The organism is Rhodanobacter sp. UC4438_H5, assembly GCF_052978405.1.
Window position 1 is genome coordinate 3,556,063 of the sequence record NZ_CM129672.1, and the last position, 56,764, is coordinate 3,612,826.

A 56,764-nucleotide genomic window follows, 5' to 3' on the forward strand; every position below is an offset into this window, starting at 1 on the left:
GGCGTGTGGATCGAGTTCGAACAGGGCGATCCGGATTATCCGGTATGGGTCGGCGGCTTCTGGGGCAGCGCGGCGGAAGTGCCCGCGCTGGCCTTGGCCGGCAATCCGGCCAGCCCGAGCGTGGTGCTGCAGTCGGGTCTGCAGAACACCATCTCGATCAGCGACGTGCCGGGGCCGGCCGGCGGCATCCTGATCAAGAGCGTCACCGGCGCGATGATCATGGTCAACGAGGTCGGCATCACGATCTCCAACGGCCAGGGCGCCACCATCGTGCTCGCGGGGCCGACGGTGACGGTGAACAACGGCGCATTGGTTGTGACCTAGGGAGATGCGCGATGCCGGGCTTCCTCATCCATGTCGGCGCCAGCGTGCTCTGCTCGCACGGCGGCCAGGCGCAGGCCACCGCACCGAATCCGCGCGTCACCGTCAGCGGCCAGCCCAGCGTGACGATGCCGGCGCCGTGGCTGGTTGCCGGCTGCGCGCTGCCGCCACCACCGGCGGCGAACGGGCCATGCGTCAGCGCGCAGTTCGTCACCGCCGCCACCCGTGTCGCTTCCAACGGACAGCCGCTGCTGCTCATCGACAGCCAGGCGATCTGCGCGCCGACCGGCACGCCGCTGCTGATCGTCGCCAGCCAGACGCGCGTCACCGCGATGTGAGGGTCCCATCATGAACCTGGACTACCCGTTCCATTTCGACCCCCGCGGCCGCGTCGCGGAAACCGGCGACGACGAGCACGTGCGCGAGATGATCGAGCAACTGCTGTTCACCAGCCCGGGCGAGCGGGTGAACCGGCCCGACTTCGGCAGCGGCCTGCTGCAGCTGGTGTTCGCGCCGAACAGCCCGGAGCTGGCCGCTGCGCTGCAGTTCACCTTGCAAGCGGCGTTGCAGCGCTGGCTGGGCGATGTGATCGACGTGGGCAAGCTCGAAGTCAGCAGCGAGGACGCCACCCTGCGCGTCGACCTCAGCTACACCGTGCGCGCCAGCGGCGACACGCGCAGCGACAGCTTCGTGCGGAGCCTGCCATGAACCGCGCGAACGTCCATGCGAGTCTCGGCACGATCGGCTGCGCGCCGCTGCCGGCCTGCAGCGTGCCGGCGCGGCGCGAGAAGCTGCGGCTGGCCGGCACGCTCAACGGCATCGACTACGTCGAGGTCGGCGACGACGGCGTCAGCCTGTGCGTGCATTTGTTCGGCGAGATCCCGCAAGGTCTCGGCGTGACCAACGTGCGCATCAGCGGCGGCGACCGCATCACCGGGCTGCGCGTGCTCAGCGTGAACCCCGAGCTGGAACCGGACATGCACGATGACGCCTGCCTGCGCATCGTGCTCGACCGCGAAGGCGACCACACCGCGTACTGCCTGTGCCTGGTGGATGCGGCCTCCGGCAATGACCCGGCGAGCTGGCATGCCTATCCCGGCTTCGATCCGCGCTATGCCTGCGTCCCGCTGCACTTCCGCCTGGACTGCGCGAAGACGCTGGACTGCGCCGACGAGACGCCGTGCGTGTCGCCACCGTCGCCCGCGCCGGAGATCAACTACCTCGCCAAGGATTACGCCAGCTTCCGCCAGCTGTTCCTCGACCGCCTCGCGCTGGACATGCCGGCGTGGCAGGAGCGTCACGTGCCGGACCTCGGCATCGCGCTGGTGGAGACGCTGGCGTATACCGCCGACTACCTCAGCTTCTACCAGGACGCGGTCGCCACCGAGGCCTACCTCGGCACCGCGCGCAAGCGCATCTCGGTGCGCCGGCATGCGCGGCTGGTGGATTACCGCATGCACGAGGGCTGCAACGCGCGCGCCTTCGTCACGCTGGCCTCGAGCAACGACCTGAGTCTGGACCTCGCCAACCTGCTGTTGCTGGTGCCGCCGCCGGGGCAGGGCCATCCGCAACCCGGCGTGATCGACGCGATTCAGCTCGACGCGGCGCGTGCGCAGGGTGCGCTGATCTACGAGCCGATGCCGCTGGATGGCATGACCACGTTCGACGTGGTCGCCGCGCACAGCGCGATCCGGCTGCACAACTGGGGCGACGAGCTGTGCTGCCTGCCGCGCGGCAGCACGCGGGCGACCCTGGTCGATGCGCCGCCGCCCCCGACGACGCCACCGGCTGCATCGGCGCCGCCCTCGGCACTCGCGGCAGCGAACGATTCCGCACCGGTTGCCTTGGCTGCCATCGCAACGCAGCGGGCGCTGAAGCTCGCGGTAGGCGACCTGTTGATCTTCGAGGAAGTGTTGGGGCCGCAGACCGGCAATCCGGCCGATGCCGATCCCGCGCATCGGCACGCGGTGCGCCTCACGGACGTCCGGACGTCCGTCGATCCGCTGGACGGCACGCTGCTGCTGGAGGTGGCGTGGGATGCCTGCGACGCGCTGCCGTTCGACCTGTGCCTGTCGGTGCGCACGCCGGCGCCGGACTGCGCGTGGCTGCACGACGTCAGCCTGGCGCGCGGCAACGTGCTGCTGGTCGACCACGGCGAGCACCTGCGCGGGCAGTGCACGTCCAGCGCCATCTGCACGCCGAGCGGTGAGGATGGCGACTATCCCGGCCTCGCCGCCGCGCTCGCCGCGATGCCGGATGCCTGCACGCGCTGCGCCGCGCTGGCCGAGGATTGCTGGCTGGTGCCGGGCGACACGCAGTACGGCTGCTGCCGTTGCGACGACGCGGTGCCCGACGTGCGCCGTCCGCCGTCCGACACCGGCCACGTGCTGCCGGATGCGCCGTTGACCTGGGCCGAGCCGCTGCCGCCGCACGCGCCGGTGTGCAAGCTGCTGGCGCGCGATCCGCGCCTCGCGCTGCCGCAGCTCGTCGTGCATGGCGGCGCCTTGGCCGACTTGCTGGTGGACGGCACGCCCGACCCGCGCTGGCGCTGGTGGCCGCAGTACGACCTGCTGGAAAGTGGCCCGGACGACCGCCACGTCGTGGTCGAGATCGACGACGACGGCGCCGCGCACCTGCGCTTCGGCGACGGAGTGCTCGGTGCACAGCCGCAGGCTGGCGACTTCTTCCGCGCCGCCTCGCGCATCGGCAACGGCCCGGCCGGTAACGTCGGGCGCGACAGCATCGTGTGGCTGGCGCTGAAATCGGGCGTGCTGTCCGCCGACCTGGTGCCGCGCAATCCGCTGCCGGCCAGCGGCGGCACCGCGCCGGAAAGCCTGGCCGAGGTGAAGCTGTACGCGCCCGGCGCATTCCGCGCCAACCCGCTGCGCGCGATCGTCGCCGACGACTACGCGAGTTTCGCCGCGCGCGCATCGGAACTGCAGGGCGCCGCCGCCGCGCTGGAGTGGAGCGGCAGCTGGTACGCCGCCGACGTGGCGCTCGATCCCCTGGGCCGCGAAGACCTGCCGGCGGGCCTGGCGCGGCGCATCCGCGCACAACTGGAGCGCTACCGCCGCATCGGCCACGACGTCGAGGTGCATGCCGCCCGCTACGTGCCGCTGCGCATCGCACTGTTCGTCTGCGTGCGGCCGGATTTCCTCGTCGCCCACGTCGAGGCCGCGCTGCGCGACCGCTTCAGTTCGGGCCTGCGCCGCGACGGCACGCCGGGCTTCTTCCATCCGGACCGGCTCAAGCTGGGCGCGCCGGTGTTCGCCAGCGCACTGCTGGCCGAGGCGCAGGCGATCGCCGGCGTGTCCCACGTCGAGGTGTCGTGCCTGGCGCGCGCCGACGATGCGACCGACAGCGTGCCCGACGACGGCGTGCTGCGGCTGGCCGCGCGCGACATCGCCCGCGTCGACAACGACCCGGATCATCCCAATCACGGCAGCATCCGCTTCACGCTGGGAGGTGGCCGATGAGCTGCTGCAGCGCCTGTGGCAAGCACGCCTGCGCCTGCGGTTGCGGCGCGATCGCCGGTACGCCGTTGCCGCTGGCCAACCGGCCGGGGCTGGACGCGCTGAATTACCGCGTCGGCCGCTACGCCGATTTCCGCGCCACCATGCAAGCCGGCTTGAGCGACGCCGTCCTGCCGGCGCTGGCTGGGCTGCGCACGCGCGCAGCGGACGACCCGGCGATGGCTCTGCTCGACGCCTGGGCGGTGGGTGCCGACGTGCTGAGCTTCTACACCGAGCGCATCGCCAACGAGGCCTACCTGCGCACCGCCACCGAGCGCCGCTCGGTGCTGGAGCTGGCGCGGCTGCTCGACTACCGCCTGCGCCCCGGCGTCGCCGCCAGCGTGTACCTCGCCTATACGGTGGAAAAGGATTCGCCGCCGGTGACCATCCCTGCCGGCGCGCGCGCGCAATCGGTGCCCGCGCCCGGCGAGCAGATGCAGACCTTCGAGACCGCCGAGCCGCTGGATGCGCGCTACGAATGGAACGCGCTCAGGCCGCGGCTGACGCTGCCGCAGGACATCACGCTCGACAACGTGGCCACGCTGGACGCGCTGTGGGTGGCCAGCACGGCCACCGGCCTGAAGCCGAACGATCGGCTGCTGTTCCTGTTCGGGGAACTTCCCGCCTGCGTGCCGGTGGTTCGTCAGGTGCAGTCGATTGAAGTACAGCAGCAGAGCGGGCGCAGCAGGCTGGTGCTGCAGCCGTTCGGCGCATTGCAGGGGCAGATCGTGGCGGCGGCGAAAGTGGCGGTCGCCGCGTTGTCCGGCGGCACGTCATTGCGCGACCGGATCGAAAGGCTCTACCGCGGCTTGCTGCTCGGCGGCGGCGACGTCGGCAGCGTCAACCGTCTGCTGGGAAGCTTCGGCCTGGAGGTGGGGAATCTTGCCGGTGGCCCGGCGCCGGCGCAGGCGTTCCTGCTGGCCGTGGTGAAGGCGTTTGGCGGCGACGGCGCCGTCAGCCCGCCGCCGGCGGGCGGCTTCGGTGCGCTGTTCGGCGCGTTGACGCGGCAAGCCACGCTGCAGCCGGCCAACAGCTTGCGCCTGCAACGCAGCGTCGCCGCGGCGCTGGGCAAGGCCAGCGATGCGCGGCCGCAACTGCTGCTGAAATTCGCGCCGCAGCTGCATGACACCTTCTACCGTGCCTGGGCCAGCATGCCGCAGGGCGAGCCTTCGCCGGCCCTGAACGGCGTGTACGCGCTGCGCCTGGCCGCGCCGCTGTTCGGCTACAACGCGCCGCGCATCATGGGGCTGGGACTGAATGACGACCCCGCCACCAAGGGCACCGTGCCCTACGTCTCCAGGCCCGACGGCGACTGGGATGCCATCGCGGACGGCGGCGAGGAGGACGACCTCGTGCAGCTCGACAACGCCTACGACGGCGTGCAGGCGGGCAGCTTCCTGCTGATCCAGTCGGGGCGCTACGGGCCGCCGGTCGTCGCGCAGGCCAGGCGCGTACAGGTGCATCCGCGCAGTGCCTACGGCATCAGCGGCAAGACCACCGGGATCGAATTGGTCAAGCCGGATGCGGACACGTCCGTGTGGCAGGCGCCGAGCATGTCGACCCTGCGTGCCACGCAGGTCCACGCACAAAGCGAGTCGTTGCCGCTGGCCGAGCTGGTGATCGGCGACGAGGTCGGCGCGCTCGTCGCCGACGGCAGCCCGCGCAGCACCGGCGACAGCGCCACCCGGCTCACTCTCGATGGCGCCGTCGACGGCCTCGAGGCCGGCCGCTGGGTGATCGTCGAGGGCCGCCGCAGCGACGTGCCGGGCACCGACGCGGTAAGCGCCGCCGAGCTGGTGATGCTGTCCGCAGTGGAGCAGGGCGTGGACGCGAACCTGCCCGGCGACACCGTGCACAGCACCCTGGTGTTCGCCAACGCGGGGCTGGCCTATCGCTACGCGCGCGACAGCATGACGGTGCGCGCCAACGTAGTGCGCGCCACCCACGGCGAGAGCCGCCGCGAGGTGCTGGGCAGCGGCAGCGGCGCGGCGTCGATGCAGGCCTTCGTGCTGAAGCAGCCGCCGCTGACCTGGGTGTCGGCGGCCACGGTGGATGGCGTGCAGAGCACGCTCACGCTGCGCGTCAACGACCTGCAATGGCACGAGACGCGCAACCTCGCCTTCGTCGGCGCGAACGACCGCCGCTTCGTCACCGCCACCGACGACGACGGCAGGACCATCGTGCAGTTCGGCGACGGCGTGCACGGCGCGCGCCTGCCCACCGGCATCGAGAACGTCGTCGCAACGTACCGCAACGGCATCGGCGCGCCGGGCAACGTACGCGCGGGGCAGGTCAGCCTGCTGGCGACGCGGCCGCTGGGCGTGAAGGAGGTGATCAACCCGCTGCGCGCCTCCGGCGGCGCCGACGCGGAGACGCGCGACCAGGCGCGCCGCAACGTGCCGCTGGCAGTGCTGGCGCTGGACCGGCTGGTCTCGGTGGCGGACTACGCCGACTTCGCACGCACGTTCGGCGGCGTCGGCAAGGCGGCGGCAGTCAAGCTGGGCAACCTGGTGCAGGTGACCATTGCCGGCGCCGCCGATGCGCCGATCAATGCTACCTCCGATCTTTGCCGCAACCTGCTGCAGGCGCTGCGGCGCTACGGCGATCCGTCGCTGCCGGTGCGGCTGGGCGTGCGCGAGCTGCTGGCGCTGACCGTGAGCGCGAAGGTGGGGCTGCTGCCCGATTTCGCCTGGGAGTCGGTCGAGCCGGCGCTGCGTGCGGCGCTGCTGGATGCGTTCGGCTTCGAGCGGCGCGCGCTGGCGCAGAGCGTCTACCTCAGCGAACTGGTCGCCTGCGTGCAGGCCGTGCGCGGCGTGGCCTGGGTGGACGTGGATGCGTTCGGCAGTCTCGACGAGGCCACCTTGCTGGCCGGCTTCGGTGTGGGCGGCGACAACGGCAAGGCGGGCGACACGACCGCGCTGGCGTCACATGCCGCCTCGACAGCCAGCACGGTGCCGCCGCGCGTGCCGGTGCGGCCGGCCCGCTACGACGAGCACGGCATGTTGCGTCCGGCGCAGCTCGCCTATCTGCCGCCGAACGTTCCCGACACCTTGCTGCTGCAGGAGGCCACGCCATGAGCGCGCGTCCCGATCGCCTGTACGACCTGCTGCCGGTGGTCTACCGCATGCGCGACGCGGAGCAGGGCTGGCCGCTGCGCGACTTCCTGCGCGTGCTGACGCGCCAGGCCGACGTGCTGGAGCAGGACATCGCGCGGCTGTACGACAACGCCTTCATCGAGACCTGCGACGACTGGGTGGTGCCGTACATCGGCGACCTGCTCGGTTATACGTTGCTGCCGGAAGCGGCCACGCTGGGTGAGGACGGGTGCCGCGACGCCCGCCTCGGCCGCGTGCTGGCGCCGCGCGCCGACGTGGCCAACACGATCGACGCGCGGCGGCGCAAGGGCACGCTGTCGCTGCTGGAAGACCTGTCGCGCGATGCCGCCGGCTGGCCGGCGCGTGCGGTGGAGTTCTATCGCCGGCTCGGCTGGATGCAGCATCTCGACCACCAGCATCCACACCGCGGCGGCACCGCCGACCTGCGCGATCCGGGCCGGCTGCAACGCATCGGCTGGGTCGACGGCGCGTTCGATCCGTTTGCGCACAGCGTGGACGTGCGGCGCCTGGGCAGCGCGCAGCGGCGCGGCCGCCACAACGTCCCTGCGGTGGGCGTGTTCGCCTGTCGCCTGCGCAGCTATCCGGTGACGTGCACGCCGGCGTACTGCATCGAGGAGCGCGGCCCGCAGTGTTTCAGCTTCAGCGTGCTGGGCAACGACACGCCGCTGTTCCAGCGTCCGGTCGCGGAAACCGAACCCACGCACATCGCCGACGAGCGCAACCTGCCATTGCCGCTGCGCCGCTGGCAGTTCGCCGAACGCGGCCCGCTGGCCGATTACGCCAGCGTGTCGGCCGAACTCTACGGCGAGGGACGCAGCGTGGAAGTGTGGGCGCCGGACTGGCCGGCGAAAGGCCAGGGTGTGCCGGTGCCGCGTGAGCTGCTGGTACCGGCCGACCTGTCCGGCTGGCGCGGGCAGGTGAAGCGCGGGCGCGTGGCGGTCGACCCCGAGTGCGGCCGCCTGCTGTTTCCTGCCAACCAGCGGCCGAAGCGCGGCGTATGGGTGAGCTACCAGTACGGCTTCGCTGGCGATCTCGGCGGCGGCGAATACGCGCGGGTCACGCCGGAGCTGGAAGGCGCCACGCGCTACGTGGTGCACGCCGCGCGGCGGGATCGCGCGGCGAACGTCGGCTGGCCGGCCGGCCACTTCGGCAGCATCGCCGACGCCTTGGCGGCGTGGGCCGCAGCCAAGGCGGCCACGCCGGTGTTGCGCGCGCTGGTGATCGAGCTGGCGGAGAGCGGCGTGTACGAAGGCAGCGTCGAACTGCAGCTCGACGCCGGCGAGGCGATCCAGCTGCGTGCGGCCGAACGCACGCGGCCGGTGCTGCGCCTGCTCGACGTGCGTGCCAGCCAGCCGGACGCGCTCAGCGTCAGCGGTCGCGCCGGCAGCCGAGTGCTGCTGGACGGCTTGCTGATCGTGGGCCGCGGCATCGAGGTGCACGGGCCGGACGAGGAATCCGCTGCTGGCGGCGACCTGTGCGAGCTGCTGATCCGCCACTGCACGCTGGTGCCGGGCTGGGCGCTGCACTGCGACTGCGACCCCAAGCGCCCGGGCGAACCCAGCGTCACGCTCGACGGCACGCGCGCGGCGCTGCGTGTCGAGCACAGCATCCTCGGCGCGATCATGGTGATCAGCCCCGAGCGCCGCGGCGAGCCGCCGCCGCTGGAACTGTGCGACAGCATCCTCGACGCCACCGGCATGGAGCGCGTGGCGCTGGGTGCGCCGGACGAGGCGGTGGCGTACGTCGAGGCCAGCTTCCGCCGCTGCACGGTGATCGGCGAAGTGCAGGCGCATGGCATCGCATTGGCCGAGGACTCGATCTTCGCCGGTCCGCTGCGCGTGCTGCGCCGGCAGCAGGGCTGCGTGCGCTTCTGCCACGTGGCGGACGGTTCGCGCACGCCGCGTCGCTTCCATTGCCAGCCCGATCTGGCGCTGGCCGCGGTGGCGCCGGAGCAGCGCGTGCACGAACGGCTGCGCCTGGTGCCGCAGTTCCGCAGCTGGCGCTACGGCACGCCGCACTACCTGCGCCTGGCCGACGGCTGCTGCGCGGAGATCCGCCGCGGCGCGTCCGACCGTTCGGCGATGGGCGTCTGGCACGACCTGTACGAGCCGCAGCGCGAGGCGAACCTCGCGGCGCGGCTGGCCGAATACGTTCCGGCGGGCACGGACGCCGGCATTCTTTTCGCGAGTTAGGAGATCGACATGAAAGGCGACTTCGCACGCGTCAGCTTCGACCCGACCCTGCATTACAGCCAGGTGTTCCAGCAGCAGGGACGCGTGCTGCTGGAGGCGGACTGGAACGAACAGGCGCACATCCAGCTGCACCTGCTGCGCAGCCTGGTGCGCGACCTGGTCGGCCCGTGCTGGGCGGCGGGTGGCGGCTTCGCCATCACCGACAGCACCACCAAGGCCGATGGCAGCAGCAAGCCGTTGCCGCTGACCGACTGGCAGCTGGCGCCGGGGCATTTCTACGTCGACGGCATCCTGTGCGTGAACGAGGCCGCGTGCACGCTGGCGCAGCAACCGAACGCGCCGACCCCCGACTATGGTGTGGCCGACGGGAAGAGCGGTTTCGAGAATCCGCCGGCGGGTTTTGCGCTGTGGCTGGACGTGTGGGAGCGGCACCTGTGCGCGGTGGAAGCGCCGCGCATCGCCGACGTGGCGCTGGACGGCGTCGACACCGCGTCGCGCGCGCAGGTGGTATGGCAGCTGCGCCTGCTCGACCAGCCGTGGGCGCAGCAGCAGCTCGACGACGTCACCGCGGCACTGAAGACGCGCCAGCAGGCCGCCGGCAGTTCTGCCGACGCCGCCGCGATCAAGCAGCAGCTCGCCGAGGTGGCGCAGTTGCGCAAGGGTCTCGACGGCGGCAACCAGACCAACGCCTCGCCCTGCGCGTTGCTGCGCCAGCTGCTCGGCGCGCGTGCGGCGTACGCGTTGCCGCGATTGCGCGCGGAGCTGGCTCCGCAGGAGTCCGATGACGATCCCTGCGTGATCGCCGCCGACGCGCGCTACCGCGGCTGCGAGAACCAGCTGTACCGGGTCGAGATCCACCAGGGTGGGCCGGCCGGCACGGCCAGCTTCAAGTGGTCGCGCGAGAACGGCTCGGTGGTGTTTCCGGTCATGCGCAGCGACCTCGGCGCGGCGGCCGATGACGGCAGTGCGCCGCTCACGGTGACGCTGGCCCGGCTCGGTCGCGATGCCCGGCTCGGGCTGGCGGCGAACGACTGGGTGGAGCTGGTCGACGACCGCTACACGCTGGGGCAACGCGCGTATCCGCTGCTGCAGGTGATCGCGATCGACCTGGCAAGCTGCAGCGTCACCCTGAATGTGCCGAAGAACACCACGCCGTGGCCGCTGGACGACGACCCGCGCCGGCATCCGCTGCTGCGCCGCTGGGACCAGCACGATGCGGTGAGTGCGCAAGGCGTGCTGGCCGTGGCCGAGGGCGCGCCGATCGCGCTGGAGGACGGCATCCAGGTCAGCTTCGAACAGGGCGGGTTGTATGCCACCGGCGACTACTGGCTGATTCCCGCGCGGGTGGCCGGCAACGGCCAGCTCGACTGGCCGATGACGGGTACGGCGCCCGCCGCGCTGCCGCCGCGCGGATTGCATCACCACGCGGTGCTCGGCGTCAGCGGCGACAACGGCGGCTACGACGAATGCTGCTGCCGCTTCGACAGCCTGTGCGAGATGCTGCGTGCCTCGACCAAGGCCACGCCCGGCACGACTACGCACACGTTGTTCGCCGCGCCCACGGCCGGCGCGGCCAAGTCCACGGTGGCGGGTGGTGCCAGGCGCAAGCGAGCCCGCAAGCCGGTGAAACCCGCCGGCCCGGCCTGAGCATCGTCGTGCCGATGTCTTTTCCGCCCGAGAACATCAAAGAGGAAACGGCCCCATGGATCCGCTGACCGCCCCCTACTTCCCGATCATCTACGTCCGCGGCTACGCGATGACGGCGAACGAGATCGCCGACACCGTCGCCACGCCGTACATGGGCTTCAATCTCGGCTCCACCAAGGTGCGCCAGGCCTGGGACGGCACCGTGCGGCGCCACGTGTTCGAATCGCCGCTGGTGCGGCTGATGAAGGACTACGGCTACCGCGACACCTACACCGATGGCAGCGAGATCGACGGCGAGCTGCCGGCGCGCAGCGTGGTGATCTACCGTTACTACGAAACGGCCGATACCGACCTTGGCGACGGCAAGGTGCTGTCGATCGTCGAGGCCGCCACCGGCCTGCGCGACCTGATCCGCAAGTTGCGCGACCAGGTTTGCGGCGCCGACGCGGCGCGGAAGAAGGCATTCCGCGTGTACCTGGTCGCCCATTCGATGGGTGGACTGGTATGCCGCAGCTTCCTGCAGAACGACAAGATCAGCACCGGCGCCGACCGTGCCATGGTCGACAAGGTGTTCACCTACGCCACGCCGCACAACGGCATCGAGATGGCCGGCTTCAACGTGCCGGCGGTGCTCGGCCTGTGGGACATGAACAACTTCAACCGCAAGACCATGGCCGGCTACCTCGGCCTGAAGGGCACGCCGGAGCGCGTGGACACGCTGGACGGCAAGTTCGATCCGCAGCAGTTTTTCTGCTTTGTCGGCACCAATCACCGCGACTACGAAGCCGCGCTCGGCGTGTCGCGCAAGCTGGCCGGCGAGATGAGCGACGGCCTGGTGAAGATCGAGAACGCCACCGTGAGCGGCGCGCCGCGCGCGTTCGCCTACCGCAGCCACAGCGGCGTGTACGGCGTGGTCAATTCCGAGGAGGGCTACCAGAACCTGGTGCGCTTCCTGTTCGGCGACATGCGCGTGGACGGCACGCTGGAGGCCGACGCGCTGCCGCTGCCGGCCTCGGTGCAGAAAGCCAAGGACGACGGCAAGCAGGTGCGCGCCTCGTACTATTTCGAGGCCACCGTGGCGCCGCGCGGCACCAACAGCTACCGCCTGACCGAGCGCCGCCGCGACACTTTCAGCGCGGTGCTGCGCAGCTTCGACGAACTGCTGCGCCCGGCCAACGCCGGGCTGGACGCACCGCGCTCGCCGGTGCTGTTCTCGGCCTTCCTCGACACCAGCAAGATCACCTCCGGCAAGACCGTCGTGTTCAGCGTGGAGCTGACCGTATCGACCACCGGCTACACCATCGACAACAAACTGTGGCTGGACAAGCACGTCGAAGGCGAATACCTGTTCCGCGACACGCTGGTGGTGCGTGCCACGCAGACCGACGAAGGCTGGAACCTGCGCTACCTGCTCGTCGACGAGCAGTCCAGCGAGAGCCTGGGCACCCTGGTCGAGCCGCAGGACGACGGGGGTTACCTCATTCCGCTGTCGTCGCAGAAAGGCTTCCAGGGGCGATTGCGCCTGGTGGTGTCGATGACGCGCGGAAAGGCGTAGCCGCCGCCATGCGGCCCGGCTGCCGCCAGTGCGGGCGGCGGCAGCACGTACACTACGCGCATGAACGATTCCGCCGCCGCCTCGCCGTGGCACTTCAGCGTCGCGCCCATGATGGACTGGACCGACCGCCACTGCCGCTACTTCCACCGGCTGCTGTCGCCGCGTGCGCGGCTGTACACCGAGATGGTGACCAGCGCCGCGCTGGTGCGCGGCAAGCAGCTGCGCCTGCTCGAACACAGCCAGCAGGAACATCCGCTGGCGTTGCAGCTGGGCGGCAGCGAGCCGCAGGAACTGGCACAGGCGGCGCGCTTCGGCGCCGAGGCCGGCTACGACGAGATCAACCTCAACGTCGGTTGCCCCTCCGACCGGGTGCAGTCGGGCCGCTTCGGCGCCTGCCTGATGCGCGAACCGGCCCTGGTCGGCGAGTGCGTGAAGGCGATGCGCGATGCGGTCGAGGTGCCGGTGACGGTGAAGTGCCGCATCGGCGTGGACGACCAGGATGACTACGCAGGCCTGCAGCACTTCACCGAGACCATGCTGGAGGCGGGCGTGCGCGTGCTGGTGGTGCACGCGCGCAAGGCCTGGCTCAAGGGCCTGTCGCCGAAGGAGAACCGCGAGATCCCGCCGCTGGACTACGAGCGCGTGTACCGGCTCAAGCGCGAGTTTCCCGAGCTCGTGGTGGTGGTCAACGGGGGCATCACCACGGTCGAGCAGGTGCGTACCCACCTGGCCCGGCTGGATGGGGTGATGCTGGGCCGTGCGGCATACCACGATCCGTACCTGCTGGCGCAGATCGAGCACGCGCTGCACGGCGAGCCGCTGCCTACCCGGGAAAGCGTGCTGCAGCGCCTGCGGCCCTACATCGAGGCCGAGCTGGCGCGCGGCACCGCGTTCAAGCACATCAGCCGCCACCTGCTGGGCCTTTACCAGGGCGAGCCTGGCGCGCGCGCATTCCGCCGCGCGCTCAGCGAGGGCGCGCATCTGCCCGGGGCAGGCTGGGCATTGCTCCAGCAGGCCATGGCGCCGTGCGCGGCGGCAGCGTGACAGGCGCGCCCCGTCCGGCCAGTATTCAGGCCTGACCTCTTAGGCTGGGCGTTCGCTCAACGCCGGACAGGATATTCACGCATGATCAGGTACAAGAGCATGCTGCTGGCCGCCCTGATCCCGTTCGGGGGCGTGGCGGCGGCGCAGACGGGCAAGCCGGCGGTGACGCTGGATCAGGCGGTGCTCCAGGTGCAGCAGGAAACCGGTGGCAAGGTGTTGTCGGCGGAATCGCGCGGTGTCGGCCGCCGGATGGAGTACCGCATCAAGGTGCTCACCCCGAACGGCCACGTGAAGGTGATGGCGATTTCCTCCGAAGCGAGCAAGAATCCGGGGTCGGCCCAGTCGACCAAGAACCCGCCCGGGCGGAATGCGGGCAGCAAGGAGAAACATTGATATGCGCATCCTGTTGGTGGAAGACGAGGCGCCGTTGCGCGAGACGCTGGCGGCCCGGCTGAAACGCGACGGCTTTGCCGTCGATGCGGCGCAGGACGGCGAGGAGGGCATCTATCTCGGCCGCGAGGTGCCATTCGACCTGGCCATCATCGACCTGGGCCTGCCCAAGATGTCCGGCATGGACCTGGTCAAGGCGCTGCGCGAGGCGGGTCAGCGCTATCCGATCCTGATCCTCACCGCGCGCGGCAGCTGGCAGGACAAGGTCGAGGGACTGAAGTACGGCGCCGACGACTACCTGGTCAAGCCGTTCCACGTCGAGGAGCTGCTGGCGCGCATCAACGCGCTGGTGCGCCGGGCCAGCGGCTGGTCCAAGCCGATCCTGGCCTGCGGGGTGATCAAGCTCGACACCACCGCGCAGACGGTGACGGTGGAGGGCAAGCTGGTCGACCTCACCAGCTACGAGTACAAGGTGCTCGAATACCTGATGCTGCACGCGGGCGAACTGGTCTCCAAGGCCGACCTCACCGAGCATATCTACCAGCAGGATTTCGACCGCGACTCCAACGTGCTGGAAGTCTTCATCGGCCGCCTGCGCCGCAAGCTCGATCCGGAAGGCACCCTGAAACCCATCGAGACGGTACGTGGACGCGGATACCGCTTTGCCATCCCGCGCACCGACGGCGACGACGAATGAGCCATCGCCCGCGCGCCGCCCGCTGTCGCTGGCGGCGCGCGCGGCGATCGCCACCGGATTCGTGCTGGCCGGCTTCCTCGGCCTGGTCGGCCTGACCCTGTCGCAGGCGAACAAGGAGCGTGCGCTGAGCGCGCTGCACGACCGCCTGCAGAACTTCGCGATCGCCTACATCACCAACTTCGACGTCAACCGCTACGGCCGCATCCTGTCGCCGGACACCTCGCCGGATCCGAATTTCTCGCGCCCGGGTTCCGGCCTCTACGCGGTGGCGGTGGGCGACAAGGACTTCCGCTGGGAGTCACCCTCCGCGATCGGCCGTGACTTCAGTTTCCTGGTGCCGCTGGAGCCGGGCGCCAGCCGCTTCGTCGGCCCGATCGACACGCGCATGGGTCGCCTCTACTACTACAGCTACGGCGTGGCCTGGGACACCGAGGCGGGCAAGTCGGTGCGCTTCACCGTGATGGTGGCGCAGACCGAGGATCAGCTCGAGGGCGGCAACATGGCCTACCGGCGCGCGCTGGTGATCTGGCTGTCGATCCTGGGCGTGATGCTGATGGTGCTCCAGCTATTGCTGCTGCGCTGGAGCCTCACCCCGCTGCGCAAGGTGGCCAGCGACATGAGCCGGGTCGAGCGCGGCGACAGCGAGCAGCTGGACAGCCAGTACCCGCTGGAACTGACCGGCCTGACCGAGCGCATCAACGCCTTCATCACCAACGAGCGCGAGCAGCGCACGCGCTACCGGCACACGCTGGCGGATCTCGCGCACAGCCTGAAGACGCCGCTGGCGGTAATCCGCTCGCAACTGGAATCCACCACCGGCGAGGTGCTGGCCGGACGCAGCACGGCGGTGCTCGATCAGGTGCGCCGGATGGACGAACTGGTCGCCTATCAACTGGCCCGCGCGGCCACCTCTGGCCGGCAGACTTTCGCCAGCGCGGTGCCGATCGCGGGCGCGGCCGAGGATCTGGTGCAGGGTCTGGAGAAGGTCTACGCGGCCAAGAACGTGTTGTGCGAGTTCGACATCGGCGAGGGCGCGGCGTTCTACGGCGAGCAGGGCGACCTGCTCGAACTGCTCGGCAACCTGCTGGAGAATGCCTTCAAGTGGGCCTCCCACCGCGTGTTGCTGGAGGTCAAGGCGCAACCGGAGCACGGGCGCAAGCGGCCGGGCCTCTACATCAGCGTGGAAGATGACGGCCCCGGCATCGCCGAGGACAAGATCGAGAAAGTCCTGCAGCGCGGCGTGCGCGGCGACGAGCGCGTGCAGGGCCACGGCATCGGCCTGTCGATCGTGCAGGACATCGTGCACGCCTACCAGGGCGAACTGGTGGTCGACCGCTCGCCGGAACTCGGCGGCGCACGCTTCAGCGTGCGGCTGGCGGCGAGCTGAGCCGCCGCGCCGGGCTGCCGGAAAGCTGGAGAATCTGACAGACCCGTCCCGGAATTCGCGGTAGGCTCGACGAACCGCCCAAGGCCTGGCGCAGGATGCCGGCGATGCGTGGCGCTTCCGATCGACACGACCGACAAGGACATCACGATGCCGAAACTGCCCCCGCCCCCGGTTCCGCAGCGTCTGCGGGAAATGCTCAAGGACTATCCGGGGCACATCGATCGACTGCAGGAGGTGCTGAACTATGTAGTCGAAACGTCCTCAGCGGGCGTTGGGCCGTTTGATCGTGCGATTTGGGTGCTCGAAAGCAGACTGGGAACCTTCATCGACGAAGCCGGCACCGAACTGCACGCCGCTGAAGCCAGTGGCGATGCGGAGGCGATCGCGAGGGCAGAAGCCAAGAATCTGCTTATGGGGCGTGCCCGATCAAAAGGTCGATGGATAGCCGATGACGCGCTGTGGGAGTACTTCCAGGCGAACAAGGAAGCGTTCGAAAAATGAGCTCCTCTGCCGACATCCTCGCCCCTCTGACTCATGCACGCGTGTTTTCCGAAACGGTCGTCCCTCGAAGTGAACTGGACGAAGCGCTGCCTCATGCGCGACCGAAGGCGATTATCTTGGGAGGGCAACCAGGCGCAGGAAAAGGTGGACTGACCCAAGCCGCGATTCACGAGTTTCATGGCGACATAGTCCCCATCGATCCCGACGAACTGCGCGACTACCACCCCCGCGTCCGGGAGTTCCGCTCCGCCCATCCCTACACCTGGTCAAGTCACACGCAAGCCGACGCCGGCCAGTGGGCCGACGAGTTGCGCGAGGCGGCAGTGGCCGGGCGCAAGCACTTCATCTTCGATACTACGCTGAGCAACGGGTCATGGTCGGCCGAGCTGATCCGCGACCTGCAGGCCCAAGGCTACGACGTCGAGGTGCGGGTGGTGGCATCGCCCAAGCTGGAGAGCGAACTGGGCGTCGACAAACGGTTTCTGGACCAGCTCAATATCGACGGTTACGGCCGCCACGTCCCCGAAGGTGCGCGCGACGCGATCTACGACAAGGTGCCGACGAGCCTGGACACGATCCACGCGGAAACGACCACGCCCATCCGCCTCTTCGATCGCGAAGGCCGCGAGCTTTACGACAGCCGCACCGATGCCCGCTCGCCGGGACAGGCGTTGATCGAGGCGCGCGAAGCGCGTCTGCACGATCCGGCGATCACCCGCAGCCTCAAACGCAGTTGGCAGGATCAGCGGCTGTGGCACGAGACGTTGCCCGAAGCGATCACCGACAACCCGAAGGTTGCACCGGACACGGCCCGACGCCTGTTGATCGAGCGCGATGCCTCCAGGGTGGTCGAGGGCGTCCAGGGCAACCTCTCCCGGATCACCCATGTGGACTACACCACCCGGGTCCACCCGAACGTCGTCAAGGGATTGGGCTTCGCCAGCGCCGCCGCCGTCGCCTGGGACGCCACGACCACCGCGCGCCACACGGCCACCCTGCTGCAGCAGGACAACCCGACGGGCGCCGCCTCGGCGGTCGAGCATTTCGGCTCGCGCAACCTGGGCATGCTCGGCGGCGCACTGCTGGGGGCGCAAGTCCTGGGCGCGGCGGGGATCGAGTCCGGCCCGCTGGATCTGATCGTCGCTGGCGTGGGAGGCATCGGCGGGGCGGTTGCCGGCGACAAGCTGGTCGACTGGCACGACCAGCACAAAATCCACAACCAGACCGATGCACAAGGCCGCAGCTGGCACCACGACCCGCAGCATCCGGAACACGGCTGGACGCGCGAGGTGCCCACCGGCGAGATCGGTTATGCGCCCAACCATCCGGTGGTCGGCTACGGCGTCATGCCCACGCCGGGCTGGCGCAGTGTCCGGGCCGATCCCGCGCTGGCTGCGCAACTCACGTTTCAAGCCAACAACACCGCGGTGGAACTGGCCCTGGCACACCCGGCCCCACCGCGCGATCCGTACACCCAGCCGGCCAGTGCGCAAGACACATCCAGCCGGCTTCCCGCGCCATGGCAGCGCGATGCCGCCTCGGGAGCGTGGTCGCGCACGGTCACCGACGCCGTACTGGAGCACGGCCTCAAGAGCACGCACGTGGAAACCGCCACGCCGTCACGCACCGCCGCCCTGGATGCCGCCGCGCATGCCACCCTCGCCGACAATCTGGCGCACTCCCGCCGCGGCATCGCCGCGCGCTATCAGGCGATCTACGCGCAACGCGGCTGGCAACAGCTCGGCCCCCTGCCCGATGCGGTAACCGACGCACTGCATGCGCCCACGAACATCTTGGACGCCTCCGACGGCCATGCTTACACCCGCGACGCGCGGGGCCACTGGAGCACGCCGGGCCGGCTGTGGGGTCGGAACGCGGCCGAGGGCAACCTGCGCGCGGAGCTCGATGCCACCGCGCAGCTGATCTCCACGACCTTCGCCATGCACGCGGCAACCCACGCCACGCAACAAACGCCGGCGCACGCCGCCGTTCCACCCATCCCGCCGCACCTGCACGACTTCCGCCATCCCGGCCACCCTCTGCACGCGAGCTACGGCACCCTGCTGCAGCACGTGCACGCGATGGAAGAGCGAGTGCGGATGGCGCACGGCGAGCACAGCGAGCGGGCGGCAGCCGCGCTGCTGGACCGGCACAGCGCCGACCGCCTGGGTCCGGCGGCGCGGGTCGAGCTGCACGGCGAAGGCAAGGCCATGGCGATGCATCTGGTCACCAACGAGCGCGCGCCCGGGAACACCTACCTTACCGTCGAGCGCCGCACCCCGGTCAGCGTGTTCGACGCGGTGGCCCGGTCAGTCGACGACGCCAGCCGCGACTGGTCGCGGCGCGAACTGCCGCATCTGTACCAGTCCCCAGTGCGAGTGGCCGAGACGCCGTCGCGCGATCCGTCGTCGCTCGAACCTTGCGACCTGCGCCGCCCGGACCACCCGCGCCATGCCGCATTCGTCAACATGCGCGAACACGTCGGTGCGGCCTATGCCCAGTACGGCATCGCGCGCAGCGCCGATCAGCTCGATCGCGCCACCGCGGCCGTCATGCTCGATCGGCCGGTACACGCTCGCCAGCCGGACCAGGTGCAGCTGTTGCCCGGTCCGCAGACCGGCCGCATCGGGCCGGACAGCGGCGTGCTGACCCGCGACTCCTCATCGTTCCTGCCCTGCACCACGACCACCCACGCCGCGGCCATGCAACAGCCACCGGAGGCGATGTTCCGGCAGCTCGACCAGCTGACCATGCTGCAGAGGCAACAGGCGCAGGTGCAACAGGCGCAGATGCCGATGCAGCCGGCGCAGGCGATGGGGCGGTAGGAACACTCGCTCGCGTGGATTGCAGCAGCGCGGTGCGGCTGTCATCCGGACAGCTGTGCAGCCATGCATGCCACTTCCCTCAGCGACGGCACCCGCCAGCGAGTTCCTCGCCGTCGGCGGGCGAGGGGCCGTAGAACGCGTGCAGCAGTTCGGCCACCGCCGGCTCGGTTTCGCGCAATACGGCTGGCTGCGAGTAGTGCAGCTCGCTGACCACGGCGAAATACTCGCCGGCGCTTTCGGTCGCGTAGTGGTCGATCGGCGCGTGGCCGGGGCCGGCGGCCAGCAGGCGGTCGTAGGCGCGCTGGAACTCCCCGATCCAGCGCCGCCGCGGAATCTCGCGCAATGGCGGCACGCCGTCGGGCGGGCCGTCGAGCATGTCCAGCTTGTGGGCCATCTCGTGCACAACCACGTTGTAGCCGTCCCACGGCTGCTCCAGGTCCAGTTGCACGTCGGCCAGGGACAGCACCAGCGGGCCATGCTCCCAGGCCTCGCCGATCAGCACCTCGTCGCTCTCGGTGACCACGCCGGTGTGGTCGTCATGGTGGCTGCGGCGCACCTTGAACTCGCCCGGGTAGATCAGCACGTCGCGCCAGCCGCGCAGGCTGGTCGCACCCTGCTGCAGCGCCGGCAGGCAGGCCTGCATGGCAATCAGCAATCGCCAGTAGTCGTCCAGTACCGCGCCGGCCAGCGCGTGAAAACGCTTGCGCGCCAGGAAGATGCCGGCGAGCTGGCGCAGTTGCAGTTGTCGCGCGGGGTCCAGCCGACGCGCCAGCGGACAGGCCGCCAGGGCGCGCCGCCACAGCGGGTCGGCGATCGGTGCAGGTTCAAAGTGTGCCCGCAGGGATGTCCACCAACGGCGCGGCATGCCGCCGAACGCTTACTGGATCGACCCAGGCAGCAGCGATTGCCAACCCAGATGTGGCCGGGGCGCAGGGGCCGGTGCCGGCGAAGCCGCGCCGGAACGGTCGTTGCTGCTGCGCACGGCGCCGCTGGTGCTGCTGCTGCCGGGGCTGCTGTTCTCGCGGTTCATGCCCAGCACGTCGCCGGCGATGCCGTCTTCGCTATCGTGCGATGACGCGTTGCTTGCGGTTGGGCTGCCGCTGTCCACGCCCCGGCTATCGAGGCTGGCCGCTGCTGTCGCGCCGGCGAAGGCGAGGCACAGGATGCAAGCGATGATCCGGTGGGTGGCGCGCATGGCAGTGAAACTCCCCAGGCCGCAAGCGAAGAATCCGATCGTCGCAGAAACCGGGCGCTGCTGCCAGTGCAAGCGGCGGGCGCGCGTGCCGCAGTGCAGCGTGCGGCAGGCTAGAATGATTCGATGGTTCTTTTCTCCACCGTTCCCCTGCCTCGCGCTGCCCCCACGGCGCGCGCTGCCGCGCGCCGGGTTCGCTGATGCAGCCGCTGCAATTGCTGGCCTTGCTGGCTCCCGGCGCACCGCTTTCCGGCGCGGCGCTGGCCGAGCGCAGCGGGGTGACCCGGGCGGCGATCTGGAAGCAGGTCGAGGCACTGCGTGCGCGGGGCGTGCCGGTGCAGACCCGCGGCCGGGCCGGCTATTGCCTGCCGTGGCCACTGCAGATGCTCGACGCGCAGCGCATCCGCGCCGCCTTGCCGGCCGATGTCGCACGCACGCTGGGTACGCTGGAAGTGCACGACGAGCTCGACTCGACCTCCAGCGAACTGCAGCGGCGGCTTGCCGATGCAGCCGACCTTTGCGTGGTGCTGGCCGAATCGCAGAGTGCCGGGCGCGGCCGGCGCGGTCGCGACTGGCTGTCGCCGCCGGGGTTGAACATCTATCTCTCCTGCCTGAAACGATTCGGTGCGGGCTTCGCGGCGCTGGGCGGCCTGTCGCTGGCGATCGGCGTGATCGTGCTGCGCGCGCTGGATGAACTGGGCGTTGCCGGTGCGGGGCTGAAATGGCCGAACGATGTCTTGGCCAGCGACGGCAGCGGCAAGCTGGCGGGCATCCTGGTCGAGCTCAGCGGCGAATTCCAGGGGCCGTGTTCGGCGATCATCGGCATCGGACTCAACCTGCGCCTGACCCCGGCCCTGCAAGGCCAGGCCGGCCAGCCGGCCACCGACCTGGCCAGCCTGTGCGCGGGCGCGCCGCCGGATCGCAACCGCGTGGCCGCGGCGCTGATCGCTGCGTTGGCGCAAGGCTTGGCCGAGTTCGAGCGCGAAGGCTTCCACGCCTTCGCCGCCGACTATGCGCGCCACGACCTGCTGCGCGGCCGGCCGCTGCAACTCAGCGGAGCGCTCGGCACGTTCGACGCACTCGGCGCAGGCATCGACGCGCGCGGCGCCTTGCGGGTGCAACTGCCTGACGGCAGCGAGCGGCGCATCGACAGCGCCGACGTCACGGTGCGCCGCGCATGAGACTGCTGCTGGATCTGGGCAATTCGCGCCTGAAATGGGCGCTGCAGGGACCGTCGCCCGCATGGCTGGCGCAGGGCGTGCTGGAGTGGCGCGAGGATCTGGCCACGCTGCCGGATGCGGCGTGGGCGGGTTTTCCGCGATCGACCCAGGTGGTCGGCGCGTCGGTGGTCGACGACGCGCGCGAGCAGCGCGTTGCCGCCGTGCTGCGGCAGGCATTCGACAGCGCGCCCGAATGGCTGCGCACCCCGGCCAGCGCCTGTGGCGTACGCAATGCCTATGCCGAGCCACAGCGGCTGGGCGTGGATCGCTTCCTCGCCATGGTTGCCGCGCATGCCGCCCATCGCGAGCCGTGCGTGCTCGCCAGCGCCGGCACCGCGCTGGTGCTCGATGCGCTGGCCGCCAATGGCCGGCACCTGGGCGGGTTGATCGCGCCGGGCGTGCAGCTGATGCAGCGCTCGCTGCTCGATGCGACTGCGCTGGTGCGCCCGCAGCGACCCGGCGACATCCTGCAGCTGGCCGACAACACCGCCGATGCGGTGACCTCCGGCTGCTGGCAGGCCGCCGCCGCACTGATCGAGCGCTTCCATGCGCAGATGCGTCCGCGCCTGGGCGGCGAACCGGCGCTGATCCTCGACGGCGGCGATGCGCCGCGACTGGCGCCGTTGCTGTCGCTGCCCGTGCAAGTCGGCCAGGACAGCGTGTTGCGTGGCCTGGCATTGTGGGCGGATGCGCACATGCCGACGCCGGCCAGCCACTAGAATGAGTGGTTGGCGGTCTTGATGGGGGTTCGATGTTCCTGCGTCTGCTGTTTGTCCTGTTGAGCGCGCTGAATATCGCGGTCGGAGCGTGGCTGCTGCTGGGCCAGCCCTACCGGCACGTCGGCGACGCCACCGACCCGGGCGTGGCGCCACTGCAACTGTTGTCGGAACTGCCCGCGGCGGAAGGCACGATCGCGGTGCCCGAAACGCCGGCCGCGGCCGTCGATGCCTCGCAAGGCTTTCGTTGCATGGCGCTGGGGCCGTTTGACACGCCGCAGGACCTGCGCAGCGCGCGCCAGGCGCTGGACGGGCACGTCGCGCGCATGCGTTCGCGCCAGCAACAGACCACCCAGCCCAGCGCGTGGTGGGTCTACCTGCCCGCCGTCGCCAGCCGTGCGCAGGCGCTGCAGACGGCCCGCCAGCTTGCCGCGAAAAACATCAACGACTATTTCGTGGTCGGCTCCGGCGACCAGGCCAACACGGTGTCGCTCGGCCTGTTCCGCGACCCGGCCAATGCGCGCAAGCGCCTGGACCAGGTGGCCGCCGCCGGCTTTCCCGCGCGCATGAGCGAGCGCAGCGAAAGCGTCCCGGAGTACTGGCTCGACCTCGCCATCGCCACCGCCCAACCCTTCGACTGGCGCCAGTACCTCGGCGCCAGCGACCTCGGCACGCACGACATCCGCTGCTTCTGAGCGAGCGCAGCGCCCCGCTGCTAGAATCCCCGCCTGCGCCGGCATAGCTCAGTTGGTAGAGCAGCTGATTTGTAATCAGCAGGTCCCGGGTTCGATTCCTGGTGCCGGCACCATCCGCCTGCATGGCCGCCGCCGCGCCATCCGTCCGCGGCGCGCCGACTCCCCACAGCAACTGTAGGCCTGCGCTGACAGACCCGGCGCCAGGCCTCGACGCATCCTTGGCAAGCTCCGGTGCGCCCCTGCGCGCATCGGTCTCTATTCTTCGGCCGAGGGGGCGCCCATGAGCGTGGTCCTGACCATCAAGGAAAGCCGCCACGGCCTGTGGCGCATCTGCAGCGGCCCGGACGTCCTGTTCGACCGCCTGCGCTTTGCCCATGCCATCCGCCTGGGCCGCGGCCTGGCCCGCGAGGAGCACGCCAGCTCCGGTACCGCCGCCCGCGTGGAGATGATCTGCAACGATTTCAGCATCCCGCTGGTGCAGTACGCCGAGGTACGCCGCTCCCCGATGACCGCCGTGTCCTGAGCCCAAAGCTTGGCGGTACGTTGCGGCGCGGCGTGCGTGCGTCGCGAAATTTGTTACGATCGCTTCAACGGCTACGCAGGGGTAGCCGGGAGTGATCGACATGCAAACACCGTATGTGCAGCCCGCCCTTTGGCGCGGCTTGCAGCTGTTTGCAGGGATGCTGTGGGGGAAACCGGCCAAACCAGCTACCGCGGGCGCGACAGCGCGTGCGGCGGGCGATCTGGTGACGTGGCGGGCCGGCGCGCGATCGCGCCGCGAGGATGAACTCGAACGCATGCGCGACGACGCACCTCTGACTTGACGGCGTCCCGACCCGGTTTCGGGCTCGTCGTTCCGGCGAAGGCAAGCTGTTGTCCGCAGCAGATCCGTCCTTGACGTCCACCGCGTCAAGGCGCAAGACGGGCGTTGCGTGGCCCACCTCGACACGCCCGCTTGCCCCTTCGTCGGTCCGGCGGAGGCTGGCATTGTCCTTCCGTCATGCCACCACACGGCGCGCGGGCCAGAGCGTGGCCATGGCAGCCCACGGGCGTCGGGTTCCGCTGTCGTCGCAGGCCACCCGCCCGTCATGGCGTGGTGGGTCATGCATCGCGCGTGACGCGGCCCCCACGACCTGATCCGTTAGACTTGCACCATGCGCGGCGGTCATCGCCGCGCATGCATTCTTGCGTCCACGACCGCGCACCATGTTTGCGCGATGTCCCGGTACAGCGCCATGGACGCCGCGTGATCCACCGTGCCGGTGCACCGCGTCAGCGTGCGCGCCGGACTCCACCGCAGGCAAGAACTTCATGAACACACAAACCGTTTCACTGATCGGCGTTCCCACCGACATCGGCGCCGGCCACCGTGGCGCCTCGATGGGGCCGGAAGCCATGCGCGTCGCCAACCTGGCCGCCAAACTCGAACAGCGCGGCCTGCAGGTAATCGACCGCGGCAACCTGCAGGGGCCGCTCAATCCGTGGCTGCCGCCGGTCGACGGCTATCGCCATCTCGACGAAGTGGCCGCATGGAATACGGCCGTCTATACGGCTGTTCGCCAGGAGCTGCAGTCCGGCCGCCTGCCGATCATGCTCGGCGGCGACCATTGCCTCGCCATCGGCTCGATCAGCGCGGTGGCCGACCACTGCCGTGAAACCGGCAAGCAGCTGCGCGTGCTGTGGCTCGACGCGCATTCGGATTTCAACACCGCCGAGGCGACGCCGTCGGGCAACATCCATGGCATGCCGGTGGCCTGCCTGTGCGGCCGCGGCCCCCGGGTGCTCACCCACATCGGCAGCGCCACCCCCGCGATCACCCCCGACGTGATCCGCCAGATCGGCATCCGCTCGGTCGACTACGGCGAGAAGCAGCTCGTGCGCGAAGCCAACGTGGGCATCTTCGACATGCGCCGGATCGACGAGGACGGCATGAAGCGGGTGATGGAGCAGGCACTGGAAGGCATGGACGACAACACCCACCTGCACGTGAGCTTCGACGTCGACTTCCTCGACCCCAGCATCGCGCCCGGCGTCGGCACCACCGTGCGCGGCGGCCCCGGCTACCGCGAGGCGCAGCTGTGCATGGAAATGATCTCCGACAGCGGCCGGATGGCCTCGCTCGACCTGGTCGAGCTCAACCCCGCCTTCGACCGCCGCAACGCCACCGCCAAGCTGGCGGTGGATCTGATCGAGTCGCTGTTCGGCAAATCCACGCTGATCCGCTGAGGCATTCATTGGTCGCGGTCGCACTCAACCATCGCGTGACGCCCGCGGCCGGATTGCCTTGGCGGGGCGATGACGTAAACTGAAATCTTTACTTGCGCAGCGCAGCATGCAGACTCGAGTCCTTACCGGCATCACCACCACCGGCACCCCCCACTTGGGCAACTACGTCGGGGCGATCCGTCCCGCCGTCGCGGCCAGTCGACGGGCGGACGTGGACGCGTTCTACTTCATGGCCGATTACCACGCGTTGATCAAGAGCGACGACGCGGCGCGGATCGAGCGGTCGCGGCTGGAGATTGCGGCGAGCTGGCTGGCGGCGGGGCTCGATCCGGCGCGGGTGACGTTCTATCGGCAATCGGACATCCCGGAAATCCCCGAGCTGACCTGGTTCCTGACCTGCATCGCGTCCAAGGGCATGCTCAACCGCGCGCACGCATACAAGGCGGCGGTGGACAAGAACGCCGCGGCAGGCGAGGACGCCGACGCCGGCATCACCGCCGGCCTGTACATGTATCCGGTGCTGATGGCGGCCGACATCCTGGCGTTCGATGCGCACCAGGTGCCGGTGGGGCGCGACCAGATCCAGCACATCGAGATGGCGCGCGACCTCGGCCAGCGTTTCAACCATCTGCACGGGCGCGAATTCTTCGTGCTGCCCGAGGCGCTGATCGAGGAGCAGGTGGCCACGCTGCCGGGGCTCGACGGACGCAAGATGTCCAAGAGCTACGACAACACCATCCCGCTGTTCGCTGGCGGCAAGAAGCAGCTGCGCGAGGCGATCATGCGCATCGTCACGGATTCGCGCCTGCCCGGCGAGCCGAAGGACCCGGACAGCTGCGCGCTGTTCACCATCTTCCGCGCCTTTGCCAGCGAGACCGAAACGGCGGCATTCCGCCGCGCGTTGGAGGAGGGGCTCGGCTGGGGTGAAGCCAAGCAGGTGCTGTACGAGCGCATCGAAGCCGACGTGGCGCCGATGCGCGAGCGCTACGACACGCTGATGGCCGACCCGGCCGCGATCGAGGTGATCCTGCAGGAAGGCGCGCGCAAGGCGCGGGCGATCGCCACGCCGAAAGTGGCCGGCCTGCGCGAGGTGCTGGGTTTGCGTGCGATGCGCACGGCTGGCGCAGCGGCGGGCCCGGCGCGGCCGGCGAAGGTGCAGCGCGTCGCACGGCTGGCCAGTTTTCGCGACGACGACGGCCGCTTTCGTTTCCGCCTGTTCTCGGCCGAGGGAGAGGAGCTGCTGCTGTCGGTGCCGTTCGCCGACCCCAAGGCGGCGGGTGCAAGCCAGAAGCGCCTGAAGCAGTTGGGCGCCACCGCGGCCGTGGTGCAGGTGCGCGGCGCGAATCTGGTGCTGGAGATCGATGGCGAGGCCGTGGCGAGCACGCCGGATTATCCGGACGAAGCCGCGCGCGAGCAGGCGCTGACGCGCCTGCGGCTCGCGCTGGACCAGCTCGCGACGCAGGATTGAATGGTCGTGGTGCTCTCGTCGTTCCGACTCGCCGCCGCGCCCTGAAAGGAGATATCCGTGCGTTACCTGTCCATCCTGTTGTTGGCCCCCTGGCTGCTGGTGCTGTGCGTGATCTACTGGATCTGGCCGCGCAGCCTGCCGCGAACGGCGGGCCGGCGCACGTTCGACGTGCTGGTGCTGCTGCTGGCCGGCATCGCCACCGCGCTCGCCGCGCTTGCCGGTTTCGATTCGGCCGTGCTGCCGGAGCCGGGCGAATTCGGCCCGGTCAGCGGGTCGATCTGGCAGCAGGTGCTGCCCGCGTTGTGGGGCTACGGCGCATTTGCCGCGGTGATCGTGCCGGCGCTGGTGCTGCGCCAGTGGTGGTGGGGGCGCAAGCGCTGATCGTGTCCCGGCGCGGTGCGGGCCGCGCCTGCGTCATGCCCTTTGCATGACCAATGGCCGTCGAGGAATTCAAACCTTCGCGGCAAGCTGTGCATCTACCCCATGCCGAGCGCGCCGGTTCCACTGCGCCGCGCGGCATTCTCTCCCCGTGGATTCCCCGACATGCGCCTTGCATGCCTGTTGTTCCTGACCCTGGCCGCGGCCTCGGCGCCGGCGCTCGCCGTCGAGATTGACGGTCACATCCAGCCGGCCGAGTGGGCCGGCGCACGACACATCACCGATTTTCGCCAGACCCAGCCGCTCAACGGCCAGCCCGGCACGCTGCATACCGAGGCCTGGGTGCTGGCGACGCCGGAGGGGCTGGCGGTGGCGTTCCGCTGCGACCAGCCACCGGAGGTGCCGCGCACGCGCCAGCGCGTGCAGCGCGATTTCGACGACCAGGTGGACCGCGTCAACGTGATGGTCGACTTCAACGGCGACGGGCGCACCGGCTACGATTTCGTGGTCAGCTCGACCAACGGCATCAACGATGCGGTGATCACCAACGAGAGCCGGTTCAACAAGGACTGGGACGGCAGCTGGCAGCACGCGGTGAGCGAAGATGCGGCCGGCTGGAGCGTGGAGATCCTGATCCCCTGGTACACCGCGCCGATGCATGCGGCGAAGGACGGCCAGCGCACGCTCGGCATCTATCTCGATCGCGTCACCGGCTCCACCGGCGAACGCGACGCATGGCCGGTGGCCAGCTTCATGCGCCCGCGCTTCCTGTCCGAGTTCGAGCGGATCGAGGTGCCGCAGTACCACCAGTCGCTGTTTGCGATCACGCCGTATGCGTCGGGCCTGTACGACAACGTGCGCGGCCGCAGCCATTTCCAGCAGGGCGCCGACATCCTGTGGAAACCGAACGGCCAGTTCCAGCTGACCGCGGCGTTGAACCCGGATTTCGGCCAGGTCGAGAGCGACGACCTGGTGGTCAACTTCGGCGCCACCGAAACCTACGTCAGCGACAAGCGCCCGTTCTTCACCGAGAACCAGGGCATCTTCGATTTCAGCCTGCTCGACGACAACAGCCAGCTGGTCTACACGCGCCGCGTCGGTGGTCCTTCGGACGATGGCATGGGCGCGGCGGACATCGACGCCGCGGTGAAGCTCAACGGCAGCGTCGGCACCACCAGCTACGGCGTGCTGGCCGCCGACGAGGACGGTCGGGCCGGGCGCTTCTTCGGGGCTGCGCGGGTGACCCACGACTTCGGCACGCAGAGCCTGGGCATGCTGCTGACCCGCGTCGACCGGCCATGGCTGGATCGCGAGGCGACCGTGCTCGGCGTCGATCACCACTGGCAGCCCACCGCGCAGCTGACCATCGCCACCAACGTGGTGGCCAGCGACATCCTGCAATCGGGAACGCACACGCGCGACAGCGGCGGCACCGTCATCGCCGACCTGGAAATGGGCGACGGCTGGCGCCAGCAATGGCTGGGCATGCACTTCGGCGACCGGCTGCAGGTCAACGATTTCGGCTACCTCGAACGCAACAATTTCAACTACGCCCACTGGGAGGTGCGCAAGCGCTACGCCTCGCTGCCGGCGGACTCGGCCTACAGCTCGCACGACTGGCATTTCCGCGTCGACGCGCTGGACAACGACCACGGCCTGCGCCTGCGGCGGCAATTGCGCATCCGCCGCACCAGCACGTTGCGCGACGGCACCACCGAGGATGCACAGCTCAACGTCAACACGGCCGGCTGGGACGACTTGCTGACGCGCGGGCATGGCGCGCTGTTCCTGCCGCCGTCGCTGGATTTCTTCTACGAGCGCATCAGTCCGCGCCACGGCGATTGGGCGTTCAAGCTGGATGCGGAGGTTTTCACCGGCGGCCTCGGCGGCAACCGGCAGGCCGCCTTCGACATCGAGTTCGTGCCCACCTACTTCATCAACGACGCCTTCAGCGTATACGCCGGGCCGTCCTGGCAGCGCATTCCGGACTGGCTGGTCTGGCAGCACGACAACCTGATCGGCCGCTTCGACCAGCACACGCTGCAACTCGATGCCGGTTTCGACTGGGCCATCGACCCGCGCCAGGAACTGCGCGTGAAGCTGCAGGCGATCGGCCTGGACGCGCGCCTGCGCGGCGGCTACCGCGTCGGCGCCAGCGGCCGCGCCGAGGCCAGCGACGAGCCGATCGACGACTTCAACGTGCGCAACCTCGGCCTGCAGATCCGCTACCGCTACGAGCTGGCTCCGCTGTCCTACCTGTACGTGGTCTACGGCCGCGGCGGTTACGCGATGGATGGCCTGGCGCGCCACACGGGCGATGTCCTCGGCAACAGCTTTGCGTTGCGCGACGACGAGCAACTGCTGGTCAAGCTGAGTTACCGCTTCGACATGTAGCGGCGCGCGTCGTCGCATCCGCGCGACTTCCGTGGGCGCTCCACCCGGATCGAGGCGGCGCAGTGCGAGAATGGCCGCATGGTCGCGCTCAAGTATCTCCAGGCATACCCCGCCACGCTGCAGGGCAAGGTGCGCGCGCTGATTGCGCAGGAGCGCCTGGGCGAGCACCTGGCCAGGCGTTACCCGGCGCGCCACGACGTGCAGAGCGACAAGGCGCTGTATGCCTACGTGGCTGCCTTGAAACAGCAGCACATGAAGAATGCACCCGGCATCGACAAGGTGCTGTACGACGCCAGGCTCGACGTGCTGCGCAACGCGCTTGGCCTGCACACCGCGGTCTCGCGCGTGCAGGGCGGGCGGCTCAAGGCGAAAAAGGAGATCCGCGTGGCCAGCCTGTTCAAGGCCGCTGCGCCGGAGTTCCTGCAGATGATCGTGGTGCACGAACTGGCGCACCTGAAAGAGATGGAGCACAACAAGGCGTTCTACCAGCTGTGCACGCACATGTTGCCGGACTACCATCAGCTGGAGTTCGACCTGCGTGTCTACCTGACCTGGCGCGAGCTGCCGTCGAACGACACCACCCCCTCGCAGGCATGACGATGGACAGCGCGGCGTTGCAGAAATACCTGTTGCAGTTGTTCGAGCGCCACGACGTCGAGCTGGAAGCGGACGAGGACGGCTGGCTGGTCACCGACGGCGACTTTCCGGCGATCCGCGCTGCCTGGCATGCGGGTGCGGCGGGCGAGCCCGGCCGGCTCGACGTCGACGTGGTGCTGAGCGAGGAGCGCTACATCGAGGAGAGCTTCGCCGGAGCGGGCGGCGGCGACACCGGTTGCCGCGACGCGCTGCGCGCGTTCGAGCACGATGCGTTCCACCCGCTGCTGGCCGCGTGCTGGTACGTCACCGACGACCGCCGCATGCGCATTGCCGCGTGGGAGATCGGCGTGCGCACGTGGGACGTGTTCATCGGCCCGTTCGGTGCACGCGGCGCGGATGCCGCCAGCATGCCCACCGAGGCGCTGGCGTCGATCGAGGCGGCATTGAAGCGCGAAGCGCTCAGCCCCGAACTGCACTGGGTGCGCCTCGTGCACAGCCATGCCGCGGATGGCGATTCGCGCTGCGAGGCACTGCTCGACAACGAGCTGTGGACCGCCGGCACGCTGGCGCTCGCCAGCGTCGCATGGCCGCAAGCCGGCGACTACAGCGCGCGCTGTTTCCTGTTGCTGGACGTGCGCGATTATTGAACGGGCGCCACCCGCCGGGCACGCGCGAAGTCTTCCGGTTTGGGTGGTGAATCCCTGGCGGGCATGGCGCAGCGATAGCAAGCTGGCGCTACCGCAGATGCGGCAGCCACAGCATCATCGACGCGGCGAAGATGCCGGCCGCCGTCAGCAGCGTCGCGGCAAACAGGCTCGCGGCCATGGCCGTGCGTCCGCGCGACCCGCCTCGGTCCTGCGCGTGGAAGTAGAGCTGGAGCACGGCCAGCGGCAGCAGGTACTGGGCGAACGCGAGGGTGGTGAGCGCCGGCCCGGTGAACGTCTCCGGGTCGAAACCCGCCGGCCCCTGGTTCAGCAATATCCAGAACGTCAGGCCGATGCGGAAGAACCACACGCCGCTCACCGCCAGGAACAGGCGCAGCGCCCAGCGCCGATGCAGTGCGAAGCGACGGTCCATGGCGTGGCGCAACGCCATCGCCGCACACAACAGGATCAGGATCGCGTTGATGCTGATCGCGACGTGCTGCCATGGGCCGCCCACCTTGGTTCCCGTCCATACCATCGCCAGGCCACCCACGCCCATCACGAACGCCGAGGCGAGATAGATGCGTCCGTTCCAGCGATGGAAACGCGGGAACCGCCGCCGCACGCCCGTCGCCAACTGAAGCAGGCCGCCGATGGTGATCAGCGCCGCGAAAGCCAGGTGCGCGGCCACCGCGGCGTTGTGCAGCGGATCTCCCGCCACGTGGGCGCGTGGAAAGATCCGGTTCCAGGCGTCGAATTGGCCGAGCAGCGCGGTGCGGCCGTAAAAGCCGAACAGGTACGCGACGAAGATCAGCTGGCCCAGTCCGGCCACCACGAACCAGCCCGTCGCCGCGGCCTGCAGCACGGATTTTCCGTGCGCAGGTGGTCGCGTGCCAGCGAAGGCCGCCGCCGGTGAATTGCGTATCCGTGGATCGGAGGCGCAAAGGCTGTCGCTGGCAGGCGTCGTCGCGTCGGGCGGAGGAGTCATCGGGCCGGTTCCGGAGTGCATTGCCCGGCAGTGTTGCCAGTGGCGGCATTGCCGGGAACACGTCAGGCGACGGACGGCGGTTTGAGGTTGCCGAGGCACGGTGGGAGACGACGGCGAGCGCTGCCGCCGACCGGTTTCCCCGCGCGGCGGCCTGCGCGCCCGAAGTCGGAGGGCAGCGCCTCGACTTCCTCGCCCTCAAGTGCGAACGGATCTGGATCGGGTACGGCGGTACTGCGCGTCGCCGGTAGCGCGGGATGTTGTCCGGGAACGGGGGCCGTACCCGCCCGCGAGCGTGAAAGAAACAGGGCGCCCGCGGGCGCCCTGTTTTCTGCCGGGGGTCGCCCGCTCAGTTCGGCAGGGACAGATCGTCCAGCAGCGCCTTGAGGAAGCGGGCTGCTTCGCCGCCGGTGGCGGCGCGGTGGTCGAAGGTCAGGCTGATCGGCATGCGCCGGTGCACTTCGATGCCGCCCATCACCGCCACCACGTCGTGGCCGAGCTTGCCGGCGCCGATGATGGCGACGGTCGGCGGCACCACGACGGGCGTGGCGTAGCGGCCGGCGAACATGCCGAAGTTGCTCAGGCTGATGGTGTAGCCGGACAACTCGGAGGCGGGGATGGTGCGGTCCTCGACCTGCGTGCGCAGGCGCTTGATCGCGGTGCGGATGCCGGCCGCGTCGAGCATGTCGGCGTTGCGCAACGCCGGCACGAACAGGCCGTCGTCGGTGTCCACCGCGATGCCGATGTCCACCTGCGGGTGCAGCGTGCGGGTGAGGTTCTTGCCGTCGAACCATGCGTTCAGCGCCGGCACCGTCTTGCACGCGGCGACGATCGCGCGGATCAGGCGCGCGGTGATGTCCTGCTTGCCGATCCAGGCGTGCAGGTCGGCGTCGTCGACCAGGGTGGTCGGCACGACCTGCGCGTGGGCGTCGGCCATCACTCGGGCCATGTTGCGACGCACGCCCTTCAACTGTTCCGGCTGGCCGGTGGCGGTGACGCTCGGCGGCGCGGTGCGCACCGGCTTGCCGGCCAGCGAGACCGGTCCGCGCTGCGGCTCGGCCGGCGGCAGTTCGGGCGCCAGGTGGCGGCCGGCGGAAGCGGGCACGGCGCGGGCCGGGGCGGCACCGAGCGCGGCGGTGCCGTTCGCGGCGGCGTCCTTGACGTCCTTCATCGTGACCACGCCGCCGGCGCCGCTGGGGCTCACGCGGGAGAGGTCGACCTTGAGCTTCTTCGCCAGCGCGCGTACCGCCGGCACCGCCTTCACGCCGCCGATGCTGGCCGCCTGCTCGACGTGCACGGTGTTGCCGCTGACCATCGCGCCGACCACGGTGCCTTCGTCTTCGCGCTCCTTGCCGGTCTGCGCGATCTCGCCGCCTTCGTCCGAGGCGATCACCTGGTCGTCGGCGTCGTCCGGGTTCGGCGTGGGCGTGCCGGCGCCGGCGGCCGGCTTTTTCGGGCCGTGGTGGTGGCCGGTGGCCTCGGCCTCGGCGCGCTGCTTGGCGTTCGGATCGGGTTCGAACTCGGCCAGCGCGGCGCCGGTCTCGATGATGTCGCCGGGTGCGCCATGCAGCTTGACGACCTTGCCGGTGTAGGGCGAGGGCACGTCGACCACCGCCTTGGCGGTTTCCATCGAGCACAGCGGTGCGTCGAGCTTGATGGTGTCGCCCACCTTCACGTGCCACTCGACCACGGTCGCGTCGGGCAGGCCTTCGCCGAGGTCGGGGAGGTAGAACGTCTTGATGTCAGCCATTGGTTTTTCCGGGAATAGGGAATAGGGAATGGGGAATCGGAAGAGCGGGCGGGCATTGCGCTTTGGCTTTGCCCATTCCCTATTCTCTATTCCCGATTCCCGGCGGCAAGCTCAGCTTGCCGCCAACGTGCGCTTCGCCGCGTCGACGACGCGTTCCACGCTCGGCAGGTATTTCATTTCCAGGCGGAACAGCGGGATGTGGGTGTCGGGGCCGGTGACGCGTTCGACCGGGGCAAGCAGGTCGTACATGCATTCCTCGGCCAGGCGGGCGGCAATCTCGGCGCCGAAGCCGGCGGTCTTGGGGGCTTCGTGCACGATCACGCAGCGACCGGTCTTGGCCACCGACTCGGCGATGGTGTCGAAGTCCAGCGGGGTCAGCGTGGCCACGTCGATCACTTCGGCGCTGATGCCTTCGGCGGCCAGCGCGTCGGCCGCTTCGAGCGACTCCTTCACCTGCGCGCCCCACGTGACGATGGTGACGTCGCTGCCGTCGCGCAGCACGAAGCACACGTCCAGCGGCAGGGCTTCGCCATCGTCCGGCACCTCTTCCTTGTACTGGCGGTAGATGCGCTTGGGCTCGAAGAACATCACCGGATCGGGGTCGCGGATCGCGGCCAGCAGCAGGCCGTAGGCGCGCGCCGGGGAGGAGGGCAGCACCACGCGCAGGCCGGGGATATTGGTGAACAGGTGCTCGTTGGCCTCGGAGTGATGCTCCGGTGCGCGGATGCCGCCGCCCCACGGCGCACGCCACACGGCCGGCACGGTGAGGCGGCCGCGGGTGCGGTTGCGCATGCGTGCGGCATGGCAGGCGATCTGCTCCATCATCGGGTAGATGAAGCCCTCGAACTGCGCCTCGGCGACCGGCTTCATGCCCTGCACGGCGAGGCCGACGGTGACGCCGGCGATGGTGGTTTCGTCCAGCGGCGTGTCGAGCACGCGCAGTTCGCCGAATTTTTCCTGCAGGCCCTGGGTGGCGCGGAACACGCCGCCGTTGACGCCGACGTCTTCGCCCAGCACCACGACCGATTCGTCATGGGCCATTTCGTAGGCGAGCGCCTGGGTGACCGCTTCGATGAGAGTGATTTGTGCCATGGCTTAGTGGGCCTTCTGGTCAAGCGAGAGAACGTGGTCGCGCTGTTTTTCGAGGTCGGCGGGCAGCTCCGCGAAGGTGTAGTCGAACATCGCCGAGACCGGCTGGGTCCTGGTTTCCAGGTACGCGTTGACCTCGTTGTCCATCCACTCGTCGCATTCGGCCTTCCACGCCTCTTCCTTCGCGTCGTCCCACACTTTCTTCGCCACCAGCCAGTTGCGCAGGCGCTTCATCGGCTCCTTGGCCCAGGCTTCGTCGACCTCGTCCTTGCCGCGGTAGCGACGCGCGTCGTCGGCGGTGGTGTGGTCGCCCAGGCGATAGGTGACCAGTTCCAGCACGCTGCCGCCTTCGCCGTTGCGCGCGCGATCGAGTGCGTCCTCCATCGCCTTGCGCACCGCGATGATGTCGTTGCCGTCGACCTGGATGCAGAACAGGCCGGCCGCGATGCCCTTCTGTGCCAGCGTCGGCGCACCGGACTGGATCTTGCGCGGCACCGAGATCGCCCACTGGTTGTTGACGATCACCGCCACCAGCGGCAGGTTCTGCGCGCCGGCGATGTTGATCGCGCCGTAGAAATCGCCCTTGGACGAACCGCCGTCGCCGATGGTGCACACCGCCACGCGCTTCTCGCCGCGGATCTTGAACGCCAGCGCCGAGCCGGCCGCGTGCAGGCATTGCGTGGCGATCGGCACGCTCCACGCGAAGTCGTGGCGCGCCGGCTCCTTCTGGTAGTCGTTGCCGCGTTCGTCACCCCCCCAGTACATGTAGACCTCGCGCGGCTGCACGCCGCGATACAGCTGCGCGCCGTATTCGCGGTAGCTCGGTGCGTAGACGTCTTCGGGCTTCATCGCGCTGCCGATGCCGACATGGGCAGCCTCGTGGCCGAGGCAGCTGGCGTAGGTGCCCAGCTTGCCGGTGCGCTGCAGCGCGATCGACTTGGCGTCGAACACGCGGGTGGACAGCATCAGCTTGTACAGCTCGACCATGTGGTCGAGGTCCTTGGCGAAGGCCGGGAGATCCTTGCGGACTTCCTTGCCTTCGGCATCGAGGTACTGCAGGTATTCGATTTCAAACTTGGCGGCGATGGTCACGACTCGCTCCGGAGTGAGTACAGAGGAAAACCTGGTGGCGCATGTCCCGCCGGTTGCGATCGGGCCGCAAACGACTGCGCAAGACCGCGCTTGATAACAGGCTGGCATGTTGCACTGCAAGGTACAGTGCAGCATGCGTGGCGGTATGGAAGGGCGGTTGCGGAGCCCGAAACCCCTGCAGGAGAGCACTCCGTGCGCGATGCTTCCGCGAATCCCGGATTCCGTTCCGGAAAGCATCGCGCACGGGGAGGGCTGCGCCTCTGTCCTGGATCAAGGTTCATGCGTCGCCCCAGCCGTTACCATGCCCGTTTCCGATGACACGACGGAACACCATGAGCGACAACCAGCGCGATCTCGAAGCGGGCATCCAGACCGACCTCAACGGACAGATCACCTACGGCGGCTACCTGCAGCTGGACACCTTGCTGTCGGCGCAGCAGCCGCTGAGCAATCCGCCGCATCACGACGAGATGCTGTTCATCGTGCAGCACCACGTGGCCGAGCTGTGGATGAAGCTGATGCTGCACGAGCTCACCGCCGCGGTGGCGCACCTGCAGCGCGATGATGTCGATGCCTGCCTGAAGATCCTGGCGCGGGTGAAGCAGGTGCAGCGCCAACTGTTCGAGCAATGGGCGGTGCTGGAGACGCTCACTCCGTCGGAATACCTGGAGTTCCGCGGCGTGCTGGGGCCATCGTCGGGTTTCCAGTCGCTGCAGTACCGCAAGATCGAGTTCACCTTGGGCAACAAGAATGCCGCGATGCTCAAGGTGTTCGCGCATGACCCGGTCGCGCAGGCCGGATTGCGTGCGGTGCTGGAGGCACCCAGCCTGTACGACGAGTTCCTGCGCTACCTGTCGCGCCGCGGCCATGCGGTGCCGGCCGAGCTGCTCGATCGCGACTGGACCCAGCCCTACCGCCGCAACGCGGGCCTGCTGCCGGTACTCAAGCGCATCTACGAGGGCCGTGCGGATTTCTGGCCGGAGTACCACCTGTGCGAGCAACTGGTGGACGTGGAGGAGAGCTTCCAGCTTTGGCGCTTCCGCCACATGAAGACGGTGGAGCGCATCATCGGCCATCGCCGCGGCACCGGCGGCTCGTCCGGGGTGAGTTTCCTGAAGAAGGCACTGGACCTGGAGTTTTTCCCCGAGTTGCTCGACGTGCGCACCGAACTCGGCGTCTGACGACGGCGACTCGCTCAGCCGGAAACGGCGTCGAGCGCGTCGGCGTCGATGCCGAACTCGCGCGCCAGCGCCGCCGCGCCCAGCGGGGTAGGTGTCAGTGCGCGGCTGCTCGGCCGCCGGCGCAGCCAGCCGACCCGATCGATCATGCCGTGCGCCAGATCGCGTCCCAGCGTACCGCCGACGTGATGGCGGCGTTCGGTCCAGTCCAGGCATAGCCGGCCGCGCAAGGTGGCCGGGCTGTCGGCGGCCAGCAGGTCGAGCCGCTGCAGCGCGTCGCGTCCTGCCCGGCTGAGGCCGCAACCGTCGCCATCGAGTTGCAGCCAGCCGCGTTGCAGCAGCGATTCGCGCAACAGCACGCCGAGCTGGCCGGCCAGATGGTGGTAGCACAACCGCGCACGCCACAGCGACGGATCGCCCGGCCGCTGGCGCGGTGGCGGTCGTGGCATCAGGCTGGCCATCGCCTCCAGGGCGGCGGCCACGTCGGCATTGGCCAACCGGTAGTAGCGGTGGCGGCCCTGCGGCTCGACCGCGACGAAGCCCTCGGCGACCAGTCGCGCCAGGTGCGCGCTGGCAGTGGCGGCACTGATGCCGGCCAGTTGGGCCAGCTCGCCGGCAGGCAGGGCGACGCCATCCAGCAGCGCCGCGAGCATCGCGGCGCGGCTGGGTTCGGCCAGTGCGGCGGCGGGTTTGAACAGGTGTTCGGGCCAGACGGTTTTGCGCATGCCCGCAGTGTAAGTCGGCGGCCGCGGGGAGGTTTCGTCGCGCGACGAAGCATGGCGGTGGCGACGGTGCGCCGGCGTGCCGCGGGTTGACGGCGCGCCGTGGGCCGGTTACATCTTCGACGCAATATCTTGCGATCACGCCGGCCGCAGCCGGCGCATCACTCTCACGGAAACCCCATGACGACGAGCAACTCCACGGCCGCGCCGCTGCCGGAATACCCGCAACTGCTTGGCCACCCGCGACCGCTGTGGATGCTGTTCATGTCGGAGTTCTGGGAGCGCTTCGCGTTCTACGGCATGCGCTGGGCGCTCACGCTCTACATCGTGGCGCAGTTCTGGGACGGCAACGACGCCGGCCAGGCGGATGCCAGCCGCACCTACGGCGCGTACCTGGCGCTGGTCTACGCCACCGCGGTGTTCGGCGGCTACGTGGCCGACAAGATCCTCGGCTACCAGCGCTCGATCCTGCTCGGCGCGGTGGTGATGGCGGCCGGCCTGTTCATGATCATGCTGCCCAGCCACGAGGTGTTCATGCTGGGCCTGGCCACGATCATCGTCGGCAACGGCCTGTTCAAGCCGAACATCTCCTCGATGGTCGGCCAGCTCTACGCGCCGGGCGACTCGCGCCGCGACCGCGGCTTCACGCTGTTCTACATGGGCATCAACGCCGGTGCGCTGATTGCGCCGGTGCTGACCAGCATCCTGGCCAACAAGGTGTTCGGCACGCCCGGGCACCACAGCTACAACGTGGTGTTCGCCGCCTCCGGCGTGGGCATGCTGATCAGCCTGGTGTGGTTCTGGTTCGGCCGGCGCCAGCTCGGTCCGGTCGGCCGGCCCTCGCCGGAGATGGCCAACCCGATGCGCGTGGTGTACGTGGCGATCGGCGTGCTGGTGGCGATCCCGCTGGTGTACCTGCTGATGGATCGCGCCGGCGCGGTGGTGCTGCAGTGGCTCCTCACCGCGCTGTTCCTGGGCGTGGGCGTGATGCTGGTGATCGAGGCGATCCGCACCGGCCGCGTGCAGATCCAGCGGGTGATCGCGATGCTGATCATCTTCACCTTCAACGTGCTGTTCTGGATGTTCTTCGAACAGGCCGGCAGCTCGTTCAACTTCCTGGCGCAGCACATCGTGGATCGCGACCTGGGCGGCTGGATGTTCCCGATCGGCTGGTTCCAGTCGGTCAACCCGGTGGCGATCGTGCTGCTGGCGCCGCTGATCGCACTGGCCTGGGGCTGGCTGGACAAGCGGCGCATCGAGCCGTCGATCCCGCGCAAGTTCGGCCTGGGCCTGATCGGCAACGCGCTGGGTTTCGCGGTGCTGATGTATGCCTTGTCCAGCCTGGTCGGCGACAACGGCATGATTCCGCTGTGGACGCTGGTGCTGTGCTACGTGCTGCAGACCGCCGGCGAGTTGTGCCTGTCGCCGATCGGCCTGTCGATGGTGACCAAGCTGGCGCCGGTGCGGCTGGTCGGGCTGGGCATGGGCGGCTGGTTCCTGTCCACCGCGATCGGCAACAACCTGGCCGGCCTGTTCGCCGCCCACGTCAGCGGCGAGTCCGGCATGACCGTGGACTCGGCCCTCTCCGGCTACACCTCCGGCTTCTGGATCCTGCTCGGCGGCGGCGTGCTGCTGTTCCTGCTCGCGCCGCTGATCAACAAGCTGATGCACGGGGTTAGGTGAAGGCAGGGAATAGGGAGTAGGGAATAGGGAATGGTCAAAGCGGCAACGCGAAGCCTCGTCCCGCTCTTCCGATTCCCGATTCCCGATTCCCCACTCCCTGACTCTCAACCATTGACGCGACGCTTGGCGCCCGGTTACATCTGGGCGCTTGCGGCTGCCTCACGCATGCCGATGAAGGACTTGCATGAGCCAGACCGGTACCGTCGACGTCGTCCCGACGCCTGATTTCCCGCCATTGCTCGGGCATCCGCGACCGCTGTGGATGCTGTTCATGACCGAGTTCTGGGAGCGCTTCGCGTTCTACAGCGTGAGCTGGGCGCTGGCGTTGTACATCGTGGCCGAGTTCTACCACGGCGACAGTTCGGGCCAGGCGTGGGCCAGCGCGATCTTCGGTTCGTACACCGCGCTGATCTACGGCACCGGCATCTTCGGCGGCTGGGTGGCGGACAAGTTGATCGGCTATCAACGCACGATCCTGCTCGGTGCGGCGGTGATGGCGGCGGGACTGTTCGTGCTGGCGCTGCCCGACCGCGTGATGCTGCTGCTCGGGCTGGCGCTGGTGATCGTCGGCGACGGCCTGTTCAAGCCGAACATCTCCTCGATGGTGGGCCAGCTCTACGGCCGCGACGACCCGCGCCGCGACCGCGGCTTCACCCTGTTCTACATGGGCATCAATGCGGGCGCGCTGATTGCGCCGCTGCTTACCGGCTGGATGGCCGCGCAGTTCACCGCCACCCCGCTGGAGCAGAATTACCGGCTGGTGTTCATCACCGCCGGCGTGGGCATGCTGCTGAGCCTGCTGTGGTTCTGGTTCGGCCGGCGCCAGCTCAAGGGCGTGGGCCGGCCTGCGAACGGCGCGGAAAGCCGCTGGCGCGTGCTGTGGGTGGCGGCCGGCACGTTCGCCGCGGTGCCGGTGATGTACTGGCTGCTCTCGGGCATCGGCGCGCGCGGCCTGCAATGGGTGCTGGGTGCGCTGTTCGTGGTGGTGGCGGCGATGCTGCTGACGGAGGCGGCGCGGCACGGCCGGGTGCAGACCCGGCGGGTGATCGCGATGCTGATCATCTTCGCCTTCAACGTGCTGTTCTGGATGTTCTACTACCAGCTCGGCACCACCTTCAATTTCCTCGCCGAGAACCTGGTGGATCGCCGGCTGTTCGGCGGCTGGACCTTCCCGGTGGGCTGGTTCCAGTCGGTGAGCCCGCTGGCCATCATCGTGTTCGCGCCGCTGGTGGCGGCGGTGTGGGCGTGGCTGGACAGGCGCCGGCGCGAGCCCTCGATCCCGCGCAAGTTCGGCTTCGGCCTGGTCTTCAACGCGCTGGGTTTCCTGGTGCTGGTGTACGCACTGGGACAGCTGCTGGGCACCGACGGGCTGATCCCGTTCTGGCCGCTGGTGCTGTGCTACGTGATGCAGACCCTGGGCGAGCTGTGCCTGTCGCCGATCGGCCTGTCGATGGTGACCAAGCTGGCGCCGCCGAAGCTGGTGGGCTTCGCGATGGGCGGCTGGTTCCTGTCACTGGCGGTGGGCGGCAACCTGTCCGGCCTGTTCGCCAGCCGCATCACCGGCACCCACGGCCTCACCGCCAGCGCCGCACTCGACGGCTTCACCTTCAGCTTCTGGCTGCTGCTCGGCGCCGGCGCGCTGCTGCTCGCCATCGCGCCGCTGGTGAACCGGCTGATGCACGGGGTGCGTTGAGGCCGGGAATGGGGAATAGGGAATGGAGAATCGTCAAAGCTCACGCCGCGGCGCTGTGCTCTCCCATTCCCGATTCCCTATTCCCCATTCTCGGCCTTCAGGCCAGCAGCTTGTCCAGTATCCGCTCCAGCCACTGGCGCTCCTCGGCATCGAGTTTGGCCAGCACTTCACGTTCGCGGGCGCGGGCCATCGGGGCGACGTCGTCGTGGATGGCCCAGCCGGCGGCGCTGAGCTTGAGCACCGAGCGGCGCTTGTCGTTGTCGTGCACCGTGCGATCCACCCGGCCCGCGGCGACCAGGCGCGCCAGCGCGCGGCTCACCGCCACCTTGTCCATCGCCGTGCGCTCGGCCACCTCGCGCGCGGACAGCCCTTCGAAGCGGGCCAGCACCGCCATCACCCGCCATTCCGTCACCGAGAGATCGTGGCGGCTCTGGTAGTCGTCGGCGATCGTCTGGCTGATCGTGTTGGACAGGATCGACAGCCGGTAGGGCAGGAAGTGCTCCAGTTGCAACGGGGCGTGCTCGGCGCGGGCCGGCGTGCTCTTGTGGCGGAGGGACATGGACGGGTTCCTTGCAATTGGTTTCATTTGTAACTATAACGAAGGATTACCAGTGGTGATGGCACGCTCGTGGGCGGCCATCGTGCACCGACAATCAGGAGAGCGCCATGAACGCCCAGCCCAACCTTGGCATGCAGGTCAGCACCTTCGACAACCCGATGGGGATCGACGGCTTCGAATTCGTCGAGTTCGCCGCGCCCGCCGGTCGTGCCGGGGAGCTGCACGAACTGTTCAAGCGGATGGGCTTCGCGGCAGTGCTGAAACACAAGTCGCGGCCAATCACCGTCTACCGGCAGAACGGCGTGAACTTCCTGGTCAACGAGGACCCCGATTCCTTCGCCGCGGATTTCGCCAAGGCACACGGCCCCAGCGCCTGCGGTTTCGGCATCCGCTTCCGCAAGCCCGGCGCGCAGGTGCTGCAGGCGGTGCTCGACAACGGCGGCGAGCAGGTCGGCCACAAGGAAGCCAGCAAGGCGGTCAACGCGGCGGTCATCAAGGGCATCGGCGACTGCATGCTGTACCTGGTCGACCGTTACGGCAACCTCGGCAGCATCTACGACGCCGATTACGTGGCGATCGCGGGGGCGGAGCAGAACCCGACCGGGTTCGGCCTCACCTTCATCGACCATCTCACCCACAACCTGTACTTCGGCAACATGCAGAAGTGGTCGGACTACTACGAGAAGCTGTTCAACTTCCGCGAGATCCGCTACTTCGACATCAAGGGCGCCAAGACCGGCCTGGTCTCCAAGGCGATGACCGCGCCGGACGGCGTCGTGCGCATCCCGCTGAACGAGTCGAACGACCCGAAGAGCCAGATCAACGAATACCTCGACGCCTACCACGGCGAAGGCATCCAGCACATCGCCTGCTTCACCGACGACATCTACGCCACGGTGGAGAAGATGCGCGCGTCCGGCGTGGAGTTCCTCGACACCCCCGACACCTATTTCGAGGTGATCGACGAGCGCATCCCCGGGCACGGCGAGGACGTGCCGCGGCTGGCGAAGAACAAGATCCTGATCGACGCCGACAAGGAAACGAAGAAGCGCCTGCTGCTGCAGATCTTCACCCAGAACTGCATCGGCCCGATCTTCTTCGAGATCATCCAGCGCAAGGGCAACGAAGGTTTCGGCGAAGGCAATTTCCAGGCGCTGTTCGAGTCGATCGAGCGCGACCAGATGAAGCGCGGTTTCCTCTGAGGAGCGGTTCCCATGGCGATCGGCGTCAGCAAGGGTTACCAGTCGGGTTTCGGCAACGAGTTCGCCAGCGAGGCCATTCCCGGCACGCTGCCGGAAGGACAGAACTCGCCGCAACGCGTGGCGCACGGACTGTATGCGGAGCAGCTGTCGGGCACCGCGTTCACCGCGCCGCGTCATAGCAACCGGCGCAGCTGGCTGTACCGGATTCGCCCGGCGGCGGTGCACGAGCCGTTCCAGCCGCTGGCGCATGCCACCTTCCACAATCGTTTCGACGAGGCGCCGGCCACGCCGAACCAGTTGCGCTGGGATCCGCTGCCGCTGCCGGCGCAGCCGACGGATTTCATCGACGGCCTGGTCACCCTGGCCGGCAATGGCGGGCCGGCGGAGCAGGCGGGCATCGGCATCCATCTGTATGCGGCCAATCGCTCGATGCAGGGGCGGTTCTTCCACGACGCCGACGGTGAGCTGCTGATCGTGCCGCAACAGGGTCGGCTGCGGCTGGCCACCGAGCTGGGCGTGATCGAGCTGGAGCCGCAGGAGATCGCGGTGGTTCCGCGTGGCGTGCGCTTCCGCGTGGACCTGCTCGATGGCGAGGCGCGCGGTTACGTCTGCGAGAACTTCGGCGCGCTGCTGCGGCTGCCGGATCTCGGCCCGATCGGCTCCAATTGCCTGGCCAACGCGCGCGACTTCCTCACCCCGGTGGCAGCGTACGAGGACGTCGAGGGCGCGTTCGAACTGGTGGCGAAATTCCAGGGTGCGTTGTGGTCGGCGAAGATCGGCCATTCGCCGCTGGACGTGGTCGGCTGGCACGGCAATTACGCGCCGTACAAGTACGACCTGCGCCGTTTCAACACGATCGGCTCGATCAGCGTCGACCATCCCGATCCGTCGATCTTCACCGTGCTGACCTCGCCCAGCGACACCGCCGGCACGGCAAACGTGGATTTCGCGATCTTCCCGCCGCGCTGGCTGGTCGCGCAGCACACGTTCCGGCCGCCGTGGTTCCACCGCAACGTGGCCAGCGAGTTCATGGGCCTGATCACCGGCGTGTACGACGCCAAGGCCGAGGGCTTCGTGCCCGGCGGCGCCTCGCTGCACAACTGCATGAGCGCGCACGGCCCGGATGCGGCGACGTTCGAGAAGGCTTCGACTGCCGACCTGTCCAAGCCTGACGTCATCACCGCCACCATGGCCTTCATGTTCGAGACGCGCAAGGTGATCCGGCCCACGCAGCAGGCGCTGGACGCGCCGCAGTTGCAGCAGAACTATTACGCCTGCTGGCAGGGCATCGCGAAGCACTTCGCGCCGTGACGGCCATCCATCCACGAAGCACATACAAGGCGACACGATGAAACTCGGATCTCTCAAGGAAGGCGGCCGCGACGGCACGCTGATCGTGGTCAGCCGCGACCTCTCCCGCGCGGTGAAGGCCGACGCCATCGCGCCGACGCTGCAGGCGGCGCTGGACGACTGGTCGAACGCGGCGCCGCGGCTCAATGCGCTGTCCGAAGAGTTGAATGCCGGCCATGCCGCTGGCGCCTTTGCGCTGGACGTCCACGCGCTGGCCTCGCCGCTGCCGCGCGCCTACGAGTTCGTCGACGGCTCGGCCTACCTGCCGCACGTGGAGCGCGTGCGCAAGGCGCGCGGCGCCGAGGTGCCGGCCTCGTTCTACACCGACCCGCTGATGTACCAGGCCACCAGCGCCGGCTTCCTCGGCCCGCGCGATCCGGTGGTGGTGCCCAGCGAGGATTTCGGCATCGACCTGGAAGCGGAAGTGATCGTGGTCACCGACGACGTGCCGATGGCGGCGACGCCGACGCAGGCGTCCGGACACATCCAGCTGGTGGGCCTGGTCAACGACGTCAGCCTGCGCGGACTGATTCCGGGCGAGCTGGCCAAGGGCTTCGGCTTCCTGCAGTCCAAGCCGCGCTCCGCGCTGTCGCCGGTGCTGGTGACGCCGGACGAACTGGGCGACGCCTGGCAGGGTGACAAGCTGCACCTGCCGATGCGCACCTGGCTCAACGGCGCCTGGTTCGGCGAGGCCGAGTGTGGCGTGGACATGCAGTTCTCCTTCGCCGAGCTGGTGGCCCACGTGGCGAAAACGCGTCCGCTCACCGCCGGCACCATCGTCGGCTCCGGCACCATCGCCAACCAGGACACCGGCAAGGGCGCCTCCTGCCTGGCCGAGCAGCGCACCGTGGAAACGCTGCGCGATGGCAAGCCGTCCACGCCGTTCCTCAAGTTCGGCGACCGCCTGAAGATCGACGTCACCGACGCTGCCGGCGCCTCGATCTTCGGCTCCATCGAGCAGCAGGTCGAACCGCTCAAGCGCTGAAAGGCCGGGAATGGGGAATAGGGAATAGGGAATAGGGAATAGGGAATAGGGAATAGGGAATAGGGAATAGAGCATCATGCCCGTCGACACGCCGCGCGAGCCAAGCGCTTCACCGAGGACGGGCGATGCCTGCGTGTGAAGCGTTTCGCCAGCGGGAGCACCTCGGCGTGCGTGTTTCCCCGATTCCCGATTCCCTATTCTCCATTCCCTGCATCAAAGACGCTGCGGCAGGTTGACGCGACTTCCGGCGGGTTGATCCGGATCAAGGCGGACGGGCAGGGGGGTGGACAGACTCGTCCCCATGGCCACTCCCATCGAACCTCCCGACTTCGACCCTGCGCTGATTGCCCGTTACGACGTGGCCGGTCCGCGTTACACCAGCTATCCGACGGCGCCGCAGTTCAAGACCGAATTCGACGAAACCGTGCTGCGCGGCGTGATCCGGGCGTCCAACGAGGAGCCGATCCCGCGCCCGCTCTCGCTGTACGTGCACGTGCCGTTCTGCATGAGCCCGTGCTTCTACTGCGGCTGCAACCGCATCATCACGCGCGACCACAGTCAGGCCGATCGCTACCTCGAACGGCTGTACCGCGAGATCGAGCTGATCGCGCCGTTGTTCGACCGCGACCGTCCGGTGCGCCAGCTGCACTTCGGCGGCGGCACGCCCAACTTCCTCGACATCCGCCAGATGGGCGAACTGCTGGAATCGCTGGCGCGGCATTTCAGCTTCAGCCGCGCGGCGGATCGCGAATTCGGCATCGAGATCGACCCGCGCTTCGCCGACGGTGCCTATGTGCACGGCCTGGGCGAGCTGGGTTTCAACCGCATGTCGGTGGGCATCCAGGATTTCGACCCGGCGGTGCAGGAAGCAGTCAACCGCATCCAGAGTTTCGAGCAAACCCGCGAGGTGCTCGAGGCGGCGCGCAAGTCGTGGTTCCGCTCGACCAGCGTGGATCTGATCTACGGCCTGCCGCTGCAGACCGTCGAGGGCTTCAGCCGCACGCTGGAGCAGGTGGTGTCGCTCGACCCGGATCGCGTGGCCGTCTACGGCTACGCGCACCTGCCGGAGATGTTCAAGGCGCAGCGGCAAATCGCCGCAGCCGACCTGCCCGACGCCGCCACGCGGCTGGCCCTGTTCGGCCGCGCGGTGGCGCAGTTGTCGGCGGCGGGTTACGTCTATGTCGGCATGGACCATTTCGCCAAGGCCACCGACGAACTGGTGCTGGCGCAGCGCGCCGGCACGCTGCAACGCAATTTCCAGGGCTATTCGACCCACGGCCACTGCGACATCGTGGGGCTGGGCGTCAGCGCGATCGGCCGCATCGGCGACAGCTACAGCCAGAACGCGCGCGACCTGATGGGCTATTACGGGGCGCTGGACGCTGGCCGGCTGCCGGTGGCGCGCGGGCTGGAGCTGGATGAGGACGACCTGATCCGGCGCGAGCTGATCGGCGAGCTGATGTGCCACGGGGTGGTCGACAAGCAGCAGTTCGGTGCGCGCCATCGGCTGCTGTTCGACGAATATTTCGTGCGCGCGCGCGAACGCCTCGCGCCGCTGGTGGCCGACGGTTTGGTGGAAGACGACGCGCGCGAGGTGCGGGTGACCTCGCGGGGCCGTCTGCTGTTGCGTATCATCGCCATGTGCTTTGACGCCTATCTCGACGACAAGGCACAGGCGGCGCGCTATTCGCGCGTGATCTGATCCACGCAGCTCCGACCAGGCAACCCGATCGCATCATGGATTCCAAGCACCCGGCAGGGCGCCTGCCCGAGCCGCCCAATCCGATTGCCGACGACGGCGACGAGGCGCACTTCTGCGGTACCTGTGCGTTCTCCAGTGCCTGCATCGCTGCGGGCTACAACAAGCCCGAGCTGGCGCAGTTGCAATGCCTGGTCGAGCACGTCGGGCCGTTCCGTGCCGGCGAGCACATCTTCCGCACCGGCGATCCGTTCCGCGCGATCTTCGCGGTGCGCAGCGGCACGGTGAAAACCCGCATGGTGGACAAGGAGGGCCGCGAGCAGGTGCTGGGTTTCTACCTGCCCGGCGAGGTGATCGGCCTCAACGCGATCTATCCCGAGCACTTCCCCTGCGACGCGGTGGCGCTGGATACCTCGTTCTTCTGCCGTTTCTCCTTCCCCGCGATGAGCGCGCTGGCCTCGCGCATACCGGCAGTGCAGAAGCACCTGTTCCGCCTGTTGAGCAAGGAACTGGGCAGCGCCAGCCTGCTGGCCGGCGACCACAGCGCGGACGAGCGCATGGCGGCGTTCCTGATGGATCTCGCCGGACGCTATGCCGCGCGCGGTTTCTCCGCCACGCGCTTCCACCTCAGCATGTCGCGCGGCGACATCGCCAACTACCTGCGCCTGGCCGCCGAAACGGTGAGCCGCGTGCTGAGCCGCTTCCGCAGCCAGAACCTGATCCGCATCGAGGGTCGCGAACTGGAGCTGCTCAACCCCGATGCCCTGCGCCAGCTCGGCCAGGCGCTGCTGCCGGACTGAGTTCCAAGGTGTTCTGACCAGGCCGTCGTTCCAGCGAGGACTTGGCCATGGTGTCTCTAAGCTGCCGGCACGGCTTCCTCGATCACTCGCGGACGCGCGCGCGAGCGGCGATAGCTGGCGATGATGTCGCCGTAGTGGATCACCCGGCCGATCGTGTAGGTGGTGATGCGGGTGACGTCGCGCACCGGTTTCAGGTGGCTGGGGCGGAACGTGCCGTGGTAGCGCGAGGCGATCGGCACCGAGACGATGCCGAGTTTCTTCTCGCGCGAGGCGGCGATCAGGATGGCGGCCTCGAACACGAAGTTCTCCGCGGCCAGGTCGACCAGTTCCAGTGCCTCGCGCGGATACCAGCGCTGGCCGCTCTGGGTGTCGGCCACCGGTTGGGCGCAGGCCCACGAGATGCCCCAGTCGGCGACCGCGTTGGCCCGGCGACGGCCCTTCGGTTGCTGCGCCTTGTCCAGCAGCCGCGCGCCGATCACGATGTGTTGCGGGTAGCGCGCGGCGGCGGCGACGATGCGCGGGATGTCGCTGGCCAGGTGCTGGCCGTCGCCGTCCATCGTCAGTACCGCGTCGTAGCCCAGGCGCAGCGCCTCGCGGAAGCCCCGGCGCAGCGCCTCGCCCTTGCCGCAGCGTTGTTCGTGGCGCAGCAGGGTTACCGGCAGGCTGGCAGCGATATCCGGCGTGCGATCGTCCGAGCCGTCGTCGATCACGATCACCGGAGCCTCCAGCGCGAGCACGGATTCGATCACTGCGCGGATCGCCGCCTCCTCGTTGAGACAGGGGATCAGGACGCACCAGCGTGCGGTGGATGTATTCACGCGACCTTCTCCATGGCGATCTGCAATCCCAGCGCGGGGGCGGCGGCCAGCCGGCATGATCCCGCATTACTGGCCAGCACGGCGAGCAGGGCGAGGCTGCGGGCCGATGGATTGCCCCGGCACCAACCGGCCAGTGGCTCGGGCAGGGCATCGTCGGGCTGCGGCGGGGCCAGCTGCAGGTCGAGCCGGGCCAGCGTGGCCGCGCCCGCCGCAGGGGCCAGCACCAGCGCGCAGGCGAAAGGCTGGTCGCAGTCGGTGACTTCGGCCAGTGGCCAGCTGCCGGCGCCGTCGCTGCACACCAGCAACACCGCGCGTTGCTCGGTCAGCACCTGGCTGGCCGCTTCGAGCAGGCCGGCACCGAAGCTGGCTGCCTGCGCGGCGATCGCGGTGGACGGCGCGTGGCAGCCGGTGGCGATGGTCCAGTAGCCGACGGCGGCGTTGTGCACCGAGTTGTGGAAGCGGATCGGCGACAGCTCGGCCGGCGCATGGGCGAGCGTGGCGCACATGTAATCGGTGATCGTCTGGTCGCCGTGCGAGGAGGCGAACACGCACGCCAGCGTGGCGGCGTCGCGGCCGCTCATCGCGACCGCCTGTCCGGCCGCCTCGATCGCCAGCAGCACGCTGGCCGGCGCGCGCCGGCGCTCGTTCGGCGGCAGCGTGGCGGCAGTGGGGCGCGCCGGCGGCGGCGCTGGCGTCTGTCCGGCGAGCAGGCTGCGCAATGCGGCGAAGTCGGCCAGCTGCGGCGACCACAGGCCGATGCCTTCGACGTAGACGCGCAAGTCGCTCATGCGACGAACCCCGCGCGGGCGAAGGCCAGGCAGGCATTGTTGCCGCCGAAGCCGAACGAGTTGCTGAGTGCCACGTCGATGCGCTGCTGCTCGTTGTGCCAGGCGAACTGCGCGCCGCAGACCGGGTCGGGCGTGTCGCCGCCGAGGTTGCCGGGCACCAGGTCGTGTTCGATCGCCTGCAGCGCCATGGTCGCCTCGACGATGCCTGCGGCACCCAGCGTGTGGCCGGTGAAACCCTTGGTGGAGCTGGCCCGCGTGGTAGCCGGGAAGGCGCGCGCGACCAGCGCCGCTTCCACTTCGTCGTTCTTCTGGCTGGCGGTGCCGTGCAGGTTGATGTAGCCGACCTGCGCAGGATCGAGCCCGGCGCGCGCCAGCGCGTCGTTCAGTGCCAGCTCCGCACCGAGTCCTTGCGGGTGCGGCGTGGACATGTGGTGCGCGTCGCTGGATTCGCCGTAGCCCAGCAGGCGGGGTGCATCGGGTGCGGTGTCGATGCGCTCCAGCAGCGCGAAGCCGGCGGCCTCGCCGATCGAGATGCCGTTGCGCGCCGCGTCGAACGGCCGGCACGGCTCGGGCGAGACCAGTTCCAGCGCGTTGAAACCGAACAGCACGCTGTCGCACAAGGTGTCCACGCCGCCGACCACGGCCGCGTCGATCAGGCCCAGCCGCAGCATCCGCTCGGCGCTGGCGAACACCTTGGCGCTGGACGAGCAGGCGGTGGAGACGGTCAGGCACGGCCCTTCCAGTGCCAGCGCCGCGGCCACGAAGGCGGCCAGCGAATGCGGCGCGTGGATCGCCGGGCGCAGCATGTCGTCGGGAAAACCGCCGTCGGCGTCGAGCCGCCGATACGCCTCCTCGGTGGCGCCGATGCTGGCGGTGGAGGTGCCCAGCAGCAAGGCGACGCGGCCGGCGCCGTAGCGCGCGCGCGCGGCGCGCACGCGGTCGAGGAAGCCGTCCTGATTCAGGCCGAGCCAGGCCAGCCGGTTGTTGCGGCAATCCCATGACGCGAGCGCGGCGGGCAGCGCGGCGGTTTCCAGGCCATCGACGCGGCCGATCCAGCATGTCAGCGGCGCACTGCTGAAATCGTTCGGACGCAGGCCGCTGCGCTCGCCGCGCAACGCGTCGAGCTGGGCGTCGAGCCCGTGGCCGAGTGCCGACGTGGCGGTGTGCGCGGTGACCGCGAGAGGTGTCATCACATGAGGCATCGCGAAAGCCTAGCGGTCGCCCTGCAGCTTGCCTAGCCTGCGACCATCGGCGGAGTCCGATCGTGGCCAGCACGGCATGAAGATGCCGCGAACGTCGTACACCGTTAAGCTGTCGCGTCTCCCGCACCGACGATGCCTTGGCGTGTCCGCCCCGCGAAAACCCTCGAAATACCTGCGCGACGCCGACGTGCTGCATGCGGCAGTGGTCACCGGGCTGGTCGTGGTGCTCAGTGCCGGCCTGGTCTGGCTCGGCTATCTGGTCCATGTATGGCGCATCGCCACGCGCAGCCCGCTGTCGCCGCCGCGACGGATGACCGTGCTGGTGTTCGGCCGCCGGCTGGAACATGACGCGCCCGGCCATGATTACCGGCAGCGCCTGCAGCGCGCGCTGGTCCTGGCACGGCAGCAACAGACCGATCATCTGCTGCTGCTCGGCGGTTGCAGCGGCAGCGAGCTGAGCGAGGCCGCTGCCGGCGAGGCCTGGTTGCGCCAGCACGAGCTGACCGGCGACGTGCGCGTGGAGCTCGAACAGGATTCGATCGACTCGCTGGAGAACCTGCGCCATGCGCGCCGGCTGCTGCTGGAACGAGGCCACCTGCCGCCGGTGGCGCTGGTGACCAGCCGCTACCACCTTGCGCGCTGTCTGCTGCTGGCGCAGCGGCTCGGCTTCGACAGCATTGCCGTGGCGGCGGAACCGACGCTGCCGCGGCATGCGCGCTACCTCGGCCGGCTCGTGCTGGAAGCGGGCTACCTGATGTGGATCGACATCGGCATGCGCTGGGCGCGGTTGATCGGGCACGCGCGCATGGCCGCACGCATCAGTTGAATTGTGCCGGATCAGGCCGGCGCGGCGCTGCACCGCAGCCGGTCGCGCACGGCTGCTTGCTAAGCTTGGCGCCATCGAATCTTTCGGGCCAGACGATGAGTGCACAAGCCGACCTTGCCGAAACCTTCCTGCGCGAACTGCAGGACCGCATCTGCGCGGCGATCGAGCAGGCCGACGGCGGCGCACGCTTCGTCGAGGATGCGTGGACCCGCGCGGCGGGCGGTGGCGGGCGCACCCGCGTGCTGCGCGATGGCGCGGTGTTCGAGCAGGCCGGGGTGAATTTCTCGCGCGTGCATGGGCATCAGCTGCCACCCAGCGCCACCGCGCACCGGCCCGAGCTGGCCGGCGGCAGCTTCATCGCCACCGGCGTGTCGCTGGTGCTGCATCCGAAGAACCCGCACGTGCCGACCACGCATGCCAACGTGCGCTACTTCGAGGCCAGCAAGGAAGGCGTGGAGCCGGTGTGGTGGTTCGGCGGCGGCTTCGACCTCACCCCGTTCTACCCGGTGGACGAGGACGTGCGCCACTGGCATACCGTGGCGCGCGACCTGTGCGAACCGTATGGCCCGGACGTGTATCCGCGCTACAAGCAATGGTGCGACGAGTACTTCTACCTGAAGCACCGCGACGAAACGCGCGGCGTGGGCGGGCTGTTCTACGACGACATGAACGAGGGCGGCTTCGAGCGCTGCTTCGCGTTCACCCGTGACGTCGGCCAGGGTTTCCTCGATGCCTATCTGCCGATTGTCGAACGGCGCAAGGCCACGCCGTACGGCGAGCGCGAGCGCGAGTTCCAGCTGTACCGGCGCGGTCGCTACGTGGAGTTCAACCTGGTCTACGACCGCGGCACCTTGTTCGGCCTGCAGTCCGGCGGCCGCACCGAATCGATCCTGATGAGCCTGCCGCCGCGCGTGCGCTTCGAGTATGCGTACCAGCCGGAAGCCGGCTCCGCCGAGGCGAAGCTCGCCGACTACCTGAAGCCGCGCGACTGGGTCTGACGCAGCCGCGCGTAGGGCGGGCACCGCCCGCCGATGCCCGTTAGCATGTCGCGACCGCGGCGGGCATTGCCCGCCCTACGATCTGACCTACGGAGTGGCCCCGCTGAATTTCTCCACTGTTGCCCCCTTCACCGGGCCGATCGTGGCGCTGTCGCTGACTTTCAGTTCCACCTCGCGGCGGAACTCCAGCGTGCCCTGCACCACGGCGTGCGGGCCGATCACCACCACCGGCTTGCGGCTGTTGAAGTTGAACCAGCCGTTCTGCTTGTCGATCAGGATGCCGCCTTCGACGCGCGAGTTTTCGCCCACGCTGATGTCGCCGCTGACCGTGGCCAGACCGCCGGCGACGTGGGCGGCATCCAGCACGATGGCGCCGTTGACGTTGCCCAGCTTGCCGCCGACCTCGGCGCCGCGCGCCAGGCGGATGCTGCCGTTGACCGCGCTCACGTCACCACTGACCTTGCTGGCTTCGCCCAGCGTGATCGAGCCGTTGACGGTGTCCACCGCGGTGGCCTGGGCGCGGTCGCCGAGCTCCACCGCGCCGTTGACCGTGCCGGCCTTGCGCACGGTGGCGCCATCGCCGACATGGACCGCGCCGTTGACCGAGCTGACGTCGCCGGCCTGTTGGCCCGCCTCGACGCGTACCGCGCCGTTGACCTTGTCGATGTCGCCGTCGCGGGCCACTGCCAGGGCAGGCAGCAAGGCGAACGTGCACAGGAGAAGAATGGTCGAGATGCGATGCATGGCAGGCTCCGTGGTCGGTGGGAGTCTCTAGGATGCCGCCGCCGCGGCAAAGGTTTGCCATGACCTGTGGCAGGGTGCGGATTTGACGCTGCCGGAGCCGCACTGCACCATTCGCGGTTCATCCCGTTTGCTGAGCGCACCCATGCACAAGCTCGTCCTGATCCGCCACGGCCAATCGCAGTGGAACCTCGACAACCGCTTCAGCGGCTGGGCCGACGTCGACCTCACCGAGCAGGGCAGGGCGGAGGCGCGCGAAGCGGGCCGCCTGCTGACCGAAGGCGGCTACAGCTTCGACGTGGCGCACACCTCGGTGCTCAAGCGGGCCGTGCGCACGCTGTGGGGCGTGCAGGACGAGATGGGCCTGATGTGGCTGCCGGTGGTCACCGACTGGCGCCTCAACGAGCGTCACTACGGCGGCCTCACCGGCCTGAACAAGGCCGAGACCGCGGCGAAGTACGGCGAGGAGCAGGTGAAGATCTGGCGGCGCAGCTACGACGTGCCGCCGCCGCCGCTGGAGCGCGCCGCGAACGAGTCGGTGCACGATCCGCGTTACGCGAAGCTCGACCCGAAGGACATCCCCGATACCGAGTGCCTGAAGGACACCGTGGCGCGCGTGCTGCCGTACTGGCACCAGGTGCTGGCGCCGGCGATCAAGGCGGGCCAGCGCGTGCTGGTCGCCGCGCACGGCAACTCGCTGCGCGCGCTGGTGAAATATCTGGACGGCATCTCCGACGAGGCGATCGTCGAGCTCAACATCCCCAACGGCGTGCCGCTGGTGTATGAATTCGACGACGAACTGAAGCCGTTGCGCCATTACTACCTGGGCGACGCCGAGGCGATCGCGGCGAAGATGGCCGCGGTGGCCAACCAGGGCAAGGCGAAGTAGCCGGGATTCGGGCTTCGCCAGGAGCAAAATCGCCGGCAGCCGGTGCGGGTGCCTTCCCGAACCCCGGCCCCCAGTCCCTCATCCACCGGACCACGCCATGCCCGCCCATCTGACCAGTTATCTGATCATGCTGCCGCTGCTGGCCTGGATCGTGTGGCGGCGGGTCAGCCGGCAGTTCGGTCGCCAGCCGATCCGGCGCAAGCGGATGATCGCCCGCATCGTGATCTTCGCGGTCATCGGTGGCCTGCTGGCGCTGAGCGGTTTCCATCATCTGGCGTTGGCCGAAGGGTTGCTCGGCGGGGTGCTGATCGGCGCCGCGATCGGTCTGTTCGGCTTGCGGCTGACCCGCTTCGAGGTCGATCCGGCCAAGGGCGACTGCTACGTGCCCAATCCGTGGATCGGCGCCCTGCTCACCGTGCTGCTGCTCGGGCGCCTGGCCTGGCGGCTGATGGTGGTGTGGCCGCAGCTGCAGCACGCGCAGGCGGCGGCAGACGCGGGCACGTCGATGCAGCCGATGGGCTACGCGTCCAGCCCGCTGACCATGCTGGTGATCGGCCTGCTGGTCGGTTACTACATCGCCTATTACAGCGGCGTGCTGGTGCACCATCGGCGCTTCCTGCGCGCGCATCCTGCGGCGGCGGCCGCGCACGTCGAGTGATCCGGGGCGGCCCGGCGCTTCACGGCCCCGCGGCTCCCAGATAGTCCAGGCTTGCCTGCAGCATCGACTGCATGCCGACCTTCAGGGCGCCCTCGTCAAGGAAGAACTTCGGCGAATGGTTGGCCGGCGCGGTCGCGGCATCCTGGCCTTTCGGCGTGGCGCCGACGAAGAAATACACGCTGGGGACCGCCTCGGCGAACAGCGCGAAATCCTCCGACGCCATCCACGGTTTCGCCTCGCGCACCTGCGCTGCGCCGTTGATGCGCACCAGGCTGGCGCGCACGTCTGCGGCCAGCTTGTCGTCATTCACCAGCACCGGGTTGCTGAGCAGGGGAATCTGCTCGTCCACCGTGGCGCCATGCGCGGCGGCGACGTTTTCGGCGATGCGCTTGAGGCCGTCCAGCGCCTGCTTCCGCATGGCGGGGTCGAAGGTGCGCAGCGTGCCTTGCAACTCCACCTGGTCGGGCACGATGTTGTAGCGCGCGCCGCCATCGACGATGCCGAAACTGAGCACCGCCGGAAGCTTGCTGATGTCGAGCTGGCGGCTGACGATGGTCTGCGACGCGCTGATGATCTCCGCCGCGGTGACGATCGGATCGATTCCGTTCCACGGCATGGCACCGTGGGTCTGGCGCCCGTGCACGACCAGCTTGAACCAGTCCGAGCCGGCCATGGTCGGCCCCGGCCGCACCGAGACGGTGCCCACGTTGAGCGAGCTGACCACGTGCATGCCGAACATCGCATCCGGCTTGTAGTCGCGGAACATGCCTTCCTTCAGCATCAGCTCGGCGCCACCCTCCTCGCCGGCCGGTGCGCCTTCCTCCGCCGGCTGGAACACGAACAGCACCGAGCCGTGCAGTTGCCTTTTCATGCCGGCAAGCGCCTGCGCGATGCCCAGCAGCATCGCCGTGTGCGCGTCATGGCCGCAGGCGTGCATCACGCCGGTCTCCTTGCCGCGGTACTCGCCCTTCGCCTTCGAGGCGAAGGGCAGGTCGACCTCTTCGGTCACCGGCAGCGCATCCATGTCCGCGCGCAGCGCCAGGCGCGGCCCGGGCAAATCCCCCTTCAACAGCGCGACCACGCCGGTGTGGGCGATCCCCGCATGCACTTCCAATCCCAGCTTCTTCAACTCCCTGGCCACGAGCGCCGAGGTGCGCACCTCGCGGTTGCTCAGTTCCGGGTGCTGGTGGATATCGCGCCGCCACGCGGTGACCTGCGGCAGCTCCTGCTGCACCATGGCCTCTACCTGACGGGTCGGCGTCTGGCGGGTATCGGCGGCGTGCAGCGGCGAGGCGACCAGGGCGGCAAGCGCCAGGGCGAAGGCGGTGCGATGCATGGCTGTCTCCATGGCGGGGGTCGCTCGATGCTAGCGCCTGGACAGGCTGGTGCCTACGTGATGGCCGGCCTCTGCGCCGCGCAGGCGCCGCCGGCTCATTCGGGTCGATGCTCCAGCGCGAGGTATTCCTCGCTCTGCATCTCGATCAGGCGCGATTCGGTGCGGCCGAATTCGGCGCGCAGGCGCTCGCCGTCGTAGAGCTCGGTGATCGGCGCGGCGGCGGAAAGCACCAGCTTCACGCGCCGGTCGTAGAACTCGTCGACCAGTTGCACGAAGCGTTTCGCCGCGTCCTCGCTGTAGATGGTGAACTGCGGCACGTTGGCGACGATCACCGCCGGGCCGGCCTTGGCCAGCGCGATGTAGTCGGCCACGGCGCGCGGGCCCTCGCACAGCGCGGCGAACTGGAACCACAGGATGGTCTCGGCGCGCTTGTGGAACGGGATGTCGCGGCCGTTGATGCGCAGCATGCCGTCGAGTTCGATCGCGCCACTGGCCTGGCTGGCGAAGATGCGCTCCAGTGCGCGATGCGACTCGGCGCCCGGCGGGGTGAGGTAGACCGGCGCCTGGGTCAGCGCGCGCAGGCGCCAGTCATGCGCGGAAACCATCTCGACCACGTGGCAGTGCTGCTCGATCAGCGCGATCGCGGGCAGGAATCGGGCGCGCTGCAGGCCGTCCTTGTACAGGTTCGCCGGCGCGGTATTTGAGGTGGTGACCAGGCTCACCCCGCGCTCGAACAATGCGTCGAGCAGGTTGGCCAGGATCATCGCGTCGCCGATGTCGTTGACCAGGAACTCGTCCAGGCACAGCACGCGGCAGCGTCCGGCAATGCCGGCAGCGACCTCCACCAGCGGGCTCTGCCGCTCGCCCAGGGCGCGCAGGCTGTCGTGCACCTCGCCCATGAAGCGGTGGAAATGCCGCCGCAGCACCACGCCGTGCGGCAGGCTGGCGGCGAACAGGTCCATCAGGAACGTCTTGCCGCGACCCACGCTGCCCCACAGGTACAG

At 69.0% G+C, this 56,764-nt stretch carries 51 protein-coding genes and 1 tRNA gene (2 of these 52 running past the window's edge); 38 read left to right on the forward strand and 14 right to left on the reverse strand.

Going from position 1 to position 56,764, the window contains the following annotated elements; genetic code table 11:
• The 14 genes from ACVCL9_RS16240 to ACVCL9_RS16305 form a co-directional block, all read left to right on the forward strand.
• On the forward strand, positions 1–324 hold the 3' portion of the coding sequence (locus tag ACVCL9_RS16240; RefSeq protein WP_447097363.1) for a phage baseplate assembly protein V. 183 nt of this gene lie to the left of the window's left edge; the window shows 324 of its 507 coding nt (coding positions 184–507); the start codon falls outside the window, past its left edge; its stop codon occupies positions 322–324.
• Positions 325–335: 11 nt separating this feature from the next.
• Positions 336–659 carry a hypothetical protein gene (locus tag ACVCL9_RS16245; protein ID WP_447097362.1) on the forward strand — a complete coding sequence of 108 codons (324 nt, stop codon included), beginning with the start codon at positions 336–338 and terminating at the stop codon, positions 657–659.
• 10 nt (positions 660–669) lie between these two features.
• Positions 670–1,029, forward strand: coding sequence for a GPW/gp25 family protein (locus ACVCL9_RS16250; RefSeq protein ID WP_447097361.1), 360 nt, complete (start codon positions 670–672; stop codon positions 1,027–1,029).
• Entirely contained in the window at positions 1,026–3,797 is a 2,772-nt protein-coding gene (locus ACVCL9_RS16255; RefSeq protein WP_447097360.1) for a putative baseplate assembly protein, read from the forward strand. Before ACVCL9_RS16250 ends, ACVCL9_RS16255 begins: the two co-directional genes overlap by 4 nt.
• Positions 3,794–6,910 (forward strand): putative baseplate assembly protein, encoded by a 3,117-nt coding sequence (locus ACVCL9_RS16260; protein WP_447097359.1) that lies wholly within the window; start codon positions 3,794–3,796, stop codon positions 6,908–6,910. Before ACVCL9_RS16255 ends, ACVCL9_RS16260 begins: the two co-directional genes overlap by 4 nt.
• Entirely contained in the window at positions 6,907–9,141 is a 2,235-nt protein-coding gene (locus tag ACVCL9_RS16265) for a hypothetical protein (protein WP_447097358.1), read from the forward strand. Before ACVCL9_RS16260 ends, ACVCL9_RS16265 begins: the two co-directional genes overlap by 4 nt.
• Positions 9,142–9,150: 9 nt before the next feature.
• Positions 9,151–10,788 carry a DUF6519 domain-containing protein gene (locus tag ACVCL9_RS16270; protein WP_447097357.1) on the forward strand — a complete coding sequence of 546 codons (1,638 nt, stop codon included), beginning with the start codon at positions 9,151–9,153 and terminating at the stop codon, positions 10,786–10,788.
• A 55-nt stretch (positions 10,789–10,843) separates the two neighbouring features.
• Positions 10,844–12,343, forward strand: a complete 1,500-nt coding sequence (locus ACVCL9_RS16275) for an esterase/lipase family protein (protein WP_447097356.1) — start codon at positions 10,844–10,846, stop codon at positions 12,341–12,343.
• A 60-nt stretch (positions 12,344–12,403) separates the two neighbouring features.
• Positions 12,404–13,387, forward strand: a complete 984-nt coding sequence (gene dusA, locus ACVCL9_RS16280) for a tRNA dihydrouridine(20/20a) synthase DusA (RefSeq protein WP_447097355.1) — start codon at positions 12,404–12,406, stop codon at positions 13,385–13,387.
• Positions 13,388–13,468: 81 nt separating this feature from the next.
• Positions 13,469–13,780, forward strand: a complete 312-nt coding sequence (locus tag ACVCL9_RS16285) for a PepSY domain-containing protein (RefSeq protein WP_298851460.1) — start codon at positions 13,469–13,471, stop codon at positions 13,778–13,780.
• Between the two features lies 1 nt (position 13,781).
• The gene (locus tag ACVCL9_RS16290; protein ID WP_136259750.1) at positions 13,782–14,474 is read left to right on the forward strand and encodes a response regulator transcription factor; all 693 of its coding nucleotides are present in this window, start codon (positions 13,782–13,784) and stop codon (positions 14,472–14,474) included.
• Positions 14,440–15,861 (forward strand): ATP-binding protein, encoded by a 1,422-nt coding sequence (locus tag ACVCL9_RS16295; protein WP_395121329.1) that lies wholly within the window; start codon positions 14,440–14,442, stop codon positions 15,859–15,861. The genes ACVCL9_RS16290 and ACVCL9_RS16295 overlap by 35 nt, the downstream gene beginning before the upstream one ends.
• Before the next feature lie 108 nt (positions 15,862–15,969).
• Positions 15,970–16,362, forward strand: coding sequence for a hypothetical protein (locus ACVCL9_RS16300; RefSeq protein WP_447097354.1), 393 nt, complete (start codon positions 15,970–15,972; stop codon positions 16,360–16,362).
• Complete coding sequence (locus ACVCL9_RS16305; RefSeq protein ID WP_447097353.1) at positions 16,359–19,187, forward strand: zeta toxin family protein; 2,829 nt, start codon at positions 16,359–16,361, stop codon at positions 19,185–19,187. The genes ACVCL9_RS16300 and ACVCL9_RS16305 overlap by 4 nt, the downstream gene beginning before the upstream one ends.
• Positions 19,188–19,266: 79 nt before the next feature.
• On the opposite strand, the gene ACVCL9_RS16310 is transcribed toward ACVCL9_RS16305, so the two are convergent.
• Together ACVCL9_RS16310 and ACVCL9_RS16315 are read right to left on the reverse strand one after the other, a co-directional pair.
• Positions 19,267–20,052, reverse strand: a complete 786-nt coding sequence (locus ACVCL9_RS16310; RefSeq protein ID WP_447097352.1) for a M90 family metallopeptidase — start codon at positions 20,050–20,052, stop codon at positions 19,267–19,269.
• A gap of 12 nt (positions 20,053–20,064) precedes the next feature.
• Positions 20,065–20,382 carry a hypothetical protein gene (locus ACVCL9_RS16315; RefSeq protein ID WP_447097351.1) on the reverse strand — a complete coding sequence of 106 codons (318 nt, stop codon included), beginning with the start codon at positions 20,380–20,382 and terminating at the stop codon, positions 20,065–20,067.
• 197 nt (positions 20,383–20,579) lie between these two features.
• On the opposite strand from ACVCL9_RS16315, the gene ACVCL9_RS16320 reads away from it, so the two are divergent.
• The 12 genes from ACVCL9_RS16320 (at position 20,580) to ACVCL9_RS16375 (ending at position 30,720) form a co-directional block, all read left to right on the forward strand.
• The gene (locus ACVCL9_RS16320; protein ID WP_395116216.1) at positions 20,580–21,560 is read left to right on the forward strand and encodes a biotin--[acetyl-CoA-carboxylase] ligase; all 981 of its coding nucleotides are present in this window, start codon (positions 20,580–20,582) and stop codon (positions 21,558–21,560) included.
• Complete coding sequence (locus ACVCL9_RS16325) at positions 21,557–22,318, forward strand: type III pantothenate kinase (protein ID WP_447097350.1); 762 nt, start codon at positions 21,557–21,559, stop codon at positions 22,316–22,318. Before ACVCL9_RS16320 ends, ACVCL9_RS16325 begins: the two co-directional genes overlap by 4 nt.
• A gap of 32 nt (positions 22,319–22,350) precedes the next feature.
• The gene (locus ACVCL9_RS16330; protein ID WP_447097349.1) at positions 22,351–23,010 is read left to right on the forward strand and encodes an SPOR domain-containing protein; all 660 of its coding nucleotides are present in this window, start codon (positions 22,351–22,353) and stop codon (positions 23,008–23,010) included.
• A gap of 37 nt (positions 23,011–23,047) precedes the next feature.
• Positions 23,048–23,123 (forward strand) — tRNA-Thr (locus tag ACVCL9_RS16335).
• A gap of 167 nt (positions 23,124–23,290) precedes the next feature.
• The gene (locus ACVCL9_RS16340) at positions 23,291–23,533 is read left to right on the forward strand and encodes a hypothetical protein (RefSeq protein ID WP_395116221.1); all 243 of its coding nucleotides are present in this window, start codon (positions 23,291–23,293) and stop codon (positions 23,531–23,533) included.
• Between the two features lie 100 nt (positions 23,534–23,633).
• On the forward strand, positions 23,634–23,834 hold the full coding sequence (locus ACVCL9_RS16345) for a hypothetical protein (protein ID WP_447097348.1): 201 nt from the start codon (positions 23,634–23,636) through the stop codon (positions 23,832–23,834).
• Positions 23,835–24,321: 487 nt separating this feature from the next.
• Positions 24,322–25,236 carry an arginase gene (rocF, locus tag ACVCL9_RS16350; RefSeq protein ID WP_447097347.1) on the forward strand — a complete coding sequence of 305 codons (915 nt, stop codon included), beginning with the start codon at positions 24,322–24,324 and terminating at the stop codon, positions 25,234–25,236.
• A 106-nt stretch (positions 25,237–25,342) separates the two neighbouring features.
• Positions 25,343–26,704, forward strand: a complete 1,362-nt coding sequence (locus ACVCL9_RS16355) for a tryptophan--tRNA ligase (RefSeq protein ID WP_447097346.1) — start codon at positions 25,343–25,345, stop codon at positions 26,702–26,704.
• Positions 26,705–26,761: 57 nt separating this feature from the next.
• Positions 26,762–27,085 carry a hypothetical protein gene (locus ACVCL9_RS16360; protein WP_447097345.1) on the forward strand — a complete coding sequence of 108 codons (324 nt, stop codon included), beginning with the start codon at positions 26,762–26,764 and terminating at the stop codon, positions 27,083–27,085.
• Positions 27,086–27,247: 162 nt separating this feature from the next.
• Positions 27,248–29,476, forward strand: a complete 2,229-nt coding sequence (locus ACVCL9_RS16365) for a DUF5916 domain-containing protein (RefSeq protein ID WP_447097344.1) — start codon at positions 27,248–27,250, stop codon at positions 29,474–29,476.
• A gap of 78 nt (positions 29,477–29,554) precedes the next feature.
• Positions 29,555–30,073: a YgjP-like metallopeptidase domain-containing protein gene (locus ACVCL9_RS16370; protein WP_447097343.1), complete on the forward strand. Its 519-nt coding sequence runs from the start codon at positions 29,555–29,557 to the stop codon at positions 30,071–30,073.
• 2 nt (positions 30,074–30,075) lie between these two features.
• Positions 30,076–30,720 carry a DUF6348 family protein gene (locus tag ACVCL9_RS16375; protein WP_447099490.1) on the forward strand — a complete coding sequence of 215 codons (645 nt, stop codon included), beginning with the start codon at positions 30,076–30,078 and terminating at the stop codon, positions 30,718–30,720.
• A gap of 88 nt (positions 30,721–30,808) precedes the next feature.
• Here ACVCL9_RS16375 and ACVCL9_RS16380 read toward each other — a convergent pair whose 3' ends face one another.
• From ACVCL9_RS16380 to pdhA, 4 genes are all read right to left on the reverse strand, one after another.
• Positions 30,809–31,582, reverse strand: a complete 774-nt coding sequence (locus ACVCL9_RS16380) for a DUF2306 domain-containing protein (protein ID WP_447097342.1) — start codon at positions 31,580–31,582, stop codon at positions 30,809–30,811.
• Between the two features lie 469 nt (positions 31,583–32,051).
• On the reverse strand, positions 32,052–33,452 hold the full coding sequence (locus ACVCL9_RS16385) for a dihydrolipoamide acetyltransferase family protein (protein WP_447097341.1): 1,401 nt from the start codon (positions 33,450–33,452) through the stop codon (positions 32,052–32,054).
• Between the two features lie 111 nt (positions 33,453–33,563).
• Positions 33,564–34,544, reverse strand: a complete 981-nt coding sequence (locus ACVCL9_RS16390) for an alpha-ketoacid dehydrogenase subunit beta (protein WP_447097340.1) — start codon at positions 34,542–34,544, stop codon at positions 33,564–33,566.
• 3 nt (positions 34,545–34,547) lie between these two features.
• The gene (gene pdhA / locus ACVCL9_RS16395; RefSeq protein WP_447097339.1) at positions 34,548–35,633 is read right to left on the reverse strand and encodes a pyruvate dehydrogenase (acetyl-transferring) E1 component subunit alpha; all 1,086 of its coding nucleotides are present in this window, start codon (positions 35,631–35,633) and stop codon (positions 34,548–34,550) included.
• 332 nt (positions 35,634–35,965) lie between these two features.
• Between pdhA and ACVCL9_RS16400 the strand changes: the two genes are divergently transcribed.
• Positions 35,966–36,814, forward strand: a complete 849-nt coding sequence (locus ACVCL9_RS16400; RefSeq protein WP_395116249.1) for a tryptophan 2,3-dioxygenase — start codon at positions 35,966–35,968, stop codon at positions 36,812–36,814.
• Positions 36,815–36,828: 14 nt separating this feature from the next.
• Here ACVCL9_RS16400 and ACVCL9_RS16405 read toward each other — a convergent pair whose 3' ends face one another.
• Positions 36,829–37,536: an ArsR/SmtB family transcription factor gene (locus ACVCL9_RS16405; RefSeq protein ID WP_395116251.1), complete on the reverse strand. Its 708-nt coding sequence runs from the start codon at positions 37,534–37,536 to the stop codon at positions 36,829–36,831.
• Between the two features lie 177 nt (positions 37,537–37,713).
• Between ACVCL9_RS16405 and ACVCL9_RS16410 the strand changes: the two genes are divergently transcribed.
• Complete coding sequence (locus ACVCL9_RS16410) at positions 37,714–39,216, forward strand: peptide MFS transporter (protein WP_395116253.1); 1,503 nt, start codon at positions 37,714–37,716, stop codon at positions 39,214–39,216.
• Positions 39,217–39,400: 184 nt separating this feature from the next.
• Positions 39,401–40,909 carry a peptide MFS transporter gene (locus ACVCL9_RS16415; RefSeq protein ID WP_447097338.1) on the forward strand — a complete coding sequence of 503 codons (1,509 nt, stop codon included), beginning with the start codon at positions 39,401–39,403 and terminating at the stop codon, positions 40,907–40,909.
• 97 nt (positions 40,910–41,006) lie between these two features.
• Here the strand turns inward: ACVCL9_RS16415 and ACVCL9_RS16420 are convergent, their stop codons facing one another.
• Entirely contained in the window at positions 41,007–41,468 is a 462-nt protein-coding gene (locus tag ACVCL9_RS16420) for a MarR family winged helix-turn-helix transcriptional regulator (RefSeq protein ID WP_395116257.1), read from the reverse strand.
• A 107-nt stretch (positions 41,469–41,575) separates the two neighbouring features.
• Here ACVCL9_RS16420 and hppD point away from each other — a divergent pair, with 107 nt between their 5' ends.
• The 5 genes from hppD (at position 41,576) to ACVCL9_RS16445 (ending at position 47,504) form a co-directional block, all read left to right on the forward strand.
• Positions 41,576–42,670: a 4-hydroxyphenylpyruvate dioxygenase gene (hppD, locus tag ACVCL9_RS16425; protein ID WP_447097337.1), complete on the forward strand. Its 1,095-nt coding sequence runs from the start codon at positions 41,576–41,578 to the stop codon at positions 42,668–42,670.
• Between the two features lie 12 nt (positions 42,671–42,682).
• Positions 42,683–43,981 carry a homogentisate 1,2-dioxygenase gene (gene hmgA, locus ACVCL9_RS16430; RefSeq protein ID WP_447097336.1) on the forward strand — a complete coding sequence of 433 codons (1,299 nt, stop codon included), beginning with the start codon at positions 42,683–42,685 and terminating at the stop codon, positions 43,979–43,981.
• Between the two features lie 37 nt (positions 43,982–44,018).
• Positions 44,019–45,005 carry a fumarylacetoacetate hydrolase family protein gene (locus tag ACVCL9_RS16435; protein ID WP_447097335.1) on the forward strand — a complete coding sequence of 329 codons (987 nt, stop codon included), beginning with the start codon at positions 44,019–44,021 and terminating at the stop codon, positions 45,003–45,005.
• Positions 45,006–45,306: 301 nt separating this feature from the next.
• Entirely contained in the window at positions 45,307–46,707 is a 1,401-nt protein-coding gene (gene hemN, locus ACVCL9_RS16440; protein WP_395116267.1) for an oxygen-independent coproporphyrinogen III oxidase, read from the forward strand.
• A 35-nt stretch (positions 46,708–46,742) separates the two neighbouring features.
• The gene (locus tag ACVCL9_RS16445; RefSeq protein ID WP_395116269.1) at positions 46,743–47,504 is read left to right on the forward strand and encodes a helix-turn-helix domain-containing protein; all 762 of its coding nucleotides are present in this window, start codon (positions 46,743–46,745) and stop codon (positions 47,502–47,504) included.
• A gap of 56 nt (positions 47,505–47,560) precedes the next feature.
• Here ACVCL9_RS16445 and ACVCL9_RS16450 read toward each other — a convergent pair whose 3' ends face one another.
• From ACVCL9_RS16450 to ACVCL9_RS16460, 3 genes are read right to left on the reverse strand one after another with little or no spacing between them, the layout of a single operon-like run.
• Positions 47,561–48,322 carry a glycosyltransferase family 2 protein gene (locus tag ACVCL9_RS16450; protein WP_395116271.1) on the reverse strand — a complete coding sequence of 254 codons (762 nt, stop codon included), beginning with the start codon at positions 48,320–48,322 and terminating at the stop codon, positions 47,561–47,563.
• A complete protein-coding gene (locus ACVCL9_RS16455; protein ID WP_447097334.1) occupies positions 48,319–49,110 on the reverse strand; it encodes a beta-ketoacyl synthase chain length factor in 792 nt (263 codons plus the stop codon). Before ACVCL9_RS16455 ends, ACVCL9_RS16450 begins: the two co-directional genes overlap by 4 nt.
• Positions 49,107–50,300: a beta-ketoacyl-[acyl-carrier-protein] synthase family protein gene (locus ACVCL9_RS16460; protein WP_395116275.1), complete on the reverse strand. Its 1,194-nt coding sequence runs from the start codon at positions 50,298–50,300 to the stop codon at positions 49,107–49,109. The genes ACVCL9_RS16455 and ACVCL9_RS16460 overlap by 4 nt, the downstream gene beginning before the upstream one ends.
• Positions 50,301–50,454: 154 nt before the next feature.
• Here ACVCL9_RS16460 and ACVCL9_RS16465 point away from each other — a divergent pair, with 154 nt between their 5' ends.
• Together ACVCL9_RS16465 and hemF are read left to right on the forward strand one after the other, a co-directional pair.
• A complete protein-coding gene (locus ACVCL9_RS16465; protein WP_395116277.1) occupies positions 50,455–51,138 on the forward strand; it encodes a YdcF family protein in 684 nt (227 codons plus the stop codon).
• Between the two features lie 95 nt (positions 51,139–51,233).
• Positions 51,234–52,136 carry an oxygen-dependent coproporphyrinogen oxidase gene (gene hemF / locus ACVCL9_RS16470; protein WP_395116279.1) on the forward strand — a complete coding sequence of 301 codons (903 nt, stop codon included), beginning with the start codon at positions 51,234–51,236 and terminating at the stop codon, positions 52,134–52,136.
• Between the two features lie 87 nt (positions 52,137–52,223).
• Here hemF and ACVCL9_RS16475 read toward each other — a convergent pair whose 3' ends face one another.
• Entirely contained in the window at positions 52,224–52,880 is a 657-nt protein-coding gene (locus ACVCL9_RS16475) for a hypothetical protein (protein ID WP_447097333.1), read from the reverse strand.
• A 142-nt stretch (positions 52,881–53,022) separates the two neighbouring features.
• On the opposite strand from ACVCL9_RS16475, the gene gpmA reads away from it, so the two are divergent.
• Both gpmA and ACVCL9_RS16485 read left to right on the forward strand, forming a co-directional pair.
• Positions 53,023–53,766, forward strand: coding sequence for a 2,3-diphosphoglycerate-dependent phosphoglycerate mutase (gene gpmA, locus ACVCL9_RS16480; protein WP_395116283.1), 744 nt, complete (start codon positions 53,023–53,025; stop codon positions 53,764–53,766).
• A gap of 97 nt (positions 53,767–53,863) precedes the next feature.
• Positions 53,864–54,424 (forward strand): DUF1453 domain-containing protein, encoded by a 561-nt coding sequence (locus ACVCL9_RS16485; RefSeq protein ID WP_447097332.1) that lies wholly within the window; start codon positions 53,864–53,866, stop codon positions 54,422–54,424.
• A 19-nt stretch (positions 54,425–54,443) separates the two neighbouring features.
• On the opposite strand, the gene ACVCL9_RS16490 is transcribed toward ACVCL9_RS16485, so the two are convergent.
• Positions 54,444–55,760, reverse strand: a complete 1,317-nt coding sequence (locus ACVCL9_RS16490) for an amidohydrolase (protein ID WP_447097331.1) — start codon at positions 55,758–55,760, stop codon at positions 54,444–54,446.
• 95 nt (positions 55,761–55,855) lie between these two features.
• Positions 55,856–56,764: the 3' portion of a cell division protein ZapE gene (gene zapE / locus ACVCL9_RS16495; protein ID WP_395116289.1), read on the reverse strand. It continues 210 nt past the right edge of the window; 909 of the gene's 1,119 nt are visible here — the last part of the coding sequence; its start codon lies off the right edge, out of view — the gene reads right to left on this strand; it ends in the stop codon at positions 55,856–55,858.

Coding starts and splice junctions, on each gene's coding strand:
- ACVCL9_RS16245 (WP_447097362.1), top strand. CDS start 336: ATGCCGGGCTTCCTCATCCATGTCGGCGCCAGCGTGCTCTGCTCGCAC.
- ACVCL9_RS16250 (WP_447097361.1), top strand. CDS start 670: ATGAACCTGGACTACCCGTTCCATTTCGACCCCCGCGGCCGCGTCGCG.
- ACVCL9_RS16255 (WP_447097360.1), top strand. CDS start 1,026: ATGAACCGCGCGAACGTCCATGCGAGTCTCGGCACGATCGGCTGCGCG.
- ACVCL9_RS16260 (WP_447097359.1), top strand. CDS start 3,794: ATGAGCTGCTGCAGCGCCTGTGGCAAGCACGCCTGCGCCTGCGGTTGC.
- ACVCL9_RS16265 (WP_447097358.1), top strand. CDS start 6,907: ATGAGCGCGCGTCCCGATCGCCTGTACGACCTGCTGCCGGTGGTCTAC.
- ACVCL9_RS16270 (WP_447097357.1), top strand. CDS start 9,151: ATGAAAGGCGACTTCGCACGCGTCAGCTTCGACCCGACCCTGCATTAC.
- ACVCL9_RS16275 (WP_447097356.1), top strand. CDS start 10,844: ATGGATCCGCTGACCGCCCCCTACTTCCCGATCATCTACGTCCGCGGC.
- dusA (WP_447097355.1), top strand. CDS start 12,404: ATGAACGATTCCGCCGCCGCCTCGCCGTGGCACTTCAGCGTCGCGCCC.
- ACVCL9_RS16285 (WP_298851460.1), top strand. CDS start 13,469: ATGATCAGGTACAAGAGCATGCTGCTGGCCGCCCTGATCCCGTTCGGG.
- ACVCL9_RS16290 (WP_136259750.1), top strand. CDS start 13,782: ATGCGCATCCTGTTGGTGGAAGACGAGGCGCCGTTGCGCGAGACGCTG.
- ACVCL9_RS16305 (WP_447097353.1), top strand. CDS start 16,359: ATGAGCTCCTCTGCCGACATCCTCGCCCCTCTGACTCATGCACGCGTG.
- ACVCL9_RS16310 (WP_447097352.1), bottom strand. CDS start 20,052: ATGCCGCGCCGTTGGTGGACATCCCTGCGGGCACACTTTGAACCTGCA.
- ACVCL9_RS16315 (WP_447097351.1), bottom strand. CDS start 20,382: ATGCGCGCCACCCACCGGATCATCGCTTGCATCCTGTGCCTCGCCTTC.
- ACVCL9_RS16320 (WP_395116216.1), top strand. CDS start 20,580: ATGCAGCCGCTGCAATTGCTGGCCTTGCTGGCTCCCGGCGCACCGCTT.
- ACVCL9_RS16325 (WP_447097350.1), top strand. CDS start 21,557: ATGAGACTGCTGCTGGATCTGGGCAATTCGCGCCTGAAATGGGCGCTG.
- ACVCL9_RS16330 (WP_447097349.1), top strand. CDS start 22,351: ATGTTCCTGCGTCTGCTGTTTGTCCTGTTGAGCGCGCTGAATATCGCG.
- ACVCL9_RS16340 (WP_395116221.1), top strand. CDS start 23,291: ATGAGCGTGGTCCTGACCATCAAGGAAAGCCGCCACGGCCTGTGGCGC.
- ACVCL9_RS16345 (WP_447097348.1), top strand. CDS start 23,634: ATGCAAACACCGTATGTGCAGCCCGCCCTTTGGCGCGGCTTGCAGCTG.
- rocF (WP_447097347.1), top strand. CDS start 24,322: ATGAACACACAAACCGTTTCACTGATCGGCGTTCCCACCGACATCGGC.
- ACVCL9_RS16355 (WP_447097346.1), top strand. CDS start 25,343: ATGCAGACTCGAGTCCTTACCGGCATCACCACCACCGGCACCCCCCAC.
- ACVCL9_RS16365 (WP_447097344.1), top strand. CDS start 27,248: ATGCGCCTTGCATGCCTGTTGTTCCTGACCCTGGCCGCGGCCTCGGCG.
- ACVCL9_RS16370 (WP_447097343.1), top strand. CDS start 29,555: ATGGTCGCGCTCAAGTATCTCCAGGCATACCCCGCCACGCTGCAGGGC.
- ACVCL9_RS16375 (WP_447099490.1), top strand. CDS start 30,076: ATGGACAGCGCGGCGTTGCAGAAATACCTGTTGCAGTTGTTCGAGCGC.
- ACVCL9_RS16385 (WP_447097341.1), bottom strand. CDS start 33,452: ATGGCTGACATCAAGACGTTCTACCTCCCCGACCTCGGCGAAGGCCTG.
- ACVCL9_RS16390 (WP_447097340.1), bottom strand. CDS start 34,544: ATGGCACAAATCACTCTCATCGAAGCGGTCACCCAGGCGCTCGCCTAC.
- ACVCL9_RS16400 (WP_395116249.1), top strand. CDS start 35,966: ATGAGCGACAACCAGCGCGATCTCGAAGCGGGCATCCAGACCGACCTC.
- ACVCL9_RS16405 (WP_395116251.1), bottom strand. CDS start 37,536: ATGCGCAAAACCGTCTGGCCCGAACACCTGTTCAAACCCGCCGCCGCA.
- ACVCL9_RS16410 (WP_395116253.1), top strand. CDS start 37,714: ATGACGACGAGCAACTCCACGGCCGCGCCGCTGCCGGAATACCCGCAA.
- ACVCL9_RS16415 (WP_447097338.1), top strand. CDS start 39,401: ATGAGCCAGACCGGTACCGTCGACGTCGTCCCGACGCCTGATTTCCCG.
- ACVCL9_RS16420 (WP_395116257.1), bottom strand. CDS start 41,468: ATGTCCCTCCGCCACAAGAGCACGCCGGCCCGCGCCGAGCACGCCCCG.
- hppD (WP_447097337.1), top strand. CDS start 41,576: ATGAACGCCCAGCCCAACCTTGGCATGCAGGTCAGCACCTTCGACAAC.
- hmgA (WP_447097336.1), top strand. CDS start 42,683: ATGGCGATCGGCGTCAGCAAGGGTTACCAGTCGGGTTTCGGCAACGAG.
- ACVCL9_RS16435 (WP_447097335.1), top strand. CDS start 44,019: ATGAAACTCGGATCTCTCAAGGAAGGCGGCCGCGACGGCACGCTGATC.
- hemN (WP_395116267.1), top strand. CDS start 45,307: ATGGCCACTCCCATCGAACCTCCCGACTTCGACCCTGCGCTGATTGCC.
- ACVCL9_RS16445 (WP_395116269.1), top strand. CDS start 46,743: ATGGATTCCAAGCACCCGGCAGGGCGCCTGCCCGAGCCGCCCAATCCG.
- ACVCL9_RS16455 (WP_447097334.1), bottom strand. CDS start 49,110: ATGAGCGACTTGCGCGTCTACGTCGAAGGCATCGGCCTGTGGTCGCCG.
- ACVCL9_RS16460 (WP_395116275.1), bottom strand. CDS start 50,300: ATGACACCTCTCGCGGTCACCGCGCACACCGCCACGTCGGCACTCGGC.
- hemF (WP_395116279.1), top strand. CDS start 51,234: ATGAGTGCACAAGCCGACCTTGCCGAAACCTTCCTGCGCGAACTGCAG.
- ACVCL9_RS16475 (WP_447097333.1), bottom strand. CDS start 52,880: ATGCATCGCATCTCGACCATTCTTCTCCTGTGCACGTTCGCCTTGCTG.
- gpmA (WP_395116283.1), top strand. CDS start 53,023: ATGCACAAGCTCGTCCTGATCCGCCACGGCCAATCGCAGTGGAACCTC.
- ACVCL9_RS16485 (WP_447097332.1), top strand. CDS start 53,864: ATGCCCGCCCATCTGACCAGTTATCTGATCATGCTGCCGCTGCTGGCC.
- ACVCL9_RS16490 (WP_447097331.1), bottom strand. CDS start 55,760: ATGCATCGCACCGCCTTCGCCCTGGCGCTTGCCGCCCTGGTCGCCTCG.